We start from the raw sequence: 57671 nt of genomic DNA on the forward strand, positions 1-57671 counted from the left end.
GAATACCTTTTCGGTAAAACCCACCCGATACGGCAGCATAAATCGCTGATCAGCAATGGTGATTATCTTGAGAAGATATCTGAAAACCTTTGGGTATTTTACCCTTCGGCAATTACTGAAAGTATCAACTGGATCAGGAGTCACCGGATTTTTGATTGGTTGAACCGTCATAATAACCTTCAGCTGGCTAAAAGCCTGAACTGGTTACTTGATGAGCTGCAGTTTACCTCCTACATGTTGTTCAACGACAGTGAAATGTTCCAGGCGCTGGATGCTCCGGAACTCCTGGAACCCAAGCCGCTCAGAAGCATTTACTACATCCGTGATAATCTCATAACGCAACCATACTGGAAGCGCCATGGTACCCGCATTGAACCATTACTGGCGGCCAGGTATGATATGGTTGTTAGTAATTCCGATTTCCTCGGTGATTACCTGAGAGAGTATAACCCGAAAACCTATATGGTCGGGCAGGGTTGCGACCTAACCTTGTTTGATGCGGAGAAAATGTATGAGATGCCGGCAGATATGAAAGACATTTCGGGAATAAAGGTGGGCTATACTGGATTTTTAACCTCGATGCGACTTGATATTGACCTGCTGGAGCATTCAGCACGCAAAAATCCCGGGTTATCATTTATACTGGTAGGGCCTGAGGATGATGATTTTCAGAAATCAGCATTACACGGGTTGCCAAATGTGTATTTTCTTGGTAATAAGCCTATTGAGGAGCTGAGCAGTTATATACATCACTTTGATATCGCCATAAATCCGCAGGTTGTCAATGGTATGACCATTGGTAATTACCCGCGCAAAATCGATGAATACCTGGCCATGGGTAAACCTGTTGTCGCGAGAAAAACCAGGGCCATGGATTATTTTGGTGAGCACGTCTATTTGTATGAATCAGAATCGGAATTCATTGAATGCGTGAACCTGGCCATGAAGGAAAACAATTCTCAAAAGAGGAATGGCCGGATAGAATTTGCCCGGCAGCATACCTGGAAATCAAATGTTGAAAATATGCTGGAAATTATCTTTAATGCGGGGTAGACTGGTTTCAGAGCCAGTGTTTCAGGTCCTTGCCAGTTAATTTTTCAAGTGCTTTAATATCTTCACTGTAAACTTCTGTAGTGATTTTTTGATAGAGTTCAGGATCCAGTGAGGCTGGTTTCAGATTGATGCCGTTTAAATACTGTGTGATTTTCTTGATTTGCGGATATCTCGTCAGTTCGTAAAAAAATGATTCGGGTAATACAGCCTTAACAGCTTTTTTAATAATTGAATTGCTTCCCAGGGTAAGATCATAGAATCTGTTCTTGACGATTCCTGATTTATTGGAGATAACGGAAAAATCAATCTCGTCGTAAGGCCCTACACCAATGAACTCATAAATATCATTCATAATGGCCGCCGGATCCTTGTGTAATTCCTCGGTAAGATAAACTTTGATGTTTTCCCTCGGAAATAGGTCATAATAAGGAGCGAGATTGCGGGAATAAAAGCCTTCCGGAACCAGATCTTTACGGTGCCACCAAACTGATTCCCTGTCAAGCACGTCAGTGAATTCCGGCGTAGGCAGTTCATTAATAAGATGAAGGTGCATGTATCGGGAGAAAAGTCTTTTCGTCGGTTGCCGGAATATTGCGATAAGCTTCGCATCCGGGACATAGTGCTTAATGCGACCGGCAGCGAGCGGGGAAGATAAATTTGTATTGGAAGTTTCGCCTTTCTTTTGATGTGGTTCGGCATCAAGGTACAGCTTCTGATACTCATCAATAGTTTTTATCGCACGTTGGTAATGCTCCTTTTCCGGACCGAATAATTTCGTTGCATCTATCGTTTCATAACCAAAGAAATCCGGTTCTTTCATCCTTGTCATAAAAATTTCAGGATGTTGTGAGAGGTAATGATCAAGTGATGTTGTGCCTGATTTACCGGCACCAATGATAAGAAAATCGGGTAAAAGTTCTGGATTGATCATGTTGCTGGGCAGGGTTAGTACCCGGTTGACGTTCAAAGTTCTAATCTAACAATTCTTTTTAAAAGTTACGGGCACAATTTGAGGTGTTAAATTCATGCTCGAAATTAATCCCTTGAAAATCATTAGATTGCTGTTACTTTTTGCCTAATTTCGATATTAACCATAGCACTCAGACAGAATATGGGTAAATATTTTTTAATATAGGTTTTACATAAAAACTTGAATCTCAATTATTTCGGCGTTAGGGTTTGGGTTATTTTTTAGATATGTACGTCACTTTACCAAAAATTTAAGCAGGTGCCCAGCAAAACATCATATTGGATTCGCTCGGGTTCATATGCGATTTTTACGCGTATTTCAGTCACCTTATTTGGTCTGCTGAACTTCATTCTTTTGATTAAGATGATTTCTCAGAATGAGTTTGGTATCTGGACGCTGTTTCTTTCAGTTACGACCATATTTGAGTCCTTAAGAAATGCCTTTATCAGTAATCCTTTCATCAGATTTCTGAATAACGAAGATGAAGATAAGGCGAAAGGAATTATCAGTGCGGCATTCTACCTGAATCTGGCAACTGCATTTGCGGTGATGCTTTGCATGATCATATTTTCCTTTGCGTTGTCTGAACTCTGGGATGCACCGGTGATTTCCCCGATGTTTCAAATCTACATTCTCACTTCGTTTGCATTTACCTGGTTTTCCCATTTTAATTTTCTGATGCAGTCGAGATTGTCCTTTAAGGGGACATTTTATAGTACGGTGATTCAGAAAGGAGGTCTTTTCGCGTACATCGCATACCTGTATATATTCGATCTTGAGGTGTCATTGATCAGTCTTGCCTGGGCAAATGCGATAAGCTATATACTCAGCGCATTTACCTCGCTGTACTTTTCAAGGCATATGCGCAAATTCACTTTCAAAGTAAAGAAATCTGTTCTTGTTGACCTGGCTCAATATGGCAAGTGGACACTTGGCACTAACATTTCAGGGATGATCAATGTGGGCATTAATGACTGGCTCCTGGCAAGTTTCTACAGTCCGGCTTCAGTAGCAATTTATAATCCGGCAGTACGTATTTCGAACCTGTTTGAAGTCCCATTAACAGCTGTTTCCCAGATTTTTTACCCAAAAATGGTCAATGCAGTTCGGGAAAAGGGCATTTCCGAAGCAAAACATATGTATGAGAAATCTTTGGGGTTCATTATGCTTTTCTCGGTGGTCATCTTTGTTACTTTATTCGTTCTTGCCGAACCAATTATAGTAATTCTTTCGAAAGGCGCCACAGAATCATTTGCAGAATCCATTCCTGTTTTACGCGTAGTCTTGCTGTACAGTATTCTCATACCTTTTCACCGTCAGTTTGGAGTTACGCTTATGGCCATTGGTATGGCGAATATTAATTTCTATTTTGTGCTGGCGAGTGCGGTTGTTTCCATCATTATCAAGTTCTTTTTCGTAAAATATTTTGGAATAATGGGGGCCGCATGGGGATCTGTGCTGTCGTATTTTATTGATTTTGTTGCAGTTCAAATAATTTTACATAAAATACTGAAGGTAGAATTACTTAATGTTTTCCGGTATGCCTGGCAGATTCTTACAACCCGAAACTTAGAAACACGAATAAACCATTAGCACATGGAGGAAGAAAATAATCATAATTCGGAGGAAGATCAATCCAGGAAGGCGTACAGTACCCTGGTGATTGTTCTGATTTCCTTTTTATATCTCATTTTGTTTGTAAAGATCATGTTCTTTTAAATTCTTCATTCAAAGTGATATGGAAGTTCAGTTTTAGTATAATTATTACAATGTTGAAATGATGGTCTGAATAGTTTGTATCTTGACCTTGAATTTTAACTGGCGATAACAACGAATTAATCATTGATAATCAAGCAATAAAATGAAACGAATATTAATTTTATCTTTTTTGCTCATTTCGGCTCTGTGTTGGGGGGTCAGGGCTCAGGACGTAGACTATAACACGATCATTCTTCCTTCCGGGGCCTCCGATATCAGTTTCGCGGAAAAATTGGTACGTCTGGCATGGGAAAATAACCCTGCCAACAGAATTCTGGAATCGAGGTACCGGATAAGTGATATCCAGATAGATCAGGCACGATGGGAATGGCTTGATAATTTCAGGATTACTGGAAACATCAACGAGTACACAATTAATCCGGATCCGGATCTGCTCGACCGTAATTTATTTTTTCCACGCTATAACATCAGCGGTATGGTTTCACTTGGATATTTTGTAAATATCCCTCTTGCAGTAAAAGAGAAAAAGGAAGAATTAAATATTACACGTTATACAATCGACCAGCAAAAACTGGCGATTCGCGCAGAGGTTTTACGGAGATACGAGGAATATCTTAAAATGAGGGAGATTCTTAAGGTTGAATCTGAAGCCCAGGAAGATCTGTTTTCAGCGCTAAGCCTTGTAGAACAGAATTTCAGGAATGGATCAGCAACCATCGAGGAATATAATGGAGCACTCGAAAAGTATAATAATCAGCGGATACGCAAAATTACAGCACAGGGGGATTTTAACATGGCTAAAATTTCAGTTGAAGAATTGATTGGCGTTCGGCTTGAGGATGTCAAGTAACCTGCTGCAGATCAGAAAATCCACTAAAAATGATCGAACAATCATCACGTAATTGGGGTGGTTCAGGAATAAAAACTGATTTGCTGCTGTTCTTCGTGGTGGAAATGTTTTTACTGATCACCTTTCCGGAGAACAGGACAGAAACGGATGACGGCGCGTGGTATGCGTATATGGTGCGTGATCAGTCGATCCATTCGCTGTATAATCCACGTTTCCTGCTATTTCTTCCCTTTATGAAACTCATTGCAGGTGTTTTGCCGGGTGTTGATACATACCATCTGCTTTGTTACGTGAGCATGGCCTTTGCCGGCCTGGCTATTGTTCTTTTACGCAATATTTTGATCAAGTTCACCTCATGGCCAACAGTGGTTTCATGGTGGGTGATAATTTTGGTTCTTATTTCCTATGAATTCTGGCGTTATGCATTTGAAAGTGAAGTCTACATGCTCGCCATTTTCATGGTCCTCGCATGTTTATATTTTCAGTTGGAATTGTATCAGCAAGGGAAGGACTGGAGAACGTTAACAGCATTAATTCTGTGTTCTTCGCTGGCAGTTCTGTTTTACAAACCTGCCTTTATTATTGTATTTCTCATTTTGCCTTTTTTGCTGGCAGTAAAACAACGCTGGAAATATGCTTTTTTGCTTTACGGAGTTTCCGGTGTTATAATCCTGGGTTTTTATTTTTTAACCTACAAATACTATCTTCTTAAACCTGATTCATTCGTGGCCCACTTTATGGGTGGGGTGAATGATCCGGTGGGGAACCCGTGGATGGCGCCTGTAGTGGTTGTGAGCAATTTTATATCAACCATGTGGGTATTCGGGGTCAGGGAGCTCGGAGGAATAGTGAGCTCGGCATTTGCCCATAAGGTCGTACAGGAAGAATTGTTAACTGCCAGCCAGGTGGGCAACACTTCTTATTTCCTGATGTTTCTGTGTGCAGTCCTTTTTGTCCTGTTGGCTGCAGCGCTCTTTTTTGCCGTGAGGTATTTTAGAAGAAACGGGATGTCATTACCGGTATTCATTGTAGTATTCCTTGTAATCGTGGTGATATATGGCTCCTTCCTGGTTGTCATGGATCCATCTTCCAATGAGCCCTGGATCATGCTTACTATTCCATTAGCGATATTACTGGGGAATTATTTGTTTCTGCCTGTATATTATGCCGGAAGGAGATGGTTGGTGCATAGCATCCTGTTTGTTGTATTACTGATTAATTACATTGGCGGTATAGGACTCTTGAAGGACTCTTCCTGCGATTTTAATCGCCTGAAGACTGAATGGTTGTCACAAAATGCGAGGGATGGAGATCTGATATTAAGTTTGGGGCCAATGAGCTTTATCCGCTATCTTAATTACTATACGAAGGGGGAGGCCTATAATTACGAAGAACAGTTGATGATGAATGCACCCATGTTTGATTCGCTAAACGCATTTCAGGGTGAAATATATATTACAGAAGATATGATTGAGCCCATTCCCGCTATAACATTCAGGTCCGGGATAACCTCAGAGGTGTTGGACAGTGTATTTATGAAGTATTACTACGTTCCTGTGCCGGTAGATACCTCTAATAATTTTGTTACTTATAAATTAGTGAAAAGATGAATGTAAAAACCTTATTCGGATTATTACGGGTTCATCAATGGATTAAAAATTTATTCCTGTTTATTCCACTGTTCTTTGCCGGTCAGTTTTTCAATCTCGACAAACTGGTGGACGTTAGTATTGGCTTTATCTGCTTCAGCCTTGCAGCAAGTTTTATCTACATTCTGAATGATATCAGGGATATTGAACAGGATAAGTTACACCCTGAGAAGAAATATCGCCCCATCCCGGCCGGCAAGGTGAGTGTAGGGGTTGCATTATCGATTGGGATCATTCTCCTCATTGCATCTGTGGTGATTGCATGGCGGCTTAATGAGCTGTTCACCTATATTCTTATCTCCTATATCATTTTAAATTTGAGCTATAGTCTTGGGTTGAAGAAGATTTCAATTCTGGATCTGATCATTGTTGCAACAGGATTTGTTTTGCGGGTACTTGCCGGAGGTTTTGTTGCTGAAGTACCCGTTTCACACTGGTTAATCGTGATGATTTACCTGCTGGCATTATTTCTTGTATTGGCAAAACGCCGGGACGACATCCTGGAGTATCAGCAAAGCGGGGTCATGCTCAGAAAGAATATCCAGAATTATAACCTGGAATTTATCCACTCAATATTAACCCTTCTGTCGGCAGTAATTACTGTTTCCTATATAATGTACACAATATCCGATGATGTCTCGGAACAGTTTGATACGAATTACCTTTACCTGACAAGTGTTTTTGTAATCGCCGGGATCATGAGATATATTCAGATCACAATGGTCGAAAATAAAAGCGGAAGTCCGACCCGCGTTCTGTATACCGACAGATTCCTGCATATTACCCTTGCCGGTTGGATCGTTAGTTTCTTTCTCATTATTTATGCCTTTAAAATCTAGATAGCCTCATGCAAACGATGAAATCAGTACTCTTACTGGGAGCGATGAGTGATGTGGGCCAGGCGTTAGCCAATCAATATGTTAATGATGGCTGGGATGTCTGGCTTGCAGCGAGAAATCTGGAGAAACTTGATTTACTGCGCAATGACATAAGAATTCGAACGAATAAAGATTGTTCCTGCTTTCTGTTCGACGCGCTTGATTTTGAATCACATCAAACCTTTTTTTCTTCCTTACCCGGCTGCCCGGATGTTGTTATCCTGATTTTCGGACTGTTGGGTGATCAGGAAAAAGCTGCCAGGAATTGGGATCAATCCAAAGCCATTCTTGAAACGAATTATACCGGGGCAGTATCAATTTTAAATATTGTGGCGGCAGCCATGGCCGACAGGGGTTCCGGGACGATTGCAGGTATCAGTTCTGTGGCAGGTGACCGGGGCAGAAAAAGCAACTATCTCTATGGAAGTGCGAAAGCAGGGTTTACTGCATATCTGAGTGGTTTGAGAAATGACCTGTTTAGTAAGGGGGTGCATGTAGTAACCGTGAAGCCGGGCTTTATGAATACTAAAATGACCGAGAACCTGGATTTACCCGGTCCTCTTACGGCTGAGCCCGATCAGGTGGCAAAGAAGATTCAGCAGGCAATTAAAAAGAAAAAGAATACAGTATATATTAAGGGAATCTGGAGGTGGATAATGCTGATTATTGTACTGATCCCCGAATTTGTTTTTAAACGGATGAAGCTGTGAAAAAACTTGTCCTTTTTGATCTGGACGGAACCCTGACACGCTCGGATACATTGCTGGATTTTTTTAAGTATGTAAAAGGAACACTTGGGTATTATATTGGAATGTTCATAATCAGTCCCTACCTGATCCTGTACAAGCTAAAACTCTATCCCAACTGGAAGGCGAAGGAAAAAGCATTAACATATTTTCTGGGTGGACGGACGCAGGAGGAAGTTCAGGTACTTGGAAGGCAGTTTGCAGTGGAAATTATCCCGGAGCTTTTAAGGCCCAGGGGATTGCAGAAATTGAATGAACATATTGAAGCAGGAGATACAGTTGTGCTGGTATCTGCTTCATGTGAGCAATGGGTTGAGCCACTTGCTCACCAATGGGGAGTTGACTCCATATGTACCCGCCTGCAGGTTATTGATGGTAAGATTACCGGAACGATTGAGGGGAGAAATAATTATGGCCCCGAAAAAGCGAATCGTGTTCGTGAAAAGTTTAACCTGGAGAACTATCAGGAAATCATCGCTTATGGTGACAGCAGGGGTGACCGTGAGATGTTTGAACTCTCAACCCACCACTTCTACAAACCCTTCTAACTGCCGATAAGCATCCGGCTGTTTTTACCGGCAATCCATTTTACAAATCGTACTGCTGCCAGCGATAACAGGGAAACAAAGGCTACATACAATAAAAATGTAAATGTGTTCAACGTGAATTCGGGCAGATAAGCATTGATGACGTACTGAATAATGATGATGAAAAAAATATGGACGAAATATACACCAAAGCTGTAATCGCCCAGAAGTTTCAGCATGGGCATATTTCGATTATTGAACTGGTAAAAAACCCGTAATAAAATAATACAAAGAATATATACCCGGATTTTAACAATATTGAAAGCAAAGAATGGACTTAGTTCATTTTCATAGAATGACCCAATCTTTGGTGCGGGGATTACATGATTTATTTCCAGTATTGTGAGTGTGAGGTAAATTAAGATAAGCAATCCTGTGACAGGGAGGCTCAGCCGGGTGAGTTTTTCCCGGTAATTGGCTGCCCACATACCAAAAATATAGACGGGCAGAAAATGTACGAAGGAAGCCCAGATATTGCTGAAATATCCAAATTTATAGGTGAAAAGGCTGCCTATGAAAATAAAAGGAAATACGAACGTATAAAATTTAGGTTGGTCGATCCGAATAAGCAGTGGTGAAATAAAATAGAAAATCACGATCATTGGTATGAACCAGAATGGCCCGAGATGCTTCCCGGTAGAGAAATAGTATAATGCTTCTTCCCATGGATTATCAGGCAGGTATCCCGGCGGAATCCAGTCACTGCTTAATACATGAGTCACTTTCAAAACGATAGGGAAAAACGACATGATAATATAGGGAAGCAGTACATACTTTGCCTTCCTGTTCAGATATGACCTGTATTCAAATTTATTTTTCAGGTAGTGAAATAAAAATCCGGCAATGAAGACAAAGAGCATTGTTCCATTGTCCAGCAAGGTGGTGAAAACCTGCTGCCCGAATTCATTTTCACCCCAGCCAAGCGATATGCGGCAGTGAATCGCGACAATTATGAGAATTGCAAATCCACGGAAATAATGAATATAGTTTAAATAATTCTTCTGGTTCACACCCGACTATAGAACAAGTTCGAAAATGGATTTGAACAAGGTCGGCTGTATGGATTGTAAAATCCTAAATAATTAATTTGCTTCTGTTCATCCATTCCGTTCAGGAAAAAGTCAGTTGATAAGAGAAAGTCTGCGATTATTTCACTTCTGTACTGATGATACTTTCCTTCAAAAGGAAATTTTACCCATCCAACAGGCAAGCGGTCATAAATTCTTATCAGCCATTTTTTCTTTGCGTCAAATGAAGATAGATATCCGTTGTTCAATGCTTCCTTGATAAACTTATCAATGATTTCATCATTGATTTTCAACGAATTAAGATCATTTTTAATTATTCGCCTAACTATATGTTCAAAAGGTAAAAGTGCAAAAATTAGAATTAAGATTCCAATAAAAAGGAAGAATGATACCCTAATAAATTTGCGTCGAGTGATGGATGCTATGGGTTTCATGTCAGATATTTTTTAGCCGCCATCAGGGAAAGCGCACTCAGTGTGAGAGTGGGATTGGCCGGACTGATCGCCGGAAAGACGCTGCTTCCTGCCACAACCACATTCCGAATATCATGATGTACAAGTCCAGCATCAACAACACTGTTGTCCCGGCTTGTACCCATTCTGGTGGTTCCACAGATATGGAATTCTGTTTGCTGATTATTCGGGTCGATTTCATAGTGTTCAATCGGCAGAAAGCTGAAATATCGAAGGAAATCCTCTTCCAGATGATCCAGTCCGCTCTGTGTATAGGTGCTGTGTCCGGAATAAACAATTTCAGGGGTCACATTGTCCTGTCCTTTTATAACACGGTTTGAGTTCTGAGGCAGGTCTTCATAAATGAATTTGAAAATGGACATATCCCGCCACTTGCCAGGCTCATTTCGAATAAATGGAGTATTAAAACTTTCAATCAGACATCCGGCCCGGGATTTCCGATGATCACCATCATACATCATAAAACCATTGGCGGTAATGATGGAGCTTCCCCCGACATTTTTTAAGCCGTTATAATAAACACGCACGAACCGTCCTACCTGTTCTGAAATACCTGCACCAGTGAGAGTATTGGAATCTCCTGAATTCAGGAGAATATGCGGGTTAAATACAGCGTTGGCCCCAAGTACGATGTTGTCACACCCAACCGTTTCTTCGGTTCCATTATGAAGATAAACAATCTCGTTGGCCATATTCCCCTGCTTGTTGATATATATGGCCTGAGATTCATACTTCAGGGTAACTCGCGGGTCTTCAAACAACCATGAAAGGGAATTCTCAATGGTATATTTTGAGTTTACCGGACAGACATTGCATACTGCACTCGTGCAGCATTTTCCCCGTTTACCTACTGACTCTGTGGCTCGTGCAGTAGGCTGACTTATATATTGATTACCATATTTCTTGTTTAACAAAATATCGACCGTGCTCAATATCTGTGGTGGTTGACGATAGGAATGATCCATCGGCCAGGGGGTTTCTTCAGGACCGGCAATCTGCATGATTTCTTCGGCTTCCTCATAAAAGGGGAGGAGGTCATTGTATGAAATGGGGAAATCAGAACCTACGCCATAGGTTGATTTGAGCTTAAAATCGGAAGGCATAAACCTGGGTGTGCATCCTGTCCAGCAATTACTGCTGCCCCCAAAACTGGGGTCAAATACCCAAATTTTTTCGGATGAGGAATGATAAGTGTCCAATGCACCCATGTTACCCAGCGGGGTGTTATCTATTTTACTTCGTAAACGATCGGCATGTGGAAAACGCTTGCCTCGTTCGAGAACCAGTATTTTTGAAGAAGGCCCCAGAATTTCCAGGGCCTTCTTCAAAAAGAATGAGGATGCAAAACTTGTTCCGACGAATACAAAATCGTATTTAGCTTTTTGCATATGATCTATTTGATCACAATACGCTTTTGTGTCACCTGGGATCCATCTGTCAACACCAGGATGTACACACCTACCGGCATTGTCTGCGTGGGTTCAATTTTTACGCCACTCAGGAACTCGTTCGGATCACTGACGGTATTGAGATAAGTTTTACCCATCACGTCAATCAGGCGTACAGAAACCTTATCGGAATTTGCAGGTACAAATCCGCGGATGTAGATATTCTGATCATCCGTAGGATTCGGATATACGGTTAGTTCTTCAAGATTAGACTTATCAAGAACAACACGGATGGTCTTCGAATAGCTTGTTGTTCCATCAAAATCCACTTGCTTGATGCGGTAATATGCAAGATCAAGAGGCTGACGATCAACCCACTTATATTCATTTCTGGTATAAGTTGTGCCTGAACCGTCCAATCCACCGATAGCAACAAAATTGCTCGCATTGGTACCGCGTTCAACAAGGAATTTCTCGTTGTTCAGTTCACTCGCTGTAACCCACTTCAACAGTACTTCACCATTACCCGGGTATGCATCAAAGGAAACCATTTCTACAGGCAATGGACCACCTTCATTAGTTCTTGCAAGTACAGTATTACTATTGCCTGAACTGTTACCGACACCATCTCTTGCGATTACATAGAATGAGTATTCAGTATCGCTTGAAAGACCAGTTGCTGTAAAAGTTCTGGAACTTGTCGTTGCAAGGGCAGATGCACCCGAAGCGGTCTTGCCAGCGGTTGTACCCTTTTCATTCCCGTTCATGTAGATCACATACTCGGTAACGCCCACATTATCGGTTGACTCATCCCATGAGAGAACGACGCTTGAATAGGTCACTCCCATAACGGTGAGGTTTGTCGGATTCGTTGGCGCCTGTGTATCGCCACCGGTCGTGGCAGATGCCGGACCAACCTGGTTCGAGGAACCATTGGCGTTAAAAGCGTTTATTTTATAGTAGTATGTGGTACTTGCAGCGAGATCCGCATCTGTATACGTGAGCTCTCCGTAGGCAGTATTCCCGACAATTTGATAATTCACATTATCAGTGGATCTCCATACTTCGAACATGACGCCTGCAGGACTGCCTGAATAGGCCCAGCTGAGGTCGATTTCATACCCGTTGGCCGTAGCTGTTAACCCACTCGGAGCAGCAGGAGGAGTGATCGAAGGAATGGTTCCAAAACTTCTGTACTGCGAAGCCGGAATTTCCTGCCAGTTGCCGTTTGTATCCGGACCCCTGTAATTAAGTTGTAAATACTGACCTCCTGTTCTTTCAAAATACTTTACCGTAATCGGGTGAGCTCCCGCAGTGAGACTTACCGGCGATGTAGTCGTCTTGGTAGAAGCACCATGCAGACCATCGTGATTAAGTACCATTGCAGAACCAATATAGAGCTGACTTCCGTCGTCCGACTGAAGGCTAAAGTCATAATTTCCATTATTCTCTATGAACAGGAATCCAAAGAAATCATATGCGAAATAATCGCGCTCATCATTGGGTATGTACTGGGCATAGGCCACAGTTTCACGAATTTCTAACTGAGTCTGATCAAAAGCGGTCAATGCCCAGTTGGAATAATCGCGCACCACATCCCAGGTACCACCTTTATACAGGTTGTAATACATACCATCAAGTATATTGGTGAGGCTGATACCATTACTGTGTTCAGATTCATTATTCGCACCGTCCACAGCGGTCACATAATAGCCGTGCGTTGCGCCGGCCACAAGTCCGGTAATCTCAATCGATGTTTCTGTCGTAGTACCTACCAGCACACCATTTTCGTTGTACACGTTATAATGATCTACACCGGCATCATCAGTCGCTGCATCCCATGAGAAGTGCGCCTTATCAGGTTCTACCGTCAGGTATACATCTGCCAGTTCACCAACCACATTAGTTCTTGTTTCAAAGTAATTGAAATTATTGAAAGCGAAATTCTGTGGAGGACTTGGTGGCTCACTGTCTCCGTCTGTCGTTGAGCAAATGGAGCCATTGCCGCCAAGCGCTGCTGATGCCCCGTTCGCATTGTAAGCACGGATTGCATAGCAGTATGTTGTATTACTGGTCAGACCGGTATCCGTATAGGAAATAACCCCGGGTGCAGTGGTCTTTATCCATTGCCATGTCGTCTGCCCCAGAACTCGCCGATAGATTTCAAAACCTAATTCATCTGTTGAATTCGTATCCCAGAATAGGTTAAGCGACGCTGGCGTGTTGGGAAGTACCCTCAAATTTGTAGGAGCGAAAGGTAAGCTGCCACTTGTGGGTATTCTGCTGACGTAAATACTATTTGAAGGATTGCTATTACAAAGATTCTCATCGGTTACAACCAGGTGATATTCACTTTTTGTATATGTCGTGGTAATATTATCAACCTCTTCACCTTGCTCAAATATGTTTCCATCGCGATACCATGTATAATTGATAGGTGTTGATTCAGTAATAGCCGAAATATTTACATTATACTGAACATCGAGGCCGGGTAATGCAGTCGGTCCGTTTGCTACGATTTGAACATTGGGTCGTGGTCTTGAGCCTAATTCAAACCAGTCAGACCAGTGCGACCACGGCTGTGTACCGGTATAATAATCATTATACTTGATTCTGACACGGTATTTACCTAATTCGGTTGCGAATATGTAGTCCTTCCGTGAAGCACCGGAAAGGTCGACATCAGTGATCGTGCCGTTTATATCTTTTTGCCACTCATAGTCGACAAAGCCCTTGGAAACGGCAAGTTTTACATTGATCGGGTCTCCTTCGCAAACATTGGTAACGCCGAAGAATGGATGTATATGTGTTTTGTCATACTGCAGAAACCACTCAAAAAAGTCTGGTTCCGCATAAGCGGTATTCCAGGTTGCATGGCCCAGGTTAGGGTAGAGGTAATACCGAGGTGTTCCGCCGCCTTCACGCAGTTTTCTGAGCACGTTTCCGGTACTATTAGGGGAGGGCTTTGTGTCCCGGCCACCCTGAAATTGCCAGAGCGGAATTGGAACGAGTGTTTCAGCCAGATCTTCTGATTCCATAGGTGTCTGCAGACCTTCCTGCGGATACGCCTTGAAGAGTGCATTACCACTCATGGCAGCTACTGCTGCAAACATATCTGGCCTGGTATTAGCCATTTTCCATGTACCAATACCACCATTAGACAGTCCGTGCATGTAAACACGTAACGGATCAATCGGGTAATCCCGCATCAGTTGTTCGAGGAAAACCTCTACGATCCAAAGTGAAGAATATTCATTTCCTTCCGGACCTGAAACCCAACCATTCCTGTTCTGAGGAAAAACGATAATACCTGGAAAACGGCCATTGTTGCGGGCAATCAGGTGCTGATTACCACCGTGTACCAGGTTGTGGTCATTATTCCAAAGGTTGGCATAGTCCCCTGAAGTAGAATAACAGCTGTTATTCCAGCAATCTCCCCGCTCTCCGGCACCGTGCATCATAACCAGTAAAGGCAAGCGCTCCGTTCCGGGATTCTCAGGATCAAAACCAGGAGGGAACAGAATACGGAAGTTCATAAGCCATTCCTTTATCCTTGCAACATGGGGCTGGGGAGGCCCATCCTGCACTATATCCGGGTAATTTGAAGGACCATAGGCATTCGGATCACTCGGATGCGTGAAAAACGAGAAATCAAGATAAGGTGATGAATCAAATCCGGTTCTTGCTCCGGGGGGATTACGTGAGTATCCATAATAACCCGGACTATTTCTTCTTAATTGCAAAGGATCTGTAATGGCAGGGGCAGTAGTACCATCCAAACGATAGGAAATAGTACCAGGTACGATGAAATAGTAAGGTTGAGCAAGCAACTCACTCGTTGTTGCAATCAACAATATAACTATAATAGAGAGTATTTTTGACTTCATAACAGGCCTGATGTCAGGTTTTTCGATCGATGTAAGTACTTATACGGTTTCCGACAATTAGGTAACCAAATATAACCCAAAATGTCCGAATTATTATATCGAACAACCGATAATTACATATTTTTTCATGTAAGGCCTGCTATGAAAATGTTATGTTTTAACTTCTGATATGGAGCACCCAGGCTTCCGGAAAATACAGAGTTTTGATTTTTTTGATACTTCTGGTGGTATCCTTTGCCTGATTTTCAGAATCGGTGTGCATAATATAAATATATGTGAATCCCGTGGTTCTGCTGTAACCCATTGCGCTGGTATATCCTTTCTTCTGAACAGCGGCATTGTACCGGTCTGCATTCTCGGGAATTTTGAAGGCACCTACGACAACATAGTATCCGGGCTCCATCTGTGAGCCGTCATTGTCGGCAAGTTCTTTCTCCGTATCGTAATCAAGGCTGATGGATTCGACATCTTCGGAATTCTGAATCTCTTCATGTTTTTCCTTAACGATCGCTTCCTGCACAGAAGGAGCCGCAGCGGCAGCTATCACCTCCTCCTCAACAGGCTCGTCTTGAATACTTTGATTGATTTCTTCATCAGCCGGATCTTCGGAATTTTGTGCAGTGGTAATGAGAGGCTGCTTTTGTGCGTCAATCCGTTTGTTACGCTTACCTAGGCGGAAATTCAGCTGAATCTCGTGACTTCCATTCCCAAAACCAGAAACCATTTGTGAGGAAGCCTCATAAGCATAACTGAATCGCAGCCAGTCGTTGACCGACAAGCCAACTAACCCGCCAACTCCGCCGTCTTCACGATATGTCGCGCCAATCCAGGCAAATCCTTTATAGGTTACAACTCCCGCTGCTTCCCACTGACTCTTGCCCTCCTTATCGGTCCGTAACAAAGCATAGGGCTCAAGTGACCACTGTGGTGATAATTCAAAATTGTAACTCACCGAACTCAATGTCTGTTCCATCACATCAAGTCCCAGCTCCTCAAAGTTCGACTGATTTAAAATATCATTTTCAAACAATTCAGGCATCGCAAAAGCAAGTTTAAGCCTACCCAGGCTCACGTTCATTCCAAACGAACCCGTAGCATACCAGTTGTTTTCCATGGCACGGTCAATAGCAAGATCTGCCCCGGAGAAGTCGATACTGTTTCTGCCCACACCCAGTTGAAGTCCGAAATTTACCTGGATATCTTTACTGAGTGGAAGGTGATAGGAGGTCATTACAGCTGTCTCATACGTCGAAAGAGCCCCTCTTTTGTCGCTGAGAAGATTCATGCCCATGCTTACTTTCGTGCTCAGGGGTAACTGAAGGATCGCATTTATGGTTGAAGGGGCTCCCTCAATGCCTGCCCATTGGTTCCGGTAGTTCAAACTTAAATCTGTAAAACCAGAAGAGCCGGTAAATGAAGGGTTTACCAAAACCGGATTAATGAAATAATGACTGTACACGGGTGACTGTTGTGCAGTACCCTGGAATACCAAACCAAAAAATAGAACAACTAGACTAAAAAATCGTATCATCTCACAATCGTTATACTTCCATTCAATTTCTCTGATGAATCGGAGCAGCTTAATACAAAATAATAAACGCCCTCTCGTACGGGTTGTCCATTCCAGGTGCCATCCCATGTATTCTGGTACGAACTGTTTTCAAAAACTATTTGTCCCTGACGGTTAAATATCTTCACCGGACAATTCTCATATTTTTGAACATCCGGATCAAGAACCCATAGTTCATTATCTCCGTCTCCATTCGGAGTAAAGACTTTCATAGGGAACTGATTCGCTTCTTCCTGTGATAGCACCCTAATGATTACCTCATCTGATCCTGAAAGACCATTATTATCAATTCCTGTAATACGGAATGAGTAGGTGCCCAGTTCCAGTCCCTGAACAAGCGTTCGCGCATTATTCGGATTTGAAATAAAGGCCTGAGCTCCCGAGGTTTGTTCCCAGAAGAGGGTATCCAATAATCCGTCGTAATTGATAACGGCATCCAGTAATGCTTCCTGGTCCGGAATGTAAATATCGATATCATCACCAGCGAAAATTATCGGAGCCGAGGTGGTAGGATCATTTACGGTCACACGCATCGCATCTGTGCCTGTCAGACCGTCAGTATCCGTCACTCGAAGCCTGAAAGTGTAGACACCCTCTGTGAGATTACCAAAAGTTGGATTCAGCGTATTTCCTCCGGTTATTGAGGCGCTGTTAGGTCCGTTCGTCTGAGCCCACATGATCGTTGCAATGTTATCATCCGGGTCTGTGGCCTGGCCTATTACAGTTATATCAGACTGTGGAAGATCTATTACCTGGTCCGGGCCAGCATTAGCAACCGGGGGTTGCGGAACATTAGCTGCCTGAACGATAACACGGGCATCATCATGTGATACTGCTCCCTGGTCATCTTCAACGGTGATTCGGAAAACATAAACCCCTTCCGTAAGTCCGTTTATAACGACATTCAGTTCAGCAGGATTCGTAAGATTGGCTGCCGGACCGCTTAATTTGCTCCAGCCGATGATGGATATTGTTCCATCAGGATCAAATGCAGTTCCATTGAGAGTTACCTGATTCGTCGGTAGATAAATTACCTGATCGGGCCCTGCATTCGCATAGGGGACCTGATTTGCTGTTTCAGGAAGTACAGTTACCCGCACCTGATCGGTGGCAATGGCTCCTTCATTATCCGTTACCTGCAACTGCAGGATGTATACTCCTTCAATCAGCCCGTTGAGCTGTATGGTTGGAGCAGTTTTACTCGAGGTTACAGGGGTTGACGGGCCGGATATAACGGTCCACAAATAGGATGCAATTGTTCCATCGCTGTCAAGACCCGACCCATAAATTGTTGTTCGATCGATAGGCAGCTTTATAATAATATCCTCGCCTGCGGAGGCTGTTGGAGGCGTATTAACATCTTCAGCTTCAACAATAATTTGCATGGTATCCTCATCACTTGCACCGTCATCATCTGTTACCATTAATGAGAATGTATATATTCCTTCAGTCAGATTCGATATCTGTGTTACAGCCGTTCCCGGTGTTGCAATAGTGAATGATGAAGGTCCTGAGACTTTTGACCATTGATAGCTTACGATACTGCCATCGTTGTCGGAACCGGATCCGTTGGCCACTACAGAGTTTGTGGGCAATGTGATAGTACGATCCGGGCCTGCGTTTGCAACAGGCACCTGGTTCGCGATTTCAGCCTGTACGGTTACAGTTACCTGATCATTATCAGAAGCGCCGTCCTCATCTGTAACTTCAAGGTTGAATACATATACTCCCGGTACCAGGCCACTGATCGAAGCCGTGGGAAGCGTTGCATTGGCAATTGTCGCTGGTGCCCCTGATACCTGGGTCCATAAATAGGTGAGTACTGTTCCATCAGGATCAGAACCCTGTCCCACAAGGTTTGTTGTGCTGAGAGGAGCCTGAATTGTAATGTCTGCTCCCGCATTAGCGGTAGGGGGCTGGTTTACAATTTGTTCATTAACAGTAACCTGAACATCGTCACTGGCTGTTGCGCCATCATCATCGGTGACCGTAAGCCTGAACAGATATGTTCCGGCAACCAAATTGCTCAGCTGAAGAGTCGGTTGAGCAGCGCCTGTCATGGTAGCTGCAGGACCGCTAACTTTTGCCCATAAATAGCTCTGGATAGTTCCGTCGACATCACTGCCGCTTCCATTAAGATTTGTGGCATTCACCGGCAGCGTGAGATTCACATTGGGACCGGCATTTGCGACTGGCGGCTGATTGACTGCTGGTGCGTTAACCGTAATTCGTACCTCATCAGAGGATGTGTCTCCGTCGTTATCGGTTACGGTTAGTCGGAATATGTACACACCCTCAACCAGATTGTCAACCGTACTGATGAGCTGATCTGCATTTGACAGCGTTGCTGCAGGACCGGATGTTTTCGTCCAGGCAATGTTGGTGATAGAGCCATCCGGATCGGATGCCGTTCCATTTAAATTAGTGGATGAAACAGGGAGTGTGATCACCTGATCTGCACCTGCCGAAACAACAGGCAACTGATTTGTCGCCGTTACAAAGATTTGCATCTCGTCCTGTGCCGAGAGCCCGTCGCCGTCGGTAACTGTTAAAGTAAATGTATATGTGCCGGCTACCAGGTTTTGAACTGACAGCTCTGTGTTATTCGATGTGAAATCTGCTGCAGTACCGCCCGTTTGTGTCCATACGATATTTGCAATATCATTTTCCGGGTCGCTGGCGGTTCCATTGATTATGATGCTGTTGGTCGGTAATACCAGGTTAACATCTGCACCGGCATTTGCTACAGGCGGCTGATTCGCAGCATTAACAATAACCCTCATATCATCATCCGCGCTTGCTCCGTCATCATCTGTGGCACTCAACCGGAAAACATAGGTTCCCTGAATCAGGTTGGAAGCGGAAAGCGACAGTGTATTCTGTCCGGATAAAGTTGCGCTTGAAGGACCTGAAATCTGTGTCCAAACGGTCGTGGCTACGGTACCGTCTGCATCAGACGCACTTCCAGTCACGGTTAGTGAGTTTGTTGGTAACGTGATGGTTCGGTCTGCGCCGGCAGACACTACTGGTGCCTGGTTAACGACTTCAGGAGCCACATTTACCTGTACCTGGTCTGAAGCAGTGGCACCATCATTGTCGGTAACTACAACTCTGAAGACATATGTACCAGCCACGAGGTTACTTACACTTACAGATGCAGTTGTTGTTCCGCTAAAGGTAAAGGATGCCGGACCACTGATTTTTGTCCATGCATAGCTGGCAATGGTCCCGTCTGTGTCGGATGCCGTTGCCACCAGGTTTACTGAATTAAGCGGAAGCGTAATGGACTGGTCAGCACCAGCGTTCACTGTGGGTGGAACGTTTGTCTCTGCCGGGGAAACCGTTACAATCATATCGTCAGTTCCCGTTGCGCCATCATTATCTGTTACTGTAAGTCTGAATCTATAAGTGCCTTGTATTAAGTTGTTTATAGTAGTCACAGCAGCCGATGGATTTACAATATTAGCACTGGACGGACCGCTTACCTGGCTCCACAGATATCCAGCGATGGTACCGTCAGGATCACTTCCGCTTCCGTTGGTATTTATCCCGGAAGTCGGAAGATTTATATTTTGATCAGGACCGGCATTTGCAACCGGACTTTGGTTGGCGGCCAGGACTGTAACGCGCACATCATCGGTGGCTGTTGCCCCGTCGTTGTCGGTAACAGTGAGTCTGAATGTATAGGTTCCGGCAACTAATGCTGAAACCGTTGCGGTGGCATTACCCGGATTCGTTATTGTCGGGTTTGACGGTCCGCCAACCAGTGACCATGCATACGTCGTGATGGTACCATCGGTATCGGAACCCTGCCCGACCAGGTTAGTGCTGTTAACGGGTAAAGTAATAGTAATATCGGCGCCCGCGTTGGCCGTAGGAGGGTTATTGACGGCTGCTGGATTTACCGTTAGTTGCATATTATCGGTGTTGCTGGCACCGTCATCATCCGTTACAGTAAGTGCAAATACGTAAACGCCTTCTACGAGAGCAGATAAGGACAATGTACTGCTGTTGGTGCCAGACATTGTAATCCCGGAAGGTCCTGAAACCCTTGTCCAGCTGTATGAAACTATGGTTCCATCATTATCGCTTCCACTTCCGTTAATGTTAAGTGTATTTTGAGGTAATGTAATGCTTTGATCCGGGCCTGCATTTGCTACCGGGGCAATGTTAGCGGGGCCATTCACTACCACCCTGGCATCATCTGAAGCAGTATTTCCATCATTATCAGTTACGGTCAGCCTGAAAACATATGTTCCGGCCCCCATATTGTTTACGGTTAGATTGGGGCTGCTGGCATTAACCAGTGTAGCTCCGCCACCTGAAACCTTTGTCCATTGATAGCTTACTATACTTCCATCGGGATCATTGGCAGACCCGTTTAATGTTGCTGAATTGGTTGGAAGGGTTATACTCTGGTCTGGTCCGGCATTGGCGACGGGCGTACCACCGTTATTTCGTCGTTTCGAGAGTAACCATTCATATAAGTTTGGTTGATGATAGGTGTAATTAGTTTCAAAAGCCCGTGACCACGAATTATGACCTACTCCGGCATATGTCGTGAAGATCAGTTCAGCAGTAGGCACTGGAGTGGTACATGCGACAATGGCATTAAACACTGCACGTCCCCACGAATATCCGATGGTACCATCTGAGTCCCCGTGAAATGCCCAAACGGGAATTTTTCGTTCCGAGATGATACATGCCTTGTTTTCATCACCCCATCCGGCCGCAAGTCCGATCCCGGCAAGTTGATTTGGTTCATTCAGGGGAGAATAGGCATATTTATAGGTTCCGTTCGCCCCAAGACTCAGGCCAGTCAGGTAAATTCGATCCGGATCGAATCGGTAGTTATGCGGGCCGTTGTAGATATAGTCGAAAACACGCCAAATGTACACATCGCCCCATGAGCCGATAGTACCCAATAGTTGGGGAGCAATGACGATAAAACACTCTTCCACACCGTCGACAGTGAAGCACATATTATGTCCGTCGACGATTTCTTTTGGAGGGCCGTGGCGCTTTACACGTTCCAGGTCACTTGGGACACCGGTACCTCGCTCACCTAGTCCGTGAAGAAATACCAGAAGCGGATATTTTCGTGTGGGATTGGTATAATAATCCGGCGGAAGATATTCCAGGTATCCAATATTCGTATCGGTCATCCTGGCGGTAAACTGCGCAGCGGACTCCGTGACAAAGGAAAAAATAGCGCCAACTATAAATACTATTCGAAAAATTACTTTCATAAAATGGCCTTATGCAGTGTTTTATGCGTATATACACAATACGACAAAAATAAAGTTAGCCAAACTATAGGGATGAAAGTATTGAAAACTATACTGTTAATTACATGTGTTTAATTGCAGTTGGAATTAAAACTTTCAGGTAATCGCAGTTTGTACAGTTTTCCTTTCAACAGATTCTGGAAACTTTCATCGGTGATCCATAAGGTTTGATCATTCGTGAAGGTTATTCCTTCCTTCTGCGTAAAGGAGTTCAGGTTGTAAGAAGTCAGCTTCCCGTTGGAAAACCCGTTCTCGAAACAAGTTAACAGATAAATTTTGTCATGTCCTAACAATACAATTGTTTTTCCATCCGGACTGATATCGCCTGCCGTGATCCAGCCCTCGATCATGTTTTCGCCTTCCAGTTTCAGGCTGTCTACCAGGGTTGCTTTATAAGTTCCTGGAATATCGGGTAACCTGTAAATTCGTGTATAACCTGTATAGGGGTTGGTCCTGTTTTTTGTAAAGATATACAGGTTATTTTGCCAGTGAATCAGGGTTTCTGCGTCATACATGAGATTTTCCGACTTTGGTGGAAACTCGGTTTGATCTTCGTATGTAAATTGAATAATATCAGGCTTAACGCGTTGGTTTTCAATGTTATCTTCATTGAATTTATAGATGAATAATTCGTTTCGATTGTTGGCGTTATTGCCGATATCACCAATGTAGATATTGCCGTTTTTGTCTTTGCAAATGTCTTCCCAGTCATAATTGCTGGCAGCGGCGATTTTAAGTGGATTGATGATGGAGCCTGTTTGATCCACTTCAATCAGGTAGGGCGCATTTCCGCTGTCATTATGAATCCAGAATCCTCCGGATTTAGATGGAATAATGCCTGAAGCTTCCCCTAATGAAACGGGCAGAACATTTATTTCCTCCAATTCAAGCTTTTCATTAGCTGGTTCAATTTCGACATTCAGCTGATGATAGTTGAACCATTCATAAAGGTTCAGGCCCGGAACCTCACTTGAATATGCTTTTGACCAGGAATTGTGTCCTGTATTTTCGAATGTTGTAAACCGGTAATCAGAAATTGTCAGTTCCTTATTGCAGTTTTTGAGTGCGTCGAATATTGCTTTGCCCCGTTCATATCTTACCGTATTGTCGATATCTCCATGAAATGCCCAAACGGGAATATTTCGTTCTACAATCCTGCAGGCTTTGTTAACGTCACCCCATGCGGCAATTGGCGCAATCGCCGCCAGTCTGTTGGGTTTATTGAAATCGCTGTAAGCATATACATAGGTCCCATTGCCACCCATGCTCAATCCTGTGAGATATATCCTGTTCCTGTCAACCCGATAATGATTGAGTGTAAATTCCAGGACTTCATGAATCGTTTCCTGGGGCCAGTACCCTTGTTTGGTTGATAACTGTGGTGCAACCACAATAAATCCGGCAGGCATTTGTCCTTCATCTATAAGGGAAGGAGGTCCCCACTTCATGATACGGCCAAGTGTCTCCGGGGTGCCATCACCTCGTTCACCCATGCCATGAAGAAATAAAATCAGGGGGTAGGTGCGATCGGCGGAATTATAGTTCTGAGGAACATATCCCAAATAGGGTAGAGGTGCATCTTCAAAGGTTTTTTCAATATACTGCCCGAATGAAGAAAATGGCATCAGGATAACTGACAACCCTAATATGAGATATTTAATATTTATACCGTCCATTAACCCTTCCTTCATGAGAAAAATTCCATAAATATGCTTTGAGCAATTGATTTGCATGTTCCCGCTCTCCTTTGAAGATATGTCTCAGCAAATTTACGGGAATTGAAATTACTGAATAGAATAACAGAAAAATACTTCTGCTCAGCCACTTATGATTGCGGCGCATAAAAAGAATTCTGTTTCGGTTGAGATAATACGTTTTCAAGGGACTGTTCTTGCCGGTACTTACCGATTCCTTATGCCGGATCATTCCGCACGGAACGTAATAAAGCTCGTAGCCGGTATGCGCGATGCTTTCAGACCAGTCTAATTCCTCGTAATAAAGGAAAAACTCCTCCGGCATTTTGCCGGCTCTCTGAATCGCCTCGTTCCTGATCATCATGGCTGCGCCATGCAAATATGGGGTCATTGCAACCTCATCGTACTGGTGGTCATCTTTTTCAAATGTTCCAATGGTGGAGTTCCTTCCGGTGAGGATGTTAATTCGTTTAAATCCTGCGAACTGAAAAACTCCGGGTTCATCGAAGTAATGAATTTTCGGACTCACTCCTCCGGCTGATTCATTGTTTTCCATAAAATCAACCAGGCATTCGATCAGTCCTTCAGTAATTTCTGTGTCATTGTTTATGAAAAAGAGATATTTCCCGGTTGCTCTGTCGATCCCCAGGTTATTTCCACCTGCAAAGCCCAGATTTTCATCGCTCCGAATGAAGATCGTATCAGGAAACTGTCTCAGGATTTCTTTTTCCGGATTATTGACCGACCCATTATCTACTACTATTACCTCCAGAGGGTCCTTATAAACCGAAAGACTCGAAAGCATATCAAGTGTTACGGCTTCCTGATTGTAGTTCACGGAGATAATGGAGACTAATGGCCTGGACATTTCTTGTTATTTATGATCGACAATTTCGTCGATAGAGACATTCTGGCTGTTATCTGTGGCTAAAAAATCTTTTCTGTATTTCCCGGTCTGTAGTAAGGCTCGTACCTGAAACCAAATGAATTTAGGGACACCGCGGATAGATTTTAGCACATTCTGACTATGTGGCGAACGCCATGCAGCAAAAATGAAAAACAATACAAATAATATGAGCGCGGAAATGAGCATGAGTGGTATACGCAGATCAATAAACGCGCCAAGAATAGCCATAATCACAGCACTTCCGGCCAGCATGAATAACGGTGGCTTAATACTTATCACGCCGAGTACCAGCGCATTCCAGCGTAAACGGGTAATCCCTTTCCATATCAGGCGAAATGCATCCCCGATATTTTCGAAATAGGTATTGATCCACCTGGTACGTTGTCTTTCAACTTGTTTGCCTGAAACCAGTTTTTCATCAAAAACGATTGCTTCGGGTTCAAATGCAACCCGTCCTCCATTCAGCACGGTAAAATTTTGAAGCATTTTGTCTTCACCCAGGATTGGTCCTTCTTTCAGTTTGGACGTTACTTTTTTAGATTCGAGAAATGCCAGAAATCGTTCTTTGCGAATAGCCATACCAGATCCGGCGATGGTCGCACTGCTGCCCACGTTAAAAGCGACGTAACGGTCTGTGAAATTGTAATAGAATTCTCCCAACGAATCTGAACGTGCAACGGAAGAGTTCTTATTCTTGGCGATCCGTATTCCCTGAACCACATCAAAACCCTTATGGAAATAGGAGTTGATATTAAATAGAAAATCAGGATGCGCGAGATTGTCCGGATCCATGATAATGATCCCTTCGGTCCTGGGATTCAGATGAGGCACCGCGTACATCATGGATTTTACCTTCGACCCAAGTCCGGATTCAGGTTCAAGAACTTTAATATTTTTACCATACATATGATAGTCTTCCATTGTACAGGAATCAGCCACCACAATGATCTCAAGTCCCGGATAGTCATTCCTCAGAAGGGATTCCACAAGCGGGTTACACATGATGATGTTTTTATACGCAGTGATGATGCATGTGTAATGGTGCAGATATGGCGTTTCAGGACGTTTAGGGTACGGAATGATTAGGCTGAGAAGCCAAAGAAGGAGAGCCTGGGTGAGGAAGAAGGTTAATATGCCAGCAACCACCCATCCCAATAATTCCAAAAGGCTATAAATAGGCATTGATCCTGGTTTATACTTGCTCTTTTTGAAGCAGTGCGAAAGGTGTTTTTACCATGATCTTCAGATCATACCAGAATGAATTTTCAGTAGCATACTTCATATCCAGTGAAACACGTTCGGCTTCCGACATTTCTTCTTTGCCTCGTTTGGTCACCTGCCACAAACCTGTAATCCCGGCAGGAGCAAGGAATCGAAGGGCCCATTGATCCTGGGTTAGTTTTTCAGCCTCATATAAAGGAAGCGGCCGGTTTCCAACCAGCGACATGTCGCCTTTTAATACATTGAAGAGCTGAGGAAGCTCGTCCAAACTTGTTTTACGCAGAAAACTGCCAAGTCGTGTTATCCTGGGATCATTCTTAACCTTAAAGAAAAGACCTGAGTCTGAATCGGTTTCGCCTTTATATTGGTTCAGGTGCTTCATTTTTTCAACCTCCGCATCCGCATTAACCCGCATGCTTCGGAATTTATAAAAATTGAAAATCTGATATCCCTTTCCGGCGCGTTTCGAAATATAAAATACCGGACCCTTTGAATCCACCTTGATAGCAATGGCAATGAGCAGCAAGATGGGACTCAGGAGTATTAATGCAGTTCCCGAGACCACTATATCAAATGCCCGCTTCATAGACCACATTTTGAAAGCCTCCGCATTGTGGAGGTTCGGTCTTGATTCCTTTCCAACTTCATCAACGCTTTCCATGGATAATTCCTGCAGACGGGTTAGAAAATCTATCCGAAAACACAGGTCATCTACATGAATGGATGACGTAAAATAATCATCGGCACCAACCCGAATCGCTTCATCCCGTTCCTGGATCGAATAATTATTCGTGAGAAAGATTACCGGGAGATCTTTGAGATAGCCGGTATTCTTGAGCGACTTAACATATTCAAAGGTTTTAATGCCCTGGATGTCAGTATTGCAGATGATAACATTTGGTAGCGGACTGTAACGAAAGTGCTTGTCTTTCAGCCATTTGATGGCATCTTTTCCGCTCGACATGCAATGGGTAAGATAATTGGCCTCATCCAGTTTGGCAGAAAGGTCGTTGCATTCGCCAACAAATAGCACAAATGATTTGCGCATCCGGCGAACATCCTCCGAAGTGGGGAAACCCGGCGAACTTTCAAGACTGTTAAAGTTGAAGGTAAAGTTCTTATCCATAGACACTGATCAGAGTAACTGATATTAACTCAGCAGAGAATCCGATTTTTCTTTCTTCTTCTTCTTAAGAACACTGCCTACCTTATTTATTAGATCCTCAGGATTAAATGGCTTAGCGATGTAATCCTCAGCACCGGCATCCATACATTCTTGCCTGGTTGCATCATCATTCCATGATGAGATAACAATCACCGGAATATCTCCGTAAAGCCCGCTTCTTTTAAAGTTACGCAGAAAGTCCTTACCATCTATTACAGGGAGCCGGATATCTGTCATAACAATATCGGGATGGCCATATTGGGACATGTGCTTCATTGCATTACCCACGTGACTGAAAACATGCACATCATATGTGCGTTCAAGAACTTTCTTGATTAACCAGCGGATTGCCTCGTCATCTTCAATAACTACGATGCTTTGTCTCATTCCTATCCAATTTGTTCCTAATTCGTTTTTCAACGAACAATTTCCATTCCGCCAATTTTGTAGGTGTCGATAATGTGGTTGTTAATGGGACACCTATTTTACAAAAAAATAAGCTAAAATCCGAGCGCAAAAATATTATCTTAATATTAATACAATTCAGACCCGAAATTATCTTTTTGTAAAGACATTCCTAAGCTTTGAATGTCTTTTAATTATTGACGGATTCTGATTTTTTGTCCGTTTGGTGATTAATGTCTTTAAAATCAGAAAGGTAACTTACATCGGTGAATTTTTTTTTAAAGCGTTGAAAGCGCTTAAATAATCGGTAAATTGCCTTTGCCGATATAAAATGGTACATGGAAATCTGTAAGGAATCAAAATCGTTAGCTCCAAACTTGTCTTGAGATGTGTTATGATATTGCATACATGACTAAAAGGGCTGAAAAGTATGCCGAACACTACAGAGTCGATAAGAAATCAATTACCGCCAACCTGAAATCTGCACAGCCTGTATATCATGTTCAGGCCTTTGCACATCCGGATATACCTGTCATAACCAATGAATCCCCCGGGGAACTCAATTTTTTTCATTGGGGACTCATACCCTTTTGGGTCAAGGATGTACAGACAGCCACAAAAATCAGCAACCAGACCCTGAACGCAAGGGGCGAGGAGATGTTCAATAAACCGTCTTTCAGAAACAGCGCCAGAAAACGGCGGTGTTTGGTCGTAGTCGACGGCTTCTATGAACATCACTGGGAGGATGATAAATCCTATCCATTCTATATTTCCATGAAAAATGATGAACCATTCTCATTGGGCGGACTTTGGGAGACCTGGAGACTCGAAAAAGAAGGTATCGAGCGGCATACAGTTTCCATCGTAACTACCCGGGGCAATGAGATGCTGAATTGGATACATAATAAACCAAAGGCTAGCGAAGGGCCAAGAATGCCACTGATCATACCGCAGGAACTGGAGTCCGACTGGCTTAATGCCGCGGATGACCCTGTGGGTATTTCCCTGATCAAAGACATGATTCAACCCTATGAATCAGAAAAAATGAAGGCGCACACGGTAAACCGGCTTCGTGGCAAGCAATATATCGGGAATAAACCGGCTGTTTGCGAGCCGTATAATTATGAAGGATTTAGCCCGAAATATTAAGCCATGTAAGTTTCTTGCATAGTTTACCGGTTAACTTTGGCTCACCTTATATACTTTGCCTGTATTCATGAACTGAATGTTGGCAAACATGTTGATTTTTTTAACTAGAATAAGTCTCTCCGGGATTTTATTACTGGCATCCGTGTATACGTACGCTCAGTGTACGTTCACGATACAGCCGGCAAATCCGGGTGTTCATTGCTATTATGGCGGTGAGACAGCCGTTTGGGCCAACTTAGTTAATACTGGTGTCAGTGGTACAACCATCAGTAAAACTGCGGGAGGAAATAATAGCTGGAATGCAGGCGCCAGTTCTACATCCTATGTTTATGCGGAAGGATTTGCACAATCCATTGTTCAGGAAACCAATCGGGACCGGGCTTTCGGATTAAGTAGCGTTGATACAGATGATGGTATTAACAGTATTGAATATGCGTTTCTTCTCCGGAATAACGGAGATCTTGATATTTATGAATCTGGCACCAATATCGGTCAATTTGGGACGTACTCAACCAGCGACGTCCTGAAGATCAGCATTGAGAACGATGTTGTAAAGTACTATCAGAATGGTACACTTCTTTATTTGAGCAATACCGCACCGACCCTGCCTCTGCTGGTCGATATTTCCATCAATGATATCGGCGGTACTATTGCAGATGTGGAAATTCATAACGGATTCGACGGCACATTTGCGGCTAACCTGCAAAACCCCGGAACCGGTGCAACATACGACTGGTATTTGAATGGTGTATTTGCAACCACCGGGAGTACGTATGCTCCTGCGACATTGAATGCGGGTGATGTGGTAACTGCTAATGCTTTTCCAGGAACAGGAGGATGCGGAACCGGGCCAGTGGCATCTAATTCGATAACGGTATCTACCCAGGATATTTCATTCTTTGGTCAATTCGATGTAATCGGTACGGCCGATCCATATGCCTGTAAAACAGCGGCTGAATCTGCCACCTTTGGCAGCATTGTCAATATTTTTGTAACCGGTAACGATTTGCTGAAGGGGCAGGGCGGGAACAATAACTGGGACGCAGGTACCACCTCACTCAATACGGTACAGGATAACGGGTATCTTGAGTTCGTTGCAGGCGAAGATGCCTATGACAAAATGATTGGTCTCAGTAATGATGCGGGCGACGCAAGTTTTAACAGTATCGACTATGCGATCTATCTGCAAAATGACGATGACGTGCGTATTTATCAGAACGGGTCTGATATCACCGGGGCAGGTACTTATACGACCGGAGATGTATTCAGGTTAGGAGTCGAGGACGGCGTTGTTAAATATTATAAAAACGGTGTACTCCTGTATATCAGTAATGATGCTCCCACACTTCCCCTGCTTGTCGATGTCTCTATGAATGACCAGGGAGCAGCGATTAATGACGTGACGGTAGTGAATGGAAATACGGGTGATTTTACCGTCAATTCTACCAATGCTGGCTCGAACCCCAGATACCAGTGGCAACTGAACGGCACAGATCTGCCTGGCGAAACGGCTTCCACCTATACCAATACATCGTTGGTAGATGGTGATATCGTTACCTGTGTGATTACACCGGATCTGGCCGGTTGCACAGGGATTACCTACACTTCACAACCCGTCACAATCAGTGAAATTGCAGTGGCTGAATTTGGAACATTTTATGTGGAAAATACAGCAGACCCGGTGGCTTGTATATCCGCAGCAGAAAGTGTAACATTTGAAAATATCGTGAATGTTTTTGTGACAGGAAACAGTGTCCTCAAGGGACAGGGCGGGAATAATAGCTGGAATGCCGGAGCCAACTCCTTGAACTCGGTGAAGAATAACGGATATATGCAATTCACTGCCGGAGATGATGCTTTTGATAAAATGATCGGTATTAGCAATGACATTGGTAATGAGAGTTTTAACAGCATTGATTATGCATTCTATCTGCAGAATGATGACGACATTCATATTTATGAAAATGGTTCAGACCGCGGAAATGTAGGAACCTACACTACGGGAGATATTTTTAAAATCGCTGTTGAATCCGGAGAGGTCAAATTTTACCAGAATGATGTTTTAATCTATATAAGCAATGTTGCTCCTGCATTGCCCATGGTAGTTGATCTTTCATTGAACGATGCTGGTGCTGCCTTAAATGATATAATTGTTGTGAATGGAAATACAGGCGTATTCACCGCCATTGCTTCGAATGCAGGTTCGAGCCCGTCATACCAGTGGCAGGTAAATGGTGTGGATGTTTCAGGGGAAACCAGCGCTGTCTTCACCAATACGTCGTTAAGAGAAGGCGATATTGTAACATGTGTGATATCACCCGATCTCGGAGGGTGTTCCGACGTAACGTATACTTCACAACCGGTGGAGATCCTTGAAATTCCACAGGCACTATTTGGTGATTTTTATATCACCAACATTCCTGCCACCGATGTTCAGCCAGTAGCATTTGAGGAGCTCACCTGGTCAACAAACGAGAATGTATTTATTTCAGGAAATACGGTAACCAAGAGACAGGGTTCGAATAATCAATGGGATGCGGCGGCGTTCAGCGCAAACACCGTTGGAAACCAGGCATATGCGCAAACCGTAGTTACTCAGACGGGTTATGACCGGGCGTTTGGCTTAAGTAATGCGTATAGTGGAAGCGGGTTTAACACGATTGATTTTAAATTTTACCTTGTCCAGAATGGCCAGCTTCGAATTTACGAAGGCGCCAGTTTCAGGGGTGTATTTGGAACCTACAGCCTGAATGACACACTGAAAATCGGGGTTGTTGATGGTGAAGTGGTTTATTATCAAAACAGCACATTGTTATATACGAGTACACTTACTCCCACATTACCACAGCATGTGAGTCTGTCTATCAATGATCTGGATGGTTCTCTTTCTGATCTGTATATTGTTTCTTTAACAGAGGGTAATTTTACAGCCACCACAACAAATGCCGGAGCATCTCCGCAATATCAATGGAAGCTGAACGGAACGGATGTGGGCACTGATTCTCCCATATTGTCATATCCTGTATTGAATGACGGAGACATCTTTACGGTTGAGATCATTCCGGATATTCCCGGTTGTGCCAATATCAGTAACCCGTATGTCTCAAACAGAATCCTTATCAATATGTATGACCTGGTATTGCCGGTCGAATTGTTGTATTTCAATACCAAATTAACCGAGATCGGAACAGAACTGACCTGGGCAACATCACTTGAAATTGACAATGATGAATTTGTGATCCTGAAATCATCGGATGGCGAATCATTTACTGAAGTTGTTAGGGTGAAAGGACAGGGTAATGCGGATACCAGGTCTGATTACCGTTACCACGACCTGTCGCTAAATTCGGGAACGACGTATTACCGGCTTGATCAGATAGATTTTAATGGAACCCGTCGGAACGTTGCAATGGCCCATATTATTCCAGGCTTCATGAATGCAGGATATCGTGTTGTGAACAATCCTGTTGTTTCAAATGAACTAAAGTTTATTGGTGATCCTGCCAACCTGAACGGGATCATGATTTACACTCCTGAAGGCAGGTTAATGGCTGAATTCAGTCAGCCCGGAGAAAACCACATCGATGTGGCTGATTTACCTTCGGGCATTTACCTGGTTCAGTTCATCCACGAGAATATAATCACCACAAACCGCGTAATTATAAAATAATTTCAGACCCGGGTAGGGGTAAAGTACTTCATGATTGTATTAGGAGAAAGACCTACTAATCATGAAGTATTTATTATTGATATTATTCATTGCCATGGGTGTTCAGCACCAGGCATTTGCACAATCCTGGGATGATCGAAATTCATCTGAAAATTTAGATTCACCTGTCACGATCAGTGACACGTACCGTGGATATCCCCAGCGTCCCTTTCATGTGGGTGTGGTATATCCGTTAAGCTCCAATGGTGTAGCAGCAGCTGATTACGTTAACAAAGTTTCTATTCACCTTTTTGCTGGTGTTGAACGGGGATTGAACGGTGTTGCTTTTTCCGGTTTGGCCAACGTGGATGTTTCATTTGTGGAGGGGGTTCAGTTCGCCGGAATCACAAATGTAAATGCCGGGGACCTTCTGGGAGCTCAACTGGCTGGTATAGCCAATGTGAATGCGGGATATGCACAAGGACTGCAGATGGCGGGAATTGCCAATGTAAACGGGGATAGTGCTGTTGCCGGGCAATTTGCCGGGATCGTAAATATTAACGCAGGTTCACTCACTGGTGCTCAGTTCGCCGGGATCGCCAATGTTAATACCACCTTTACCGATGGTGGCCAGTTTGCCGGTGTACTGAATATCTCCCCTGGAGCGGTTTCCGGAATTCAGGCAGCGGGTGTAGCTAATTACGCCTCGGAGATTCAGGGCACCCAGCTCGCGGCGGTAATCAATGTTGCAGGTAAGGTGAGGGGAGCGCAGATCGGACTGCTGAATATCGCAGATTCTGTGGACGGCGTTTCCATTGGCTTTCTGAGTCTGGTGCGCCATGGTTATCATCGGCTGGAATTCAGTGGCAGCGAAGCCCTTCATACGCAAATGGCGATAAAACTGGGCGTACAGCATTTCTACAATATTTTCTCGGTGGGTTATCACCTTTCAGGAAATGATCCGTTGACATATGGAGAGGAGCCAACCTGGGCTTACGGCTATGGTGTAGGCGCTGAATTTAATCTTGGTCCGACATGGCGCATGAATATCGATCTTACCACTTTCGATGTGATCGAAAAAGAAAATACATTCACCAATAAGAAACTCAATTTGCTCAACCAGTTTCGCCTGAATTTTGGCGCTCAGTTTGGCAGATCGTTTACCCTGGTTTTTGGTCCGTCTTTCAATGTTATGGTATCACAATTGTCAGGATCTGACGGGTTTAATATCGGTTCGGATATTGCTCCCTGGACTGTTTATGATCGTACGCATGACGGAACCAATGTGAAGATGTGGCCGGGAGCCAACATAGCAATTCGTTTTTAATCAAATACACAAAATAATTAACAACATGAAAAATTACATTATCATTATTCTACTGGCCGCCGGTTTATTTATCCAGGGATGCGACGAGGCTTGCATCAGCGAGAGCGGTCCGATTGTTTCAAGAGAAATAAATCTTAGCTCATTCAACAGTTTTACACTTATGGGGTCAGGTAATGTCTACATTACACAGGGGCCAGAGCAGAAGGTCGTTATTGAAGCGGCATCGAATGTTATCGACCTGATGAACCGCGATGTTCGCGGCGGTCATTGGGATATTTACAACAGGGAATGTATCCGGAATATTCGCGAGCTCAATATTTATATTACCATACCTGATATTCAATTTATCGGATTGTCCGGATCCGGAAGAATCACGAGTCAGAATACTTTGATCACACAGGACCTTGAAATCGTGTTGTCAGGATCCGGCGATATCAATGCGGCTGTGCAGGCCGATGATATTAACAATTCAATATCCGGATCAGGAAACATCGAACTTTTCGGGGAAACGGATCATTCATCACTTAAGATCTCCGGATCAGGTTCTTACCGGTCATTCGGGATGGAATCCAGGACATCAAATGTGAATATAACAGGATCTGGTAATGCACAGGTACATGCGGTGGAAGCACTTGATGTGCGGATTTCAGGAAGCGGAAGTGTCTACTACGAAGGAAACCCACAACTGACTATATCGATTACCGGTTCCGGAAAAGTGATTCCGAACTAACTCAGATTCGCGGCTCAAGCCACAAGAAACCAAAAGAGAAAAGGAAGAGAAGCAGCCACCAGGCGGGTGATACCGATCTGGCTGGCTGCGATTCCATTACGCTCCGGGTTGAAATGTTGAGGAAATGTTCGGTGTTATTCCAGGCAGATTGCTGACGGAGTGTTGCCCAACTGTTTTTGCCAGGCACATAGAAGTTGCGCCTGATAGTATCATTCGGTGTTTGAATTTCTGCCAGGTGCCAGCCTGAGTCTGACGGCCAGTAATATCCTGACCACTTCTCAGGAATCAGTTTGTCGCGTTCCAGCGCCACCCTGGAGTGATTTATCGATAAGGTTGGAATTGATCTGGCATAAACACCAACAGGCATTTTAACATCTGTCATACGTTCCCATAATACAGGAAAGACGACAGCGTTTTCCTCCTTTGGTCGTGCAGTATTGAATATGAGACTTGCCCACAGGTTCCTGTACGCAGTGGAATCACCGGAAAGCAACATAGGGTAGGTTTCCGGTATAAGAGAAAAAGTCATTTTTCCCTTCTCAAGCTCTACAGTGCTAAATGTCGCGTCAGGATTTCGCGCGAATATATAGGGCAGAATACTCAACCTGGTTGAGCCGATGGTGGTGAATGTTCGCTTGGTTGATTGATATTCGGGGAGTTGTATTTTCATGAACGTACCATTCACCATGGATTTTTCGGGTGCCGTTACAAGAACACCCAATCCCTCATTCACTGCCTTCAAGAGCTCTTCCTGTCGGGTTCTGTCCAGATTGCTGATAACTTCTTCATTAACGACGATCATATCAAAAGACCCAAGTCGTCCAAACGGATCAGACCTGTCCCGGGCAGTATTCAGGAATTCCCATGCATACAGGTTACGGCTCACTTCTGTACGGCTTGTGATCTCATGACCTTCACGAGCGAGATGTTCCTGCAGGAAGCGGTTCTCAAACCTCGGAAATCCGGAAAGAAAAAGAAATTTCAATGGCCTGCTGGTTCGTGTATCAAGCCCGATGGTATAACGGTCCATAAGATTGCCGGAGGAGTCATAGGCGTGGATGTTCACCATGTTCCTGCCCGCTGTTTTAAAGATAAACGATGCCGTGAAGGACCCCTGGTTCAATAAAAGTGTATCTCTGTTAGTTCCAGCAGTTGCTGTTAAAACTAGTGCCGGGTCATTCGTGGTGCCGATGATACTGAATTCCCGGTCTTTCCATGTGATCTCGGGAATTGTGATTTGTTGAATTCCTGGTATACGAGGTGGTTTTTGCCAGGTGACCATGGTATTTGTAATACCCTCAATCATTGACCCGGGGAGTCCATTGCCGGTTAGAACAATTGAATCGTACAAATCCCACTCCGGAATGTCATACCAGGACAAGTCAGCCCTGAATATATCCTCATTCCCCGCGGCACCCTCAATCTTTGCTATTTGGTCCGAAGGCGTTCCGTTTGTAATAACAATGGCTGTTGATCCTGTGGAAGCGCCTCGAAACGAGGGTTTGGTAATCAGACAAAACACTGCAAACAGGCCCAAGGCCAAAGCAAAAATTCTGACAAGTCTTCTTTTGCCGGGATTATTCAATTCCATGTATCCGAAAACCAACCCTGTCAGGATGAGTGATATCAATGCAACGGGCCATATGTCGTTATGATAAAAATTCATTTCATTTCCCGTTGTAAGGCCTCAGTTAGTGATGAAGGCTGGCGCTCAGGTGAAACAACCGGGGTTAATTGGTCAGGCAGCGCTTTCAGAATATCGTTTCTCAAAACGATCAGGTCTCTCTTTTGCCCTCCGTTGATCCGGATCAAACTATCAGTTTTTTGCAGCGGCGCCAGAAATTTTTCGGGTTGGTCTATCGCCAGCTGACTGAGTTCATCGTAAAGAAATCGTAATGTTTCCGCCGATGAGCGGCTTTCCTCATTGATCTCAGATTCAAGGCGGGCCAGACCGTTGAATATTCCGGAAAGAGCATCGTTGCCGATATTTATTTCCTGCCGTATTTCAGGCCGAACCTCATCCAGTTTGCCTGTAAGCCGGTTTTCCGCCTTGATGGGTGGGGGTTCGAAGCCGATGCGGTGAACATAAATTCTTGAATCATTCTTTATTTCCCTGATCAATTCCAGTGCCCTGTACTGGTACGGCAGGGATTTGTCGGGCTGATACAGGCGCAGGTATAATTCACTGTCCCACATTTCGGCCATAGCCTGCTTTAGTTTTGCGCGAAGTGATACGCGGAAAAATGTGGCCCCCTCGGGATCCCCGTGGTCATGTAAATATTCATCGAGTATGTCGTGGTCTTCGCCTTCTGAATGATCATCACCTCCGCTATCCTCATTGTCATGATCATGCGTATAACTTTCAGTTGTGGCTTCCCGCGCTTCTTCCGAGACTACTATGCCTGATTCATCCTCCTCACCTAGAAACTGCCCGTAGCGCAACCGCAAGGCTTTCTGATCAAAACCAAGCTCGTTGCTCGTGGCATTGAACGTCTGTTGCGTGATGGCGGTACGCTCACTCAGAAGTTTTTCGGTATCAATGATGATCTGGCGCTGACTTCGAAAATATTCAGGCATTATGTCAACTCCAAGATCTCCTTCGAGCGAAAACTCATAGGTAGTTGTATCGCGTATCTGAACGAAAAAGGTCGAAGAGCGGGTGATATTTGGTGCCGGACTGCGATTGTCCGCTGCTTCAATAAAGAAATATAATTCATCACCGGGTTCCAGACCCATTGCATCCAAATTAAAAGCTCCACGGGCTTTTGAATTCTTTGACCCTGGAGTAAAACCCTCCAGGGGAAATCGAAGTTCACGGAATTTAACAGATTCGCCGGAACCCTGGCTTACCGTAGCCTGAACAGCAGCGTCTGCAATGGCATAGTCATCCGAAATCTCAATATCAAAGTTGATCTTCTTTGTATCTTCCCATTCAAACCGCGTGAATTCATCCTGATTTTTAACTGTGATCCGCGGTGATTCGTCCGGAATCATTCTTAACTCCATGATTTCAGAATTATAACGAACGGAATCAATTGAGACCAGAGAGAAACGGCTTAAACTGTGTCTTTCAAGACTGAAACTGGCGGAATAATTATCAGACGGATTGTTCAGAGAAGTGGTGTCTGCATTGAGTGTGAACCATCCATTTATCAGGGCTTTATCTGCTGAAACTTTCCACGTAATCCGACTTCTCTCAGGCGCTGAAATTTCCGGGCCGGAACTGCTGTAGGGCCTGATTTTCGTGTATGCCGGTGGTTGTATTTCAAAAACATGATTAATCAGCAGAGGGTCCGGACCTCCAATGTCACTTTCAGGAAGCAGAACTTGTGAATCCCCTAATGATGTGTGGGATATTGAGGGCTGCCCGTTGAAAAGGCCGTAGGCTACGGCTGCAAGCGTAATGAAAAATAATGAGGGCCAGAGGTTTACGGGAGGTTGGGCGAATCGCGAATCCTCTTGGGCGATTTTATGAATACGATCATATTGAACAAGGGCGAGCCCGTCCAGATCATTCACATCACTTTCAAGCAGTTCCGAACTGTACTGCATTTCCGGGAACCGACGGTTCAGATATTGCGAAACCCGTTGCTTGTTAATATTCCAGGGCGTAAAAACGGTGACAGATAATAATCCCGTAAACGCAACCAAAAGAACCTGGCGGTTAAAGTCGGTTATAAAAGCCAGTATGATCAGAACAAAGGCTAACCAAAGCAATACAGCCTGAACCCACTTGAGTGCCGTCCATTTTTGCTGGAGCTTCCTGGTATGTACTCCGCCTTTCATCGTTTTTGTTTCATTGATAGGAACCGTTCCGTCAACAGCAATACGCCTGCCAGAACCAGCAAAAGGTTAAATAAGCGGTATGAATCTCTTTGCATCCCGGCAGACGATGAATAGCGCGGCTGAATCTGTTCGTTACTCACAAACCTTGGGTCTGAGACTTCCATAGAAGTGGTCGGGTATAATCCCAGTGTATTCATGAGTTGTTCAGCAAAAGCAGAATAGCCGGTATCAGTCGTGCTGCCCCTGATTACAAAACTTCCAGCCATGCCTTCTTCTAGTCGTATGGGCTGATCCTGATCTGGCAGAACAAGAATGTCACCTGCAGTAAGGTTCAGGGACGGTTTCTGATGGAACCAAAAAACGAAATCAGCATTCTCATTTGATTCTTTCGAAAGAAATTCCATGGTTGTTCCACTATAATTTCCCAGTACCACCAGCAGCTTCCGGCACAGTCCGACTTTAGTTTCAAGTGAGTCAGGGTACATGAAGGCTATTTTTTTTACTCTTTTTTCGGAAGTTTCCGTATTCTGCGGATCATAGTTATATGTTAACGTCCATTCATCGGCAACCAATTGAAATGCTGAATCATGCCGGCTAAATGAGCCCACTGAATACGGGAATGGATCACTGGAATCCAGGGTTACCCAGCTGAAGGGGGTGCTTAACAAGGGGCGGAATTCGCCCATACCACTGAGCAATGGCCGGGTGATAAATACGATCGAATCCGCTTGAACGGAAGTGCTAACATTTGCTGCCAGCTCCCAGTAATTGTCGTTTTCCCCGATATCCGCTGGATCCTCCTGTGCAGGAGGGGTATCCCGCTGCAGCCAGAAACTTGTTTGAAGGGGAATTATTTCACCTGAGACATAGGGATGTTTGGCCAGACCAGGGTCAATGAGATATGCTACGGGCACCGTGTCTTCCGATATCAATCGTTTAGGCTCTGCCAACCAAAAAACCAGCGAAACAATGAGCAGGCATCTTAACAGGAGGAGCAGGATATCGGTGGGCAAAATGCGGCGGACCTTGACACTTTCTGTATCGCGGAATAACCGTACAGATCCCACTCTGATCACACGCTGTTCTTTTCTGCTGAGCAGATGTATCGCTACAGGTATGATCAGGCCCAGAAGACCCCAAAGCATATGAGGGGCTCCAAAAATCATCTCAACAAACCGTTACGCTTTTTAAGAAAGAGCTTAAGGCCATGGGAAAGGGGTTCGTGCATTTTCAGACATTCATATTGCACGTGATTTTCCAGCAAACGATGACGCAATGAATTTCGGTATTCTTCCCATGCATGGGTATAGTCTGCGGCTTGTGCCTGAGCATTAACCTTTACCCGTTCTCCGGTCTCAATGTCTTCGAGTGTGACATATCCATTGTAATCAGGTTCCCAGTCTTCTTTTGACGTGATATGAAAACAGATTACATCTGAAGTAGAAGTATTTGACTTTAAAATACTGTTAATCAGTTCGTTATTATTTTCATACATATCAGAAACGAAAATGATGAGAGCCTTCTCTTTACGTGGTATTATTTCATTGATACGTGACCGGGATTCGGGCCATTTGCCATTGCCATCAACGGATACCAGGTGATTGATCAATTGCATATACTGCTGCCTGCGTCGTTCAGGCTGAAGCGCAACATAGGACTGGTCGTTCAATGCGAAGAGTCCCGGAGCGTCACCCTGCTGGGTGGCAAGGTAAGCAAGTGTGGCGATCACCACCTTGGCGTAATCCAGTTTAGTAAGTCCTTCACTGGCCTGAAGCATCGAGGCGGAACAGTCCAGGATAAACTTCACCGTGGTGCCTGAGTCAATTTCAGATTGGCGAACATAGTATTTTTCGCGTCGTGCTACCAGTTTCCAGTCGAGCATCCGCAGATCATCTCCCGGGGAATAGGGTCTGTACTGACTAAATTCCATTCCCATCCCGGTCCTGACGCTTCGGTTTACGCCGGATAAATATGTATCCACAATATTCCTTCCGGTCATGGCCAGTCCCGAAACGCTGTGTATAAGAGCGGGATTGTAGAGTTCGGAGACGGATGCGTATTTGGCGCTCATTTACAATTCGATCTTATTAAGCAGGATGTTGATCAGGTCATCGGAGTTGATGCCATCGGCTTCCGCTTTAAAGTTTACCAGTATGCGATGTCTCAGGGTAGGATGGGCCACTTGTTTCAGGTCTTCCGGAATTACCGAATACCTGCCGTTCAGCAATGCCCGTGCTTTGGCCGTTAAAATGATAGCCTGCCCGGCTCTTGGACCGGCTCCCCAGCTTACATAATCCCTTATTTCCGGTATCACGGAGTCTGCCGGACGTGTGTTACGAACCAGTTGGCCTACATAATGGATGAGTTCGTCAGAGATAACAACCTGCCGGACCCATTGCTGAAGTTCAATGATCTCTTCACCAGAAATCACCGGTTGAACATCGGCGGTACTACTTCCGGTAGTTTGTTTGAGAATATGGTCTTCCTCTTCCTGGTTGGGATAACCAATGCGGATCAGAAACAGAAATCTGTCCTGCTGAGCTTCCGGGAGTGGAAATGTACCGGATTGTTCGATGGGGTTCTGTGTGGCCAGCAGGAAGAACGGACGGTCGAGGTAGTGCGTCTTTCCAAAGTAAGTTACCTCAAACTCCTGCATCGCTTCGAGAAGCGCTGATTGTGTTTTTGGCGGAGTTCTGTTGATTTCATCGGCCAGAACCAGGTTGGCAAATATGGGACCCTTCTGGAATACAAATTGTTTCGTATTATGCGTTTCTTCCAGGATCTCGGTTCCGATAATGTCGGAAGGCATGAGGTCAGGTGTAAACTGAATTCGTTTAAAACTCAGGTTAACTGCCCGGGCAAGGGTACGAACCATCAGCGTTTTAGCAAGTCCGGGCACCCCTTCAATCAGAACATGACCGCCGGCTATAAATGCGACAATCAGTTGTTCAACGGTTTCTTCCTGTCCGACTATTACTTTATGGATTTCACTTCGAAGTTTATCCAGTTTCTTAACCAATCCTTCTACCTGTACCTGAGTTGCTTCACTCTTTTCTGTCATTGTCTATGAGGTTAGTGCATACATTACAATATTGACGGCAAACCGGGTGTTGTCAATTTTATACCATCGCTTATTTCTGAAATCATAGTCCCATTCACAGCCATAGTCCTTGTTGCTGTAGAGTACACCGATCCTGTCCCGGAACTGGATTGCTTTAAGGTAGTCATGAACCAGGTCGTCTCCCCAGCCATTCAATTCCTGCGAGGTGGTGGGTGGTCCATCCTCAAACCGGAAAAATGACGTGTAGATGGCATGATTGTTTGGAATTTTCACCAGCGCATCCGCACCAAATATTTCCGCCATCTGCCTTTCAAAAGACTTTGCAAACAACCCGTCGATATCATGGTTGCAATCATCAACGAAGATAAACCCGCCGTTTCGAACATACTTTTCGAAGTTTTCCTTTTCACGATCGGTAAACTGGACCAGTTTATGACCGGAGAGGTAGCAGAACGGACAGTTGAAAAGTTTTTCGCTGGCCAGTGGAATGATGTTTTCCCGCGTATCAACAGGCAGGGTGGTATATTCCACCAGTGAGTTCAGAAGATTGGACGGCATCCGCTGATCCACATCCCAATCCCCGGATTCATACTGGAGCCGGGTAAAAAAGAACTTATCGCCTTGTGCGTTTAACATGTCTTTCTAAAAAAAACTGGTTATCCCGTTTCCGGAATAACCAGTCAGCAGTTTATTTAGTTTATCAGACCGCGTCTGAGAGACTGGTGAACGTGAAATCCCGCACCTTGAGGTAAGGAATCAGGTTCCCGCCTACACGCTGCTGCTGCCCGAGAGTTTCGAGGTTGTTCAGCATGATAATCGGACTTTCATTAAACCTGAAGTTCTTCACAGGGTGTTTGATTTTACCATTCTCAATGTAGAATGTGCCGTCACGCGTAAGACCAGTATATAGCAGCGTTTGCGGGTCTACCGAACGGATATACCAGAACCGGGTAACCAGAATACCCCGACGGGTATCTTTGATCAGGTCTTCAAGAGAAGCGTCGCCGCCCACCATGATCCCATTGGCCGGGAACGGAACGGGATCTACGCCTTTTTCCTGGGCCCAGTAGCGGGAATAAGCCAGGTTTTTTACCACGCCGTTTTCGATCCAGTTCATTTTTTTCAGCGGCTGGCCCTGACCATTCCATGTAGGCGCAGGTACATCCGGATGAAGAGGATCTGAATAAAGGGTGACGCGTTCGTCAACGATCTTTTCTCCGAGCTTGGTTCCCCCGTCTTTCGACATAAAGCTGCGTCCCTCGTCAGCCGTTCTGGCATCAAAGGCACCAACCATGTTTCCGATAAGGGATGCTGCCGCTGCGGGTTCCATAATCACGGTATATTTTCCCGGTTCGATGGCCTTGGCATTTCTTGACATCAGTGCCTTGTCAATCGCAATTTTTGAAGCCTCAGAGGCATCGAATTTATCGATATCATTTACGTCCCGGGTTACCCAGCCAGATCCGGTACCGTCATTAGAACGCATGGTTACGGTAAAGTCGGCATTGGTTGACTGGTTGTAGGCAAAAAGTCCCTTTGAATTCATCATGGAAGAAAATCCGGATGAATCATCAAGGAAACCTGCAGCTGTTACATCTTTAGCCGCTGCTGGTTCGATACTGCTGGCAGCAACGCCTGCGCGGTATTCAGGGGTGATATTTGCTGTAGAACTTGCGAAGGTTTTCGATTCGTCATAGTTCTGCGGTCCCAGGGGTTCCATAAATTCAGGGTTCTCCGGAGAGAGCTGCGCGAGTTCTTCAGAACGCCGCACTACTTTTTCCAGGGATGCATCGTCGAACTCGTCAATCGTTGCTGTTCCAACGCGTTTCCCAAAACTTGAAGTTACTGAGAGGTTTTGATTGGAGCGGTAGCCCGATGTTGAAACGGTATTTCGCGCATAACGAATATTTCCGCTTTCACTTCCACCCAGATTGACCTCACACGAATCTGCCTTCGAAAAGCTCAGGGCCTTCTCCAGGATTTGTCGTGCTTCTTCTTTCGTATATATAGCCATTTGTATTTCTTTTAAGTCTGAATGATGATTAAATAGTTCTTCCGGTATTGATCACGTTCACGCCATCAAAGCGGCTGGTCGAACTGCCGTGCGAAACGGCACTTATCTGTGAGGGCTGGCCCTTTCCGTCAAAGAATGAACCGAACATACGATAATCGCTTTCATCACAGATCTTTGAACAGGAATTCCAGAACTCCTGTGTATTAGACTGATATGCCACATCATTCAGCATGCCTTTTATTTCGCCGTTTCGAATCTCATAGAATACTGTACCACCAAACTGGAAATTGTAGCGTTGCTGGTCAATCGAGTAGGACCCGCGACCGGCAATGAAAATTCCCTTTTCAACGTCCCTGATCATGTCTTTTGCCGAATATTTTTCCTTACCCGGCTCCAGCGAAACATTCGGCATACGCTGAAACTGTACGTCGTTCCAGCTTTGCGAATAGCAGCAGCCGTGCGATTCATTCTGTCCGATCATATGTACCTGGTCTCGTATGGCCTGGTAATTCACCAGGATCCCGTTTCTAACCAGATCCCATTTTTTACATTTAACACCCTCATCATCGTACCCTACGGCACCCAGTGAATAGGGCTGGGTTTTATCGGCCACCAGGTTCACCTGCTCACTTCCGTAATTGAAGTTTCCGCTTTCCAGTTTATCCAGTGTGGCGAAGCTGGTACCTGCATAATTGGCTTCATAACCAAGCACACGGTCCAGTTCCAGGGGATGTCCCACAGATTCATGAATTGTTAATCCCAGATGATTAGGTTCCAGGACCATATCATATTTACCCGGTTCTACGGACTTTGCTGAAAGCATTTCGCGTGCCTGTTCAGCGGCAACCTTTGCATCTTCCACAATATCATAGCTGTTGCGGTAGAAGATCAGACCGTTCGGACCTTCCAGTTTTTCTGAGGCAAGTCCGTCCATGTATTCAAAGCCCATTCCCATCGGGGCACTCAGTGCCTGACGCGATTTGAACTTGCCCTGAGCGCGGTCGATGGCAGTAACGCCGAATGTAGGCCAGATGCGGTGAATATCCTGATCGATATAACTGCCTTCGGTGGAGGCAAAATATTTTTGCTCATTAACCATGAATAATGCGGAATTCACGAAACTCGCGCCATTTTCCATCGCGGCCGCGTTAGCAGAGAGGAGCAAGTCTACCTTCTCTGAAACGGGAATATCTTTAAAATCTTTTTTCACCGGTGTTTTCCAGCTCACTTCACCGTACGATTCCACAGGTGCGAGCTTAACCGGTTCCTTCTGAATTTTTGCATTTGCCTTGGCAATGGCAACGGCCTGGGTGGTAGCTTTTTTAATACCATCGTTGCTCACGTCATTGGTGGAGGCAAAACCCCAGGTGCCATTGGCGATTACACGTATTCCAATACCAAAGGATTCAGTGTTCACTACATTCTGCACCTTATCCTCGCGGGTGAACACATATTGATTCAGATAGCGGCCAATCCGGGCGTCGGCATAGGACGCGCCCATCGAGCGGGCTGTATTCAGCGCTATGTCCGCCAGTTCCTTTTTTATCGCGACATCCAATCCCGGACTGGACAGTGCTTCTGCTGGTATCGATCTGCCAAATACAGGTGGCATCATCATCGCACCGGCGCCAAGTCCAGCCAGCTGAACGAAATCTCTTCTTTTCAAAATATCCTCCTTTTTTAAAGTTTCTGATTATGCCGCATTAACGGCAGAGTTAAATTGCCCCAACAAGTTGTAAAATAAAATTCAATTTATGTAAATGGTAATTATTTAAGGTAACCGTCATCAAATCAAAATACAATATCATTTCAAAATTCCCCTGTGGATCAATGATGTTTTCACTATATTCAGTTAACCAAGAAGAGCCATTATGAATTTCAATAAACTTCACTTTACTAAACTGTTCATATTTCTGATGTTCGTTTCAATTCACTCTTACGCACAGGATAAAGACTATGGTATTTTTGAGAGCAGCACCGATGTCGGTGCCGTAAAGAATGCAGGTTCTGTGGTATATGATTCAGAGAATCAGAGTTATACCATTTCGGGGTCAGGGACCAACATGTGGGGCGAAAAAGATGAATTCCGCTACTTATGGACAACGCTTCAGGGTGATTTCATACTTCGGGCTGAAATGCATTTTATCGGTGAAGGTGTCGATCCGCACCGAAAGATTGGCTGGACGGTACGCAATACCCTGAGTTCCGGGTCAGCCATGGTGAATGCGGCGGTGCATGGCGACGGACTTACTTCCCTTCAGTACAGAAAAACGGCAGACGCTGAAACCCTTGAAGTTAAATCGACCGATACGGCACCCGATATCATTCAGCTGTCCAGAATAGGAGGTACGTATTACATGAGCACAGCCAGGAAGGGTGAATCATTTACAACGGTAGAGCTTACAGATATTTCCCTGCGAAATGAGGTATTTGCCGGGATATATGTTTGTTCCCACAATCCGGATGTTACCGAGCACGCTGTTTTTAAGAATGTACGTATCATCAAGCCGGCTCCGGCAGACCTGGTTCCATATCGAAATTATCTTGGAAGCCGGATGGAAGTACTGGACATCGAATCAGGAACAAGAAAAGTGCTTTTTGAATCTGAACATTCGCTGCAGGCTCCGAACTGGACGCCCGACGGAAAGAACCTGATCTATAATTCCAATGGCTACCTTTACCGTTATTACTTTGAGAATGGTGAAGTGGAGTATCTCAATACCGGTTTTGCAACCAGTAATAACAACGATCATGTCCTCTCTTTCGACGGAGAAATGCTGGGAATAAGTCATCACAATGCCGCTGATGACAACGCGTCTACCATTTATCTGATGCCTTCCACAGGCAGTGATAATCCGCGGCAGGTTAGTATGTCAGGCCAGGGGGCGAGCTATCTGCATGGCATATCTCCGGACAAGAAAACAGTTATTTTTACAGGAAACCGCAAGGGGAAATACGATATCTATGCCGCTGATACAGAAACCATGGAGGAGACCCAGCTTACCGATACACCCGGGCTCGATGATGGTTCCGAGTTCTCCGGTGATGGCAGGTATATCTATTTTAATTCAGACAGAACCGGTACGATGCAGTTATGGAGAATGAATGCCGACGGGTCGGAACCTACACAGCTCACCTTCGACGAAAACTTCAATGACTGGTTTCCCCACGTCTCGCCCGATGGGAAGTGGATCGTGTTTTTAAGCTTCGGGACCGATGTGCGATCGGATGACCACCCGTTTTACAAGCATGTAACTCTACGGTTGATGCCGGTTGAGGGTGGTACACCACGGATCATTGCATACGTTTATGGGGGGCAGGGTACGATTAACGTACCCAGCTGGTCACCCGACAGCAGGAAGATCGCTTTCGTCAGTAATTCAGGGCGCTTCTACTAGTCACATGACTCCTTTTCTACCTTTCCGTTGATCAGTACCTGGCAAACTTTTGTCTGGTATTCGAACGGGTCACCATTGTACAGAACGAGGTCTGCATCCTTACCGCGTTCGATGGTGCCCACGCGATCTGATATCCCAAGAAGTTGGGCAGGGTAATACGTGATCGATTTAAGTCCTTCTTCGTAAGGCAACCCATTGGCAACCGCCTGTGCGGCTTCAAACAGGATTATTCGTGTCTTGGGAACATAGGCCTCAAAACCACTCTTGATGGAAAAAGGAATGCCTGCCTTATTCAGAATAGCTGCAGATTCCATGGTCATATTTTCACGCGATCCGGTAGACCTTGCCATGGTAGGATGGAGGACTACCTGTGCGCCTGATTCCTTTATCTCATCGATGAGCAGGTAGCCTTCTGCAACCTCATCCAGCACCAGGTCGATGTCAAATTCCCTGGCCAGCCGGATTGCGGCGAGGATATCTGTTTGCGTATTTACTGTGATGAGTGCCTTGGTCTCCTTGTTGAGTAAACGCGTAAGTGCATCCATCTGGAGGTCCTTCGGTGGATCATTCTTGTCATTGTCATCGGCCATCTTCTCGCGGTATTCTCCGGCAGCGATTAGTTTGGTTCGGATCATGGCAATCAGCTTCGAAGATGTTCCGGGCGAGGTAAAATTACTGCTAACCGACGGATCAAATGTCATGGCCAGCATGGTTTCAGGGTCGATAATGGCACTTTCATCAAAGTCACGCACTGTTTTGACCGTCATCATTTGACCGCTGATGATCGCTCCCGGACCGTGCCCGGTATGCAGGGTGGTAACACCCCAGTCACGGACATAACCCACCAGTTCTTCCTGTGAATTATAGGCATCGATCGCTCGTAATTCGGGTTGAATAGGGGAACTCGTCTCCAGCTGGTCCTGATCATGGGGCTGGTTCATATATCCGGAAAGACCTACGGCAGAATGTGCATCGATCAGGCCGGGTGTAACAACTTTGGCGGTCAAAACCTGATAGTCTTTCGGGATGCGGACACTGCCTTCTTTTCCAACCCGCTCGATTTTGCCGTCCTTAACCAGGACAACACCGTTTTCGATCATCGGACCGTCCAGTGTATATACTTTTTCGGCGGTTATGGCGATCTGTGAAATGCCGGATAATGGAAAAAGCAGGAGTATAATTAGTTTGATGAGTTTCATATTATTCAGCATGGATGTGGAGGGTTGAACGATAAACTTTGTATCCGCCTGTGGCGAATGCGTGATCTTCGGGTTGTGAACGGTCAAATACCTGCTGACCTTCCACCCAGGTCTGTTCCACGTGGGTATACACGCTGAACGGATCACCGTTAAGGATGATGAAGTCGGCATCCTTGCCCTTCTCCAATGAGCCCAGTTGATCATCAAGTTCCAGCATTTCTGCGCCTGCCAGTGTAAGGGCCTTCAAAGCCGCTTCACGTGACATTCCTTCGCGTACTCCAACGGCAGCTGATCTGATAAAGAATCGTGAATCGGTAATACCATCGTCTGTATGAAATCCAACCATAGCTCCCGCTTGCTCCAGCCGCGCACCGTTGGTGTTTCGCAGATCCATGGCTTCCAGTTTTCCGCCGGGAGAATCAATAACAATAATGGAAGCAGGAACTCCGGCAGCGGCAATTTCATCCGCCACCTTCCACGCCTCACTCACGTGATGCAGAACCACCTTGAATCCGAATTCCTGGGACAGGCGGATGGCAGTAAGCACATCGTCATGCCGGTGGGTATGAAAATGAACAATTCGTTTGCCGTCAAGTATTTCCACCAGACCTTCCATTTGAAGGTCCCTGGGAGGTGCCTGTTTCGAGGTGTCAGAGGCCGCTTCCTCCACTTTCTTTTTGTATTCCTGTGCTTTGGTATACAGGGTGCGTGCCATGGCGGCCGACTTTGCACGGGTACCGGGGAAATTAGGCGTACCGTTGATCGGATTTGTACCATTGGCCATCTTCATGCCCCCGCATATATCATTGAGCGGGTCGCTGCAGAAGAGCAGATCTTCAATTTTTCTGGCACCTTTACGAAGTTTGAGATATACGGTTTGTCCGCTCATCAGGTGTCCGGAACCCGGCATGACATTCAGCGTCGTGATGCCACCGGCAAGCGCTCTTTTAAACCCGTCACTGGTGGGGTCCAGTGCATCCAGCACGCGCACTTCAGGATTGAGTGCCGCCGACCTGTCACCTCCTGAAGGTCCGCCGAGGTGGGAGTGTGTGTCGACCAGACCAGGCATGATCACCTTTCCACTGGCATCGACCGTTGTGGCATCCGACGGGATATTCACACTGGCGCCTACTTCGAGTATTCTTCCATTTTGAATGAGTAATGTGCCCTTTTCAATTTCAGCTCCCTCGATGGGTATGATGTGGGCATTAGTAAAAGCGATTGGTTTTTCCTGTGCCATCAGCACAGAACTAAAGATAAGTGAGACCAGAAGTCCCCTGAAGAGTTGATTCATATTGGTTTAGGTTTAGTCGGTCAAAATAAGAATTTTATCCATGAGACCAAGAATAATTTTCACGTGCACCGCCTGAATTTAATTCCTGTTGTATATTTAATGGAATGATCAGGGAATTCATACGCCACCAGTGGCTGCAGTTCAGACGCTCACCGTCTTTCGGGCGGGAGATGGGTATGACCGCACTCGTCATCTTCGTGGGAGCCATGATTACCTTCTCCCTGCTGATCCTTGCTATAACTCTACCCAAGCTGATAACCAGCATTCCTACGCAAAAGGATCCCGTTTCGCTGCTGAATGAGATGGTTATTTATTATTTCCTCCTGGATGCCGTCATGCGTTATTTAATTCAAAAGGTTCCGGCGCTGGATGTTCAGCCCTACCTTTGCCTGCCGGTGAAGCGCAAGACAATTGCCGGCTATCTCCTTGGCAGGTCGTTGTTCAGCCTGTTTAATATTTATCCTGTTATGCTGCTGCTGCCGGTAACCCTGCAATTCCTGGCACCCCGGTATGGGACCATGAATGCCGTTATCTGGCTTGCAAGTATTTCACTGTTTTCTCTGTGTATTCATTTTCTGAATATACTTTTCAAAAAAAAGTATGACAGTACGCCCTGGGTGTGGATAATTCTGGTGGTGATTGCTTCATCGAACTATGCACTGAATTATTTCTACGGATATAGTTTTTTGGAACCACTGGGCGCCGCGATGGAATCAATTCTTGTATCGCCATACCTGATATTCATTCCTGTACTTGGATTTTTGCTTCTTCTTTACGCGACGTATAAATTTCTCGGCAACCACCTCTACCTGGAAGAACTGGTTCAGAAAAGTGATGACCACCTTGAATCCTATTCCGCGAGTTTTGGTTTTCTAAATCGCGGAACCCTTTCCAATGTGCTCATACTTCAGGAAATAAGGCTCATCCTGCGTCATAAACGCACGAGATCTGTTCTCCTTCTTTCATTGATTTTTGTGGGGTACGGACTGCTCTTTTTTGGAAATGAAGCTTATCAGGATTCAAAAGGGTTCTTTGTTTTTATCGGTGTTTTCATGAGCGCACTGTTCACCATTAACTATGGTCAGTTTTTCTGGGGATGGAATACCAATCAGCTTGATTTTTATTTCACGCGTCCAATTTCGCTCAGGACCTGGATCTCTTCCCGATACCGTCTGCTCGTGATTTCGAGTATACTGTCTACGGTACTTTGCATACCCTATGTCTATTTTGGCTGGGATATTCTATTGCTGATGATCTGTGGATGCCTCTTTAACATAGGGGTCAATATCCCTGTAATGATACGCCTGTCGATGTGGAGTCCGAAAGCGATCGACCTTAACCGGTCATCGTTTATGAATTACCAGGGCACCGGGGTAGCTCAGTGGCTAATGGCAATACCGATGCTGGTTGGTCCGTACCTCATTTTCCTTCCTGTAAACTATTTCGGGGGCTTTGTGCCTGGAATTCTTGCGTTGGGAATTGTCGGACTGATCGGATGCCTGTTCCGGAACCAGGTAATTACACGGCTCACAAACCGCCTGAGAGTATTGAAGTATAAATTTATCAGAGACCTAACCTTGTAAAAATAATGATATCAATTTCAGAGCTGAAAAAATCCTATCGGGGTGCGGTGGCGGTTGATATAACACAGCTGGACATACCGGCAGGTGAATCCTTCGGGCTGGTGGGAAATAACGGGGCGGGTAAAACAACCTTGTTCCGGATTATTCTTGACCTGATCCGGCCTGATTCCGGCATTGTAATGATTGAGGGTGCGAACGTTCGGACTTCGGAAGAATGGAAGAAGCATACCGGTTCTTTTATTGATGAGAAGTTCCTGATTGATTATCTGACACCTGAGGAATATTTTGGATTTCTGGCAAAGATTTATGGTCTCACCGATCAGGACCTTCAGGTGCACCTGTCGAAATTTGAAGTTCTTTTTAATAATGAGATCCTGGGCAAGAGAAAATATATCCGTGACCTGTCGAAGGGAAATAAAAAAAAGGTGGGCATAGCTGCCGCGTTCATTGGTAACCCCGCCATAGTGATGCTCGATGAGCCATTTGAAAATCTTGATCCCACATCGCAGATCCATTTGAAAAGGATCATACATGAATCAAGATCAGAAAAGACCTTCCTTATATCCAGTCACGACCTTAATCATGTGACCGATATCTGTACCCGAATTGTATTGCTGGAGAAAGGGAAGGTGCTTCTTGATGAGCAGGTAAATGAACAAACCTTGTTCAAACTAAACGATTACTTCTCGGGGAATGTAAATTCTGAAGCAACGTGATCGCGGTTATTTTTTAAAACGGTAATTCAGCACGAGGCTAAAGTGCCACATGTCCACCTTGTTCAGGTAGATCGCCGGATTCTCAGGAACATTTGATCGGGCGGCTTTGTAGGTGATGAGCAATTCCGGGTATAAGTTTTTAACTTTTTCACTACGATAGCTGAGATCGAGGTTAAAGTGGGTATAATCCGGCATCGCATATTTATTGGCCGCGGCATTTGTTACGTCGGGATTCCAGTGCCTTCCGATGCTGAATTCACTGGTAAGTATATCTTTTTTCAGGCTGAGATCATGACGAACAGCAATAAGAAGTGCATGTGCATCCCGGAGTCCTTCAGATCGTTCCCTCTTCTGAAAGGCGAATAGGAATTCCCGTCCCCATTCGCGTGGGAACAGGAATCGGCCGTTATCGGTAATTCTGTTGTAGGCAATACGCCAGGATGTCTTCTTCCGGGTACTCAGTTCAAACCCCAGCACATTGGCGCTTTTGTCGGTAAAATACTGCAGGTCAGGATTTTCATTTCCCCCGTTGCCCACACGGTCTTCATGAACCCATTCTGCCTGTGCGGTGAATGTGCGATCTTTGATTTTCCAGGTAAAGGCCGGATTCAGGTAGAAGGAATGAAACGTATTATCGATGTGATAATCGACCAGTCTTACGCGAAAATTTGTGGCAGGGCGCCAGTTAACATCACTCATGATCATAAAATCACTTTGGGTATTGTCTTTATACCTGGAAGGCGATCCGTCGGGATTTCGGCCGGCGGGATACTGACCAATGCTTTCGCCGATTCCAAAGAATTTACCCGTTGATCTGGGGCCAATCTCATTGTAAATCCCAATGGTATAGTCCAGCTGAGGAACGGGCTTGTGATAGAAGTATGCACCCTGAACAAAAGTAGGTATCATCCGTCCGTCCTGGCCATTTACAAACGGGGTTTTTGTTTTCATTCTTCCGGCCTTGATATGGCCGTTTTTCCACGAATAAACCCCGTACAATTCTCCAATGATAAAGACACTACGGTCTCCAAGGTCATTAACATCGAAAAGTCCTGATTCATACCGCGAAGGACGTCCGGTAGCTGGATCAGGTACTTCCAGATCCTGTATGTTAAGATTAAAGGAGGTGTAAAGTCCGCCCGCAATTTCGAATCTGTCACGTATATGATAGGCATACCGGATGTATCCTCCTGTTGCCAGTGCCTGGAAATCCTTCAGGCTGTCCTTATTGACGGTCGCCATATAGAATGTCCGCCACTCCCCGGATAAAACCCCATAGGAGCGTACTGAATCCTTTGCCGGACGAACAGATTGAGCGCTCAGCATCACAGGAAGAGCGAGTAGTATAAGCAGGTTACTTATCTTTCTTAAGGCCATATTCCTTTTCGTAATACGCTATGATGGGCGGAAAGGGGCCATATTTATGCTGTTCGGCCGTAAACGGGTCGTCCCACGGACCGTAGGGTGTTGAGACGGGTTTTAATTTCTTATCCGGGAAATCCTGCTCTGCTTCTGGTTTTAATGGTCGGTCGAAACTGTCAATATAAGCTGCCACATGGAATGCTTCCTCGTCCGACAGCCTGGGCGCATCGATAGTTACACCGAGTGGCATATTGCCCTTGATGAACTCTGCCGCGGTTATGATGCGGTTCATGCCTGCACCATGGTTGTAGGAATCGCCGCCCCAGAGCGGCGGGTACAGGTAGCCCTTGGTCGAATCGCTGCCGGCAAGAGCCTGACCCTGCCCGTCGGTTCCGTGGCAGGTAACACATTCCCGCTGATAAATCTCCTGACCGAATGAAAGATCAGCCCTTACGTCGGGAATTCTGATTTTAGCAAATCCCTTATACTGAGCTTCGACATCAGCAGGCACATCTTTGCTGAGCCATTCCATATAGGCCACAATAGCCTCCATTTGGGGAGATTCAACCGAAAGGGCCGTACCATTCATACTTCGTTCCATACATCCGTTGATGCGGTCCTCAATGGTACCCATTGTGCCTTCTCTTCCCCTGAATTGAGGAAACCGATTGGTAACACCCACGAAAGAACCAGCTCCCTTTTTTGTGCCAGCATCGAGGTGACAGTTTTTGCAGGTGAGGTTATTCCCGGCGAATTGTAACTCATGACTCTTTGCCTTTGGGCCCATCCATTTGGGTGTTTCGCTTACGAGCAGGTAACCATACCGTATCTGTTGTCCTTCCTTTCCTTCAGGCAGATCCGATTCAATGGAGGGTAGTGTCCATGATTGTTCGACAGGTTCCGCTTTATACAACCACCCGGCATGATGTACTGCCGACCAGGTGAAAAAAAAGATCAGCGAAATAGCTGCCAGCAGACCGATGATCATTCCTACGGTCCAGCCGGCTAATTGCTGAATAATCTGTTGCATATTGGATTTCATGTTAAGGCAAAGCTAAATGGTACCGGAAGGACTTTAAGTAACTAAAGTTACCCAGAATACCAATAAATACCGAGAAATGGTGATGAAGGAAGGTGACATTTAATGTACCTTGTGGTAAACTAAAAAACCAACATTATGCGCAGAAACTGTATTTACTCCAATCTGACTCCAATACGGCCTGAAATCAACCTCTATGAACTTGGTATCACTTTCTGTCTGAGTGAAGATCGGGAATATGTGGATATCATCGACAAGGAAGAGGTGGTTGACGGTGTTCGTTATGTGAAAGTTATTTATACGACATCCCACTCGAGCAAAAATGAGGTGATGACCGTTAATCATATGGTCACACGTAAGCCGGGGGAAAATGTTGTACGAGTCGATTTTGACGAATTGGTCATACCTGCAGAACAGTACGAACAGGTAGATATTCTGCGGGACAAACTGAAATTTATTACCTTGGCATTAACCAGTAAAGGTAATGACAACGGGAGTGGTTCATCTTATAACCCTTAATGAAACGAAAACTATATCTACTCTTTTTATTAACATGTTTACTGAGTTCGGTCCGGGGGCAGAACAGTCCTCAGGACTCACTCAGTGAACTTTTTAACAAGGCAGCGGGATTCAGGAATGCAGGCGAAATCGACAGTGCCTTGTATTATTTTGACGCTGCAGGACGGGGGCACAGAGCCCTCGGCAACTTTGCAGAGGCCTATCAGGCTTTTTTTGCTGCCTACAGCATTCGGGACAGTATTCCGAATGGTGACCGGGCATTGTCTTTATTGTACCTGGGAAGCGTTGAAGGACTATTGGAGAATTTTCAGAAAAGCGCTGAATATTTCAGTGAGGCAGAAAAAGCTGCCTGGTTGCAGGGTGACTCTGTACGGGTTTGTCAGGCACTGGCCAACCTCGGATCCACACTCACTGATCTGGAGAAATATGATTCAGCTCTATCTGTTCTGAACAGGGCTGAGGAATTGGGGCGTATCAAAGGCATGTATGCCTCGTGGACAGCAAGCCTCATGAATAATATCGGTAATGCTTATATGGGAACGGAGGAATATGAACAGGCACTGCAATATTTCCACCGCGCCTACTCACTTTGGCAGGATAGCGGTGAAAATGATCATGTGGCGCTGGTATTGAATAATATTGGCTATGCTCACTACAATCTCGAACAGCTAGATTCTACGTCATACTATTATTACAAATCTGCCGCCATTGCGCGTGAACGGGATGAGAAGCGCAATCTTTATTTTGTGCTGGATAATTTGGCCGGTCTTTACCTGAAATTGGGAAATATGGATTCGGTCGTGAAATATCAGGATGAATACCAGGAGTTGTATTCCCAGATATACGAAAAGGAAAGTCAGGAAACGATTTCCAACCTGAGAATACAATATGAGACAGAGAAGATGGAGCGGGAGAATATGTTGCAGAAAGTTCAGATTCAGGAGGCAAGAAACCGCCAGCGACTGTTGCTGATAGCCTTGCTGGTGCTGCTCGTTGCCGGACTTGTTACCTATATTCTATACAAAAGGAGAGAAATCCGTCGTGAAAAGGAATTTCGAAAAATAAATGATATTCTGAAAGACCAGGAAATCCGTTCGTTTCATTCGGTTCTGGATGCACAGGAAAAGGAGCGTAAAAGGATTGCCGAAGAATTACATGATAAGCTCGGAAGTACCCTTTCAGCAGCAAAGCTTTACTTTAATAATATTGAGGAACTTGCTGTAAATCATGAGAGTAAAGTAATAAATAAAGGTATGGAGCTGCTGGATATCGCCGTGCAGGATGTGCGGATGATCTCGCATAATATGTTGTCGGGGGTGCTGTCGCAATTCGGGCTGGTTGCAGCCCTGAATGACCTGACTGAAACGATCACCGGAAGTGGTAAGATCAAAATGAAGGTGCTCACACATGGGGTCAATCAGCGCCTGGATCAAAAATCTGAATTGCATGTGTACAGGATCATACAGGAACTGGTGAGCAATGCCCTCAAACATAGCAATGCGACAGAGGTCATTGTTCAGGTTACCCAGCATGACAATGAGATGACCGTGACCGTTGAAGACAATGGCTCCGGTTTCGAGACGGCGCGGGCACCTGAGGGCATGGGGCTTCGTAATGTGATGAACCGCGTAGGTTTGCTGAATGCCAACATTAATATTGATACCGGCAGGGGAAAAGGAACGTTAATTACCATTGATATACCAACATCATGAAACGAATAATCATAGCGGATGACCACCAGGTGGTGATTGACGGACTCAAATCAATCTTTCATAATGAAGATGATATTGAGGTCATTGATGAATGTCATAACGGGAAAGAATTGCTTGCGAAACTGGAGGAAATGGAGCCTGACATGGTTTTGCTTGATATTAATATGCCCGAAATGAATGGTATTGAAGCTTCCCGCGCGATACGCCAGAAGTTTCCTGCTGTAAAGATCCTGATCCTTTCCATGTACGATACACCTGAATTCATACGTAATGTGATCAATGCGGGGGCGTCTGGCTATGTGCTAAAAAATGCCGACAAGAAGACCTTGCTGGGGGCAATTCGAACCGTGGCAAGCGGGGAAGAATTTTTCAGTTCTGAGGTTGTACATAATGTGATGCACTCATTCAAGGGACAGGTGAGTCATCAGGCGGTTGAAATTACTGAACGCGAAAAGGACGTGCTTCGCCTGATTGCCGAAGGCCTCACTACAAATGAAATTGCTGAGAAATTGTTTATCAGTGTCCATACCGTGAACACACACCGTAAAAATTTGCTCAGCAAACTGGATATAAAAAATACCGCCAGCCTGGTAAGATATGCCCTTGATCAGGGCATTGTATAGTCGGTTACTTTCTTGTATGGGAGCGGATTAAGTACTGTAACAACCGATATTTTTGGTTATGAGACAGTTTTTACTTTTTTCGCTGTTCGCATTGGTTTCCCTTAGTTTTAGCGCAAATGCACAGCAAAAGCCGGTTCATCCGGTGAATTTCTACGATTGCATGGGCAAGAACCTCAAATGGGCAGATAGGTATATCCGCTCAGAATTTGGCGTGAAGGCCGAAAAGGAAATTGCAGGAAAAGATACCGTCCGTTTGAACTTCTACAATACGGTAAATGATGTAAAGGTATCCCTGTTCTTCGTGGACGAAGTATGTGAGTATATAGGGTTCAGCGATTATAATCTGGATGATAACAGTCTGAATACCTTTTTTACCCGATGGTGTACCGATGTAACCGAGCACTACAGGTTTATTTCTGATAAAGACGAACGTTATCCGATGTTTGAGGATACTTCCTTCAACATGGTATTCTATATCCCTGAAAATCAACCGGAAAAAGGAGGTCTTCAGTATTTCATGTTCTCCGGGTTTATCCGGGGTGAACGAATTCTCACCATGAATTAGGATTTTGATTTGGGCTGAATCGTTTTCTTAAAGTATCTTGCTTTTATGGAAAACGATGCCTTCTTCACCAATGAGGCGGTGGTACTCGGTCTGTTGATCGTTACCCTCGCCTTTGTTTTTGTTACCTCTGAGTCTGAACATCCCTTCTGGAAGAAGTTCTATACCTACGTACCGGCGCTGCTGCTGTGTTATTTTATTCCGGCGTTATATAATTCATTCGGACTGATATCGGCAGAGGACAGCAGCCTTTATCGCATTGCATCGCGCTACTTGTTGCCTACCAGTCTCGTTCTCTTTACACTCAGCATAGACCTGAAAGAAATTGCGAAACTGGGAGGGAAGGCTGTCATCATGTTTATTACGGGTACCGTGGGTATCGTCATTGGCGGTCCGCTGGCCATACTGATCGTATCAACCTTTAATCCTGATATTTTCGCAAATAACGTCGATCTCTGGCGGGGATTATC

Annotated in this window: 44 protein-coding genes (2 of these 44 cut by a window edge); 20 read left to right on the plus strand and 24 right to left on the minus strand. The window is 44.9% G+C overall.

Annotated elements, in window-relative coordinates; translation table 11 throughout:
• Window positions 1–1053: the 3' portion of a glycosyltransferase gene (locus LDX50_RS28090; RefSeq protein ID WP_225699627.1), read on the plus strand. 126 nt of this gene lie to the left of the window's left edge; only the last 1053 of its 1179 coding nucleotides appear in the window; its start codon lies off the left edge, out of view; the stop codon is at window positions 1051–1053.
• A 7-nt stretch (window positions 1054–1060) separates the two neighbouring features.
• On the opposite strand, the gene LDX50_RS28095 is transcribed toward LDX50_RS28090, so the two are convergent.
• Window positions 1061–1984: a sulfotransferase family protein gene (locus tag LDX50_RS28095; protein ID WP_225699628.1), complete on the minus strand. Its 924-nt coding sequence runs from the start codon at window positions 1982–1984 to the stop codon at window positions 1061–1063.
• A 297-nt stretch (window positions 1985–2281) separates the two neighbouring features.
• Between LDX50_RS28095 and LDX50_RS28100 the strand changes: the two genes are divergently transcribed.
• The 7 genes from LDX50_RS28100 (at window position 2282) to LDX50_RS28125 (ending at window position 8413) form a co-directional block, all read left to right on the plus strand.
• Complete coding sequence (locus LDX50_RS28100) at window positions 2282–3616, plus strand: flippase (protein ID WP_225699629.1); 1335 nt, start codon at window positions 2282–2284, stop codon at window positions 3614–3616.
• Between the two features lie 3 nt (window positions 3617–3619).
• Window positions 3620–3742: a hypothetical protein gene (locus LDX50_RS30910; RefSeq protein WP_255647434.1), complete on the plus strand. Its 123-nt coding sequence runs from the start codon at window positions 3620–3622 to the stop codon at window positions 3740–3742.
• A 142-nt stretch (window positions 3743–3884) separates the two neighbouring features.
• Entirely contained in the window at window positions 3885–4592 is a 708-nt protein-coding gene (locus LDX50_RS28105; RefSeq protein ID WP_225699630.1) for a TolC family protein, read from the plus strand.
• Between the two features lie 29 nt (window positions 4593–4621).
• Window positions 4622–6202 (plus strand): hypothetical protein, encoded by a 1581-nt coding sequence (locus LDX50_RS28110; RefSeq protein WP_225699631.1) that lies wholly within the window; start codon window positions 4622–4624, stop codon window positions 6200–6202.
• A complete protein-coding gene (locus LDX50_RS28115; RefSeq protein ID WP_225699632.1) occupies window positions 6199–7080 on the plus strand; it encodes a decaprenyl-phosphate phosphoribosyltransferase in 882 nt (293 codons plus the stop codon). The genes LDX50_RS28110 and LDX50_RS28115 overlap by 4 nt, the downstream gene beginning before the upstream one ends.
• 17 nt (window positions 7081–7097) lie before the next feature.
• A complete protein-coding gene (locus tag LDX50_RS28120; RefSeq protein WP_225699633.1) occupies window positions 7098–7829 on the plus strand; it encodes an SDR family oxidoreductase in 732 nt (243 codons plus the stop codon).
• Entirely contained in the window at window positions 7826–8413 is a 588-nt protein-coding gene (locus LDX50_RS28125; RefSeq protein WP_225699634.1) for an HAD family hydrolase, read from the plus strand. Before LDX50_RS28120 ends, LDX50_RS28125 begins: the two co-directional genes overlap by 4 nt.
• Here the strand turns inward: LDX50_RS28125 and LDX50_RS28130 are convergent.
• The 11 genes from LDX50_RS28130 to LDX50_RS28180 form a co-directional block, all read right to left on the minus strand.
• Window positions 8410–9462: an acyltransferase family protein gene (locus tag LDX50_RS28130; protein WP_225699635.1), complete on the minus strand. Its 1053-nt coding sequence runs from the start codon at window positions 9460–9462 to the stop codon at window positions 8410–8412. The genes LDX50_RS28125 and LDX50_RS28130 overlap by 4 nt on opposite strands.
• A complete protein-coding gene (locus LDX50_RS28135) occupies window positions 9459–9914 on the minus strand; it encodes a hypothetical protein (RefSeq protein ID WP_225699636.1) in 456 nt (151 codons plus the stop codon). Before LDX50_RS28135 ends, LDX50_RS28130 begins: the two co-directional genes overlap by 4 nt.
• The gene (locus LDX50_RS28140; RefSeq protein ID WP_225699637.1) at window positions 9911–11341 is read right to left on the minus strand and encodes a GMC oxidoreductase; all 1431 of its coding nucleotides are present in this window, start codon (window positions 11339–11341) and stop codon (window positions 9911–9913) included. The genes LDX50_RS28135 and LDX50_RS28140 overlap by 4 nt, the downstream gene beginning before the upstream one ends.
• A 5-nt stretch (window positions 11342–11346) precedes the next feature.
• On the minus strand, window positions 11347–15228 hold the full coding sequence (locus LDX50_RS28145) for a fibronectin type III domain-containing protein (protein WP_225699638.1): 3882 nt from the start codon (window positions 15226–15228) through the stop codon (window positions 11347–11349).
• Between the two features lie 157 nt (window positions 15229–15385).
• Window positions 15386–16759: a PorP/SprF family type IX secretion system membrane protein gene (locus tag LDX50_RS28150; RefSeq protein WP_225699639.1), complete on the minus strand. Its 1374-nt coding sequence runs from the start codon at window positions 16757–16759 to the stop codon at window positions 15386–15388.
• Window positions 16756–22047, minus strand: coding sequence for a PKD domain-containing protein (locus LDX50_RS28155; protein WP_225699640.1), 5292 nt, complete (start codon window positions 22045–22047; stop codon window positions 16756–16758). The genes LDX50_RS28150 and LDX50_RS28155 overlap by 4 nt, the downstream gene beginning before the upstream one ends.
• A 110-nt stretch (window positions 22048–22157) precedes the next feature.
• Window positions 22158–23777, minus strand: coding sequence for an alpha/beta hydrolase-fold protein (locus tag LDX50_RS28160; protein WP_225699641.1), 1620 nt, complete (start codon window positions 23775–23777; stop codon window positions 22158–22160).
• Window positions 23743–24648 (minus strand): glycosyltransferase family 2 protein, encoded by a 906-nt coding sequence (locus tag LDX50_RS28165; RefSeq protein WP_225699642.1) that lies wholly within the window; start codon window positions 24646–24648, stop codon window positions 23743–23745. Before LDX50_RS28165 ends, LDX50_RS28160 begins: the two co-directional genes overlap by 35 nt.
• Window positions 24649–24654: 6 nt before the next feature.
• Window positions 24655–25869 (minus strand): glycosyltransferase, encoded by a 1215-nt coding sequence (locus LDX50_RS28170; protein WP_225699643.1) that lies wholly within the window; start codon window positions 25867–25869, stop codon window positions 24655–24657.
• 10 nt (window positions 25870–25879) lie between these two features.
• A complete protein-coding gene (locus LDX50_RS28175; RefSeq protein ID WP_225699644.1) occupies window positions 25880–27034 on the minus strand; it encodes a sugar transferase in 1155 nt (384 codons plus the stop codon).
• Window positions 27035–27058: 24 nt separating this feature from the next.
• Window positions 27059–27460 carry a response regulator gene (locus LDX50_RS28180; RefSeq protein ID WP_225699645.1) on the minus strand — a complete coding sequence of 134 codons (402 nt, stop codon included), beginning with the start codon at window positions 27458–27460 and terminating at the stop codon, window positions 27059–27061.
• Window positions 27461–27865: 405 nt separating this feature from the next.
• Between LDX50_RS28180 and LDX50_RS28185 the strand changes: the two genes are divergently transcribed.
• The 4 genes from LDX50_RS28185 to LDX50_RS28200 all read left to right on the plus strand — a co-directional run bounded on the left by LDX50_RS28185 (window position 27866) and on the right by LDX50_RS28200 (window position 34333).
• On the plus strand, window positions 27866–28627 hold the full coding sequence (locus LDX50_RS28185) for an SOS response-associated peptidase (RefSeq protein WP_225699646.1): 762 nt from the start codon (window positions 27866–27868) through the stop codon (window positions 28625–28627).
• Window positions 28628–28715: 88 nt separating this feature from the next.
• Window positions 28716–32297, plus strand: coding sequence for a T9SS type A sorting domain-containing protein (locus tag LDX50_RS28190; protein WP_225699647.1), 3582 nt, complete (start codon window positions 28716–28718; stop codon window positions 32295–32297).
• 61 nt (window positions 32298–32358) lie between these two features.
• Window positions 32359–33603: a hypothetical protein gene (locus LDX50_RS28195; protein WP_225699648.1), complete on the plus strand. Its 1245-nt coding sequence runs from the start codon at window positions 32359–32361 to the stop codon at window positions 33601–33603.
• Window positions 33604–33628: 25 nt separating this feature from the next.
• A complete protein-coding gene (locus LDX50_RS28200; RefSeq protein ID WP_225699649.1) occupies window positions 33629–34333 on the plus strand; it encodes a head GIN domain-containing protein in 705 nt (234 codons plus the stop codon).
• A gap of 1 nt (window position 34334) precedes the next feature.
• Here the strand turns inward: LDX50_RS28200 and LDX50_RS28205 are convergent, their stop codons facing one another.
• From LDX50_RS28205 to LDX50_RS28240, 8 genes are all read right to left on the minus strand, one after another.
• Window positions 34335–35999, minus strand: a complete 1665-nt coding sequence (locus tag LDX50_RS28205; protein ID WP_225699650.1) for a hypothetical protein — start codon at window positions 35997–35999, stop codon at window positions 34335–34337.
• Complete coding sequence (locus tag LDX50_RS28210) at window positions 35996–38119, minus strand: hypothetical protein (RefSeq protein WP_225699651.1); 2124 nt, start codon at window positions 38117–38119, stop codon at window positions 35996–35998. The genes LDX50_RS28205 and LDX50_RS28210 overlap by 4 nt, the downstream gene beginning before the upstream one ends.
• On the minus strand, window positions 38116–39264 hold the full coding sequence (locus LDX50_RS28215; RefSeq protein WP_255647435.1) for a BatA domain-containing protein: 1149 nt from the start codon (window positions 39262–39264) through the stop codon (window positions 38116–38118). Before LDX50_RS28215 ends, LDX50_RS28210 begins: the two co-directional genes overlap by 4 nt.
• A gap of 17 nt (window positions 39265–39281) precedes the next feature.
• The gene (locus LDX50_RS28220; RefSeq protein WP_225699653.1) at window positions 39282–40190 is read right to left on the minus strand and encodes a DUF58 domain-containing protein; all 909 of its coding nucleotides are present in this window, start codon (window positions 40188–40190) and stop codon (window positions 39282–39284) included.
• Window positions 40191–41180: an AAA family ATPase gene (locus tag LDX50_RS28225; RefSeq protein WP_225699654.1), complete on the minus strand. Its 990-nt coding sequence runs from the start codon at window positions 41178–41180 to the stop codon at window positions 40191–40193.
• A gap of 3 nt (window positions 41181–41183) precedes the next feature.
• A complete protein-coding gene (locus tag LDX50_RS28230; protein ID WP_225699655.1) occupies window positions 41184–41816 on the minus strand; it encodes a DUF4159 domain-containing protein in 633 nt (210 codons plus the stop codon).
• A 64-nt stretch (window positions 41817–41880) separates the two neighbouring features.
• Complete coding sequence (locus tag LDX50_RS28235; RefSeq protein ID WP_225699656.1) at window positions 41881–43194, minus strand: TldD/PmbA family protein; 1314 nt, start codon at window positions 43192–43194, stop codon at window positions 41881–41883.
• A 28-nt stretch (window positions 43195–43222) separates the two neighbouring features.
• Window positions 43223–44860: a TldD/PmbA family protein gene (locus LDX50_RS28240; RefSeq protein ID WP_225699657.1), complete on the minus strand. Its 1638-nt coding sequence runs from the start codon at window positions 44858–44860 to the stop codon at window positions 43223–43225.
• Window positions 44861–45065: 205 nt separating this feature from the next.
• On the opposite strand from LDX50_RS28240, the gene LDX50_RS28245 reads away from it, so the two are divergent.
• Window positions 45066–46592, plus strand: a complete 1527-nt coding sequence (locus LDX50_RS28245; protein ID WP_225699658.1) for a TolB family protein — start codon at window positions 45066–45068, stop codon at window positions 46590–46592.
• Here LDX50_RS28245 and LDX50_RS28250 read toward each other — a convergent pair.
• Together LDX50_RS28250 and LDX50_RS28255 are read right to left on the minus strand one after the other, a co-directional pair.
• Window positions 46589–47803 (minus strand): amidohydrolase family protein, encoded by a 1215-nt coding sequence (locus LDX50_RS28250; RefSeq protein WP_225699659.1) that lies wholly within the window; start codon window positions 47801–47803, stop codon window positions 46589–46591. The two genes, LDX50_RS28245 and LDX50_RS28250, sit on opposite strands and share 4 nt — an antisense overlap.
• The gene (locus tag LDX50_RS28255; protein ID WP_225699660.1) at window positions 47793–49085 is read right to left on the minus strand and encodes an amidohydrolase family protein; all 1293 of its coding nucleotides are present in this window, start codon (window positions 49083–49085) and stop codon (window positions 47793–47795) included. Before LDX50_RS28255 ends, LDX50_RS28250 begins: the two co-directional genes overlap by 11 nt.
• Before the next feature lie 104 nt (window positions 49086–49189).
• Between LDX50_RS28255 and LDX50_RS28260 the strand changes: the two genes are divergently transcribed.
• Both LDX50_RS28260 and LDX50_RS28265 read left to right on the plus strand, forming a co-directional pair.
• Complete coding sequence (locus LDX50_RS28260; RefSeq protein ID WP_225699661.1) at window positions 49190–50668, plus strand: DUF5687 family protein; 1479 nt, start codon at window positions 49190–49192, stop codon at window positions 50666–50668.
• A 5-nt stretch (window positions 50669–50673) separates the two neighbouring features.
• Window positions 50674–51384, plus strand: coding sequence for an ABC transporter ATP-binding protein (locus LDX50_RS28265; protein ID WP_225699662.1), 711 nt, complete (start codon window positions 50674–50676; stop codon window positions 51382–51384).
• A gap of 6 nt (window positions 51385–51390) precedes the next feature.
• Here LDX50_RS28265 and LDX50_RS28270 read toward each other — a convergent pair whose 3' ends face one another.
• The gene (locus LDX50_RS28270; RefSeq protein ID WP_225699663.1) at window positions 51391–52761 is read right to left on the minus strand and encodes an OprD family outer membrane porin; all 1371 of its coding nucleotides are present in this window, start codon (window positions 52759–52761) and stop codon (window positions 51391–51393) included.
• Window positions 52739–53788 carry a c-type cytochrome gene (locus LDX50_RS28275; protein ID WP_225699664.1) on the minus strand — a complete coding sequence of 350 codons (1050 nt, stop codon included), beginning with the start codon at window positions 53786–53788 and terminating at the stop codon, window positions 52739–52741. The genes LDX50_RS28270 and LDX50_RS28275 overlap by 23 nt, the downstream gene beginning before the upstream one ends.
• 135 nt (window positions 53789–53923) lie before the next feature.
• On the opposite strand from LDX50_RS28275, the gene LDX50_RS28280 reads away from it, so the two are divergent.
• The 5 genes in view from LDX50_RS28280 to LDX50_RS28300 are tightly spaced (at most 58 nt apart) and all read left to right on the plus strand, a layout consistent with a single transcriptional unit that may run on beyond the window.
• The gene (locus LDX50_RS28280) at window positions 53924–54304 is read left to right on the plus strand and encodes a hypothetical protein (protein WP_225699665.1); all 381 of its coding nucleotides are present in this window, start codon (window positions 53924–53926) and stop codon (window positions 54302–54304) included.
• Window positions 54304–56016 (plus strand): tetratricopeptide repeat-containing sensor histidine kinase, encoded by a 1713-nt coding sequence (locus LDX50_RS28285; RefSeq protein ID WP_225699666.1) that lies wholly within the window; start codon window positions 54304–54306, stop codon window positions 56014–56016. The genes LDX50_RS28280 and LDX50_RS28285 overlap by 1 nt, the downstream gene beginning before the upstream one ends.
• A complete protein-coding gene (locus LDX50_RS28290) occupies window positions 56013–56639 on the plus strand; it encodes a response regulator (RefSeq protein WP_225699667.1) in 627 nt (208 codons plus the stop codon). Before LDX50_RS28285 ends, LDX50_RS28290 begins: the two co-directional genes overlap by 4 nt.
• A 58-nt stretch (window positions 56640–56697) precedes the next feature.
• Window positions 56698–57204 (plus strand): hypothetical protein, encoded by a 507-nt coding sequence (locus tag LDX50_RS28295; RefSeq protein ID WP_225699668.1) that lies wholly within the window; start codon window positions 56698–56700, stop codon window positions 57202–57204.
• A gap of 45 nt (window positions 57205–57249) precedes the next feature.
• Window positions 57250–57671: the 5' end (the start) of a DUF819 family protein gene (locus LDX50_RS28300; RefSeq protein ID WP_225699669.1), read on the plus strand. The gene runs 829 nt beyond the window's last position; 422 of the gene's 1251 nt are visible here — the first part of the coding sequence; the start codon lies at window positions 57250–57252; its stop codon lies off the right edge, out of view.

It is taken from the genome of Fulvivirga sedimenti, from assembly GCF_020328055.1.

Coding starts and splice junctions, on each gene's coding strand:
- LDX50_RS28105 (WP_225699630.1), top strand. CDS start 3,885: ATGAAACGAATATTAATTTTATCTTTTTTGCTCATTTCGGCTCTGTGT.
- LDX50_RS28110 (WP_225699631.1), top strand. CDS start 4,622: ATGATCGAACAATCATCACGTAATTGGGGTGGTTCAGGAATAAAAACT.
- LDX50_RS28170 (WP_225699643.1), bottom strand. CDS start 25,869: ATGCCTATTTATAGCCTTTTGGAATTATTGGGATGGGTGGTTGCTGGC.
- LDX50_RS28260 (WP_225699661.1), top strand. CDS start 49,190: ATGATCAGGGAATTCATACGCCACCAGTGGCTGCAGTTCAGACGCTCA.
- LDX50_RS28270 (WP_225699663.1), bottom strand. CDS start 52,761: ATGGCCTTAAGAAAGATAAGTAACCTGCTTATACTACTCGCTCTTCCT.
- LDX50_RS28155 (WP_225699640.1), bottom strand. CDS start 22,047: ATGAAAGTAATTTTTCGAATAGTATTTATAGTTGGCGCTATTTTTTCC.
- LDX50_RS28095 (WP_225699628.1), bottom strand. CDS start 1,984: ATGATCAATCCAGAACTTTTACCCGATTTTCTTATCATTGGTGCCGGT.
- LDX50_RS28150 (WP_225699639.1), bottom strand. CDS start 16,759: ATGATACGATTTTTTAGTCTAGTTGTTCTATTTTTTGGTTTGGTATTC.
- LDX50_RS28195 (WP_225699648.1), top strand. CDS start 32,359: ATGAAGTATTTATTATTGATATTATTCATTGCCATGGGTGTTCAGCAC.
- LDX50_RS28295 (WP_225699668.1), top strand. CDS start 56,698: ATGAGACAGTTTTTACTTTTTTCGCTGTTCGCATTGGTTTCCCTTAGT.
- LDX50_RS28115 (WP_225699632.1), top strand. CDS start 6,199: ATGAATGTAAAAACCTTATTCGGATTATTACGGGTTCATCAATGGATT.
- LDX50_RS28220 (WP_225699653.1), bottom strand. CDS start 40,190: ATGAGCGCCAAATACGCATCCGTCTCCGAACTCTACAATCCCGCTCTT.
- LDX50_RS28165 (WP_225699642.1), bottom strand. CDS start 24,648: ATGTCCAGGCCATTAGTCTCCATTATCTCCGTGAACTACAATCAGGAA.
- LDX50_RS28120 (WP_225699633.1), top strand. CDS start 7,098: ATGAAATCAGTACTCTTACTGGGAGCGATGAGTGATGTGGGCCAGGCG.
- LDX50_RS28250 (WP_225699659.1), bottom strand. CDS start 47,803: ATGCTGAATAATATGAAACTCATCAAACTAATTATACTCCTGCTTTTT.
- LDX50_RS28235 (WP_225699656.1), bottom strand. CDS start 43,194: ATGGCTATATATACGAAAGAAGAAGCACGACAAATCCTGGAGAAGGCC.
- LDX50_RS28275 (WP_225699664.1), bottom strand. CDS start 53,788: ATGAAATCCAATATGCAACAGATTATTCAGCAATTAGCCGGCTGGACC.
- LDX50_RS30910 (WP_255647434.1), top strand. CDS start 3,620: ATGGAGGAAGAAAATAATCATAATTCGGAGGAAGATCAATCCAGGAAG.
- LDX50_RS28290 (WP_225699667.1), top strand. CDS start 56,013: ATGAAACGAATAATCATAGCGGATGACCACCAGGTGGTGATTGACGGA.
- LDX50_RS28245 (WP_225699658.1), top strand. CDS start 45,066: ATGAATTTCAATAAACTTCACTTTACTAAACTGTTCATATTTCTGATG.
- LDX50_RS28205 (WP_225699650.1), bottom strand. CDS start 35,999: ATGAATTTTTATCATAACGACATATGGCCCGTTGCATTGATATCACTC.
- LDX50_RS28135 (WP_225699636.1), bottom strand. CDS start 9,914: ATGAAACCCATAGCATCCATCACTCGACGCAAATTTATTAGGGTATCA.
- LDX50_RS28210 (WP_225699651.1), bottom strand. CDS start 38,119: ATGAAAGGCGGAGTACATACCAGGAAGCTCCAGCAAAAATGGACGGCA.
- LDX50_RS28280 (WP_225699665.1), top strand. CDS start 53,924: ATGCGCAGAAACTGTATTTACTCCAATCTGACTCCAATACGGCCTGAA.
- LDX50_RS28265 (WP_225699662.1), top strand. CDS start 50,674: ATGATATCAATTTCAGAGCTGAAAAAATCCTATCGGGGTGCGGTGGCG.
- LDX50_RS28175 (WP_225699644.1), bottom strand. CDS start 27,034: ATGGATAAGAACTTTACCTTCAACTTTAACAGTCTTGAAAGTTCGCCG.
- LDX50_RS28140 (WP_225699637.1), bottom strand. CDS start 11,341: ATGCAAAAAGCTAAATACGATTTTGTATTCGTCGGAACAAGTTTTGCA.
- LDX50_RS28225 (WP_225699654.1), bottom strand. CDS start 41,180: ATGACAGAAAAGAGTGAAGCAACTCAGGTACAGGTAGAAGGATTGGTT.
- LDX50_RS28255 (WP_225699660.1), bottom strand. CDS start 49,085: ATGAATCAACTCTTCAGGGGACTTCTGGTCTCACTTATCTTTAGTTCT.
- LDX50_RS28215 (WP_255647435.1), bottom strand. CDS start 39,264: ATGCTTTGGGGTCTTCTGGGCCTGATCATACCTGTAGCGATACATCTG.
- LDX50_RS28285 (WP_225699666.1), top strand. CDS start 54,304: ATGAAACGAAAACTATATCTACTCTTTTTATTAACATGTTTACTGAGT.
- LDX50_RS28180 (WP_225699645.1), bottom strand. CDS start 27,460: ATGAGACAAAGCATCGTAGTTATTGAAGATGACGAGGCAATCCGCTGG.
- LDX50_RS28200 (WP_225699649.1), top strand. CDS start 33,629: ATGAAAAATTACATTATCATTATTCTACTGGCCGCCGGTTTATTTATC.
- LDX50_RS28185 (WP_225699646.1), top strand. CDS start 27,866: ATGTGTTATGATATTGCATACATGACTAAAAGGGCTGAAAAGTATGCC.
- LDX50_RS28230 (WP_225699655.1), bottom strand. CDS start 41,816: ATGTTAAACGCACAAGGCGATAAGTTCTTTTTTACCCGGCTCCAGTAT.
- LDX50_RS28190 (WP_225699647.1), top strand. CDS start 28,716: ATGTTGATTTTTTTAACTAGAATAAGTCTCTCCGGGATTTTATTACTG.
- LDX50_RS28145 (WP_225699638.1), bottom strand. CDS start 15,228: ATGAAGTCAAAAATACTCTCTATTATAGTTATATTGTTGATTGCAACA.
- LDX50_RS28160 (WP_225699641.1), bottom strand. CDS start 23,777: ATGAAGGAAGGGTTAATGGACGGTATAAATATTAAATATCTCATATTA.